Origin of the sequence: Arthrobacter sp. UYCo732 (assembly GCF_040547265.1) — a bacterium.
Taxonomy (GTDB): domain Bacteria; phylum Actinomycetota; class Actinomycetes; order Actinomycetales; family Micrococcaceae; genus Arthrobacter.
The window spans coordinates 1-57232 of sequence record NZ_JBEPPJ010000021.1 but is presented as its reverse complement, the minus strand read 5'-3'; the positions used below and the strand labels follow the sequence as shown (position 1 = coordinate 57232).

Below are 57232 nucleotides of genomic sequence, written 5' to 3'. Positions count from 1 at the left end.
GCGTTCCAGTACACCTTCACTGGCAACCGCGCCGACATCCGCGGGCAGGCATGCGGGGCTGCGCTGGAAAGGCTGGTCGAAGCCCTGTCCTCCTGAGTCCTATCTATCTGAAGCTACCGGGCGTAAAGTTACCGGGAACAAATCCCGGAACCTATTAGTTATTACATTGTGTCGCTTTGGCAGAGCCGGGGCGCCTAGGATGATAACCAACCACGGTTCCCTCAGGGTGACCGGACTTATGAAGGAGCAAGGCGATACAGATGGTAAAGCAGCCCGTATCCGTGAACGGCGTTGTCCGCTGGAAGGATGTGGGCCTCGCCGATCAGGCTAAGAGCGAACAGAGGGAGCGCAAAATGGTTGTGCTTCGTCACGAAATCGGTGATGTCCTGCGCGACGTCCGCCAGCGCCAGGGGCGTACGCTCCGCGAAGTGTCGCACAGTGCCCGTGTTTCCCTGGGGTACCTCAGTGAAGTGGAGCGTGGCCAGAAGGAAGCCTCGTCAGAGCTCCTTTCTTCAATCTGCTCCGCGTTGGATGTGCCGCTGTCCCTCATGCTCCGTGAAGTTAGCGACCGCGTAGCTGTCGTCGAGGGCGTCGCCGTTCCAGACACCGTTCCCCAGGAATTCTCGCAGCGTTACGGCCGCGATCTCGACCGCGATCTCAGCGCCGAACTCACGAAGGAACTGTCTACGGGCCTTCTTTCCAGCGCACGCTAAAGCCGCCCGCACTGCCCTGAAATCATGAACGACGAAGCCTCCGGCAGTAGCCGGCGGCTTCGTCGTGTGGTTACTAAGTGATGTTGCCCGGCCTGCTGCCGCGCTGGGCGGACATGTCTTTGGCCAGGACGTCAAGGTCGAAGAGGGAGTTGAGCTTAGCCATACATTCGGCGAGGGTCTGCAGTTCCTCTACTGGCCATTCCCCCAAACGTTCGCGGAAATCCTGCTGGCGCGCATCCTGGACCTGATGCATCTTCTCCTCACCCCTTGCAGTGAGACGGATTGACTGCGCCCGTCCGTCCAGGGGATCGGCTTCCTTGAAGACCAGGCCGATGCTTTCCAGAAAGGCGATCTGGCGGCTGACCGAGGGCTTTCCCACGCCGATGTTCAGGGCGAGGTCAGTCAACCGGATGGGACCTTCGCGCCGGATCACCGCCAACAAACCGTAAGCGGCCGGCTCCAGATCCGGGTGGACCTGGCGCGAGAGCTGATGGGACACCGACCGCGCACGACGCCAAAAGAGGCTGATCTGCTGCTCCACGGTGTTCAGTGCGTCATCGACGGTGTCAGCGCCGGGACCCGGGGCAGCGTGACCGGCTGCGGCGGGGCCTGGGGCAGGTGGACCATCGGCAGGGTTGCTCATGGCAACAATTCTAGGGTCCGTGACCGTGAGAGACTCTATTGGTGCGGATCAGTGACTATTGGCGGCTTATGGACGACGAATTCGGGGCCGGCTATTCGCGGGTCCTGAGCAGCAGCCTGGTTCTTGCCGGAGTTGGCGGACGAACAGCTGACCAAGCCCTCGGGGCCGGCGTGAGCCCCCGCGACGTGTGGCAGGCGATCTGCGACGTCCAGGACGTCCCGCCCGAGCGGCGCCTGGGCCTGGACGTCAAGCCCCGGGACTGACTTCTTGCCGGCTGACACGCCGCCGGATCTGTTCGAATATCTGTTCGGGTAAAGCTATGCTTTTTGTAGTGGGTTATCCACATAGGCGATGACATCCGGCTTGAATGTCGGCGGGTGCCATTAGCGTCAGAGATGACCAATAACGGCCGCTGAGGCCACTCCAAAGCGAGAAAGCATTAGAGGTGTGAACCATGGCGGCAGCCCCGGATCGTGAAAAAGCGCTGGAAGCAGCGCTGGCCCAGATTGACAAGCAGTTCGGCAAGGGATCCGTGATGCGGCTCGGGGACGAAGTTCGCGCCCCCATCGAGGTCATCCCTACGGGCTCCATTGCCCTGGACATCGCTCTGGGCATCGGTGGACTGCCCCGCGGCCGCGTCGTAGAGATCTACGGCCCCGAATCCTCCGGCAAGACCACCGTTGCTTTGCACGCCGTCGCCAGCGCGCAGCGCCAGGGCGGGATCGCCGCATTCATCGATGCTGAGCACGCCCTGGATCCGGAATACGCCGCCAAACTGGGGGTCGATACCGATGCGCTCCTGGTCTCCCAGCCTGACACCGGTGAGCAGGCGCTGGAAATCATGGACATGCTGATCGGCTCCGGCTCGCTGGACGTCATCGTCATCGACTCTGTTGCCGCCCTGGTGCCCCGCGCGGAAATCGAAGGCGACATGGGCGACAGCCACGTCGGCCTGCAGGCCCGCCTGATGAGCCAGGCGCTGCGTAAGATCACCGGCCGCCTGAGCCAGACCAAAACCACCGCCATCTTCATCAACCAGCTCCGTGAAAAGATCGGCGTGTTCTTCGGTTCCCCGGAGACCACCACCGGTGGTAAAGCGCTGAAGTTCTACGCCTCCATCCGCATCGACGTTCGCCGCATCCAGACGCTCAAGGAAGGTGCGGACTCTGTTGGTAACCGCACCAAGGCCAAGATCGTCAAGAACAAGATGGCCCCACCCTTCAAGATCGCCGAGTTCGACATCATCTACGGCCAGGGCATCTCCCGTGAGGGCGGCATCATCGACATGGGGGTGGAGCACGGCATCATCAAGAAGTCCGGTTCATGGTTTACCTACGACGGTGACCAGCTGGGGCAGGGCATGGAGAACTCCCGCAGGTTCCTGCGCGATAACCCCGAGTTGGCCGCTGAACTTGAACGCATCATCAAGGAGAAGCTTGGCGTAGGTACCAAGCCTGCCGCGGACGAGTCCAAGGACGCGCCCAAGCTGAAGGCCGTTGACGGCTTCTAAGGCCCGGTGGTCTGACCCCGATCCGGAGTCTTCCATCGCGGCGGACGCAGAGCCTGACCCCGCGTCCGCCGCGCGGGCGATTGTTCTGCGACAGCTGACAGGTTCGGCTAAAAGCCGGCTGCAGTTGGCGCGCAAACTCGCGGACCGGAACATCCCCGAGGATGTGGCAGAGGCTGTGCTGGACCGGTTCCAGGAGGTCCGCCTCATCGACGACGCTGACTTCGCCGACATGTGGGTGCGGAGCCGGTCCCAGTCACGGAAGCTCGCGAAGGGGGCCCTGCGCCGTGAGCTGTCGGATAAGGGCATCGATGCGGACACTGCCGCTGCCGCGCTGGAGCAGCTTTCCGATGCGGACGAGGAAGCGGCCGCCCGCGTTCTCGTGGAACGGAAACTCCGCCCTGGCACCGACCTGGCGGACAGGGCGGAGCGGGACAAAATCGCCCGCCGCCTGGCCTCCATGCTCGCGCGGAAGGGCTATCAGCCGTCCCAGGCGTTCCGGGTGGTCGGAGAGGTACTCGACGCCCGGCTGGGCGGCCGCGGCGGTGACCACGGGGACAACCCGCCGGAGCTTTAGATTGCGGAGGCTGGCGTCTTCGCGGGGCGGCTGACCCGCCGAGCCGGTACCCTTAACAGGTGAGTTTGACCATTCCTTCCCCCACATCCGGTACCGTCCCTTCCCTAGACGCTGGCGCACCGCAGCCCCGCACCTATCAGGTGCGCACTTTTGGCTGCCAAATGAACGTCCATGATTCTGAGCGGATGGCGGGCATGCTTGAGGATGCGGGCTATGTTCCGGCCGGGGGTGAGCAGGCTGACGTTGTGGTGTTCAACACCTGCGCCGTCCGGGAAAACGCAGACAACAAGCTCTACGGCAACCTGGGAATGCTGGCGCCGGTGAAGGCTGCCAACCCCGGGATGCAGATCGCCGTGGGCGGCTGCCTGGCACAGAAGGACCGCGAGACCATCCTCAAGAAGGCGCCGTGGGTGGACGCCGTCTTCGGCACGCACAACCTCGGGGCGCTCCCGGCATTGCTGGACCGGGCCCGGCACAACAACGAAGCGCAGCTGGAGATCCTCGAATCCCTCGACGTTTTCCCCTCCACGCTGCCCACCAAGCGGGACTCGGCCTACTCAGGCTGGGTGTCCATTTCCGTCGGCTGCAACAACACCTGCACCTTCTGCATCGTCCCGGCCCTGCGCGGCAAGGAAAAGGACCGCCGGCCCGGCGACATCCTGGCCGAAATCCAGGCCCTCGTCGATGACGGGGCCATCGAAGTGACCCTCCTGGGGCAGAACGTGAACTCCTATGGCGTGGAATTCGGTGACAGGCAGGCGTTTTCCAAGCTCCTGCGCGCGTGCGGCGAGATCGACGGCCTGGAAAGGGTACGTTTCACCAGCCCCCACCCCGCCGCCTTCACCGATGACGTCATTGACGCCATGGCCGAGACGCCCAACGTGATGCCGCAGTTGCATATGCCGCTGCAGTCGGGGTCGGACAAAGTCCTGAAGGACATGAAACGGTCTTACCGGTCCACCAAGTTCCTGGGCATCCTGGACAAGGTCCGCGAAAAGATCCCGCACGCCGCCATCTCCACCGACATCATCGTGGGCTTCCCCGGTGAAACCGAGGAGGACTTCCAAGCCACGCTCGATGTGGTGGAAAAATCCCGCTTCGCCACCGCCTTTACTTTCCAGTACTCCAAGCGACCCGGCACACCGGCCGCCGACCTGCCGGACCAACTGCCCAAGGCCGTGGTCCAGGAACGCTTCGAGCGACTGACCGCCCTGCAGGACAGGATTGCCGCCGAAGAGAACGCCAGGCTGTTGGGCCGCCGGGTGGAGGTGATGGTGACCGCCCAGTCCGGGCGGAAGTCGGAAGAAACCCACCGGCTTTCCGGCCGGTCACAGGACCAGCGACTCGTGCACTTCTCCGTTCCGGTCGGTGCCGAGACACCACGGCCCGGGGATCTGGTCACTGTCACCATCACCGAGGCCGCAGCCTTCCACCTCGTGGCGGACCCCGTCCCGGAGGATTACAGCCTGCGCCGTTCCCGTGCCGGCGATGCCTGGGACAGGTCACAGGCCGATTCATGCGGAGCTCCGGCGCCCGGGGGCGCGGGTGCGGGTGCCGCGGGCAGCGGCCCAGGCCGGACCGGAGTTTCACTCGGCATGCCCACCCTTCCCGTCCGGAGCCGCTGACCGGTGGCCTCGCCTCCGGTCATCGCGGTAGTCGGTCCTACCGGCTCAGGTAAGTCCGATCTGGCGGTCAGCCTTGCGCTGAAGGTGGACGGCGAGGTGATCAATGCCGATGCCATGCAGTTCTACCGGGGCATGGATATCGGCACCGCCAAGATCTCCGTAGCTGAACGCCGGGGAGTTCCCCACCACCTTTTGGACACCCTGGACGTCACCCAGGAAGCGAGCGTTTCTGACTTCCAGCAGCAGGCCAGGGCGATCATCAGCGACATCCACGCCCGCGGCAAACGCGCCATTCTGGCGGGCGGTTCCGGCCTCTACGTGCGGGCCGCTTTGGACGTTCTTGAGTTCCCCGGCACGGACCCCGATCTGCGCCGGAATTTGGAGGCCGAACTTGAGCAGACCGGTCCGGAAGCCCTCCTGGCGCGGCTCCGGGAGGTGGACCCCGTATCCGCTGCCCGCGTCAGCGATGCGCGACGCATCATCAGGGCGCTGGAGGTGCACCAGCTCACCGGCCGGCCGTTCAGTTCCTTCATGCCCCAGCGGGAGTACGTCCAGCCTGCCGTGCAGATCGGACTCGGGGTAGACCGCGAAGTATTGCGTGAACGGCTGGCCGTACGGGTCCACAGCATGGTTAAGAGGGGCCTGCTGGCGGAGGTTCGCCGGCTTGACTCCGCAGGGCTGCGCCGCGGCAAGACCGCGCCGCGCGCCCTCGGCTATGCCCAGTTCCTGCAGGTGCTCGACGGCGCCGCAACCGTTGGGGAAGCCGCCGAAGACACCATCGTGGCCACCCGGCAGTTCGCCCGGCGCCAGCTCACCTGGTTCCGTGCGGATGCGCGCATCAGCTGGCTGGATTGGCAAACGCCGGACCTTGCGGCGCAGGCCGCGGCACTGTGTCACTGACACCGCATCCGCACTGCAGTCCTGCCTGACGTTACCCACACCGCAGCCGCACTCCGGACGTGCCTGGCCGCGCGCCGTCGTCGGCCGTATTAGCCGTTTGTTGCCCTGGCGGTAATCTAGGACCATGGACGCAACCCCCGCAGAGACCGCTGAGCCCGCCTTCCGCACACTGGGCGGACTCCGCTTCTCCAAGGGACACGGCACTGGTAACGACTTTGTGTTGATCGCCGATCCGGACGGCGTCCACACTATTGACGCCGGCCAGGTTGCCGCCCTGTGCGACCGGCACCGCGGTATCGGCGGGGACGGCATGATCAGGGCCGTTCCGTCCCGCTATCTTTCTGAAGGCCGCCAACTGCTGGGCAGCAGCCCCGAGGCGGAATGGTTTATGGACTACCGCAACGGCGACGGTTCCCTTTCGGAAATGTGCGGCAACGGCGTCCGAGTTTTTGTGCACTTCCTCCGTGCCGAGGGACTGGTTAGCCTGCACGACGGCGGATCGCTCACCATCGGTACGCGCGGCGGCGTCAAGACAGTGGTCCGTACCGGCGACAGCTACGCCGTGGACATGGGGCCGTGGGAGTTCATTTTCCCCGGGGAAGCGAGCGCCAAAGCCATGGATTCCCTCGTGACCGCGGACGGCCTGGAAGTACCCCGCCCGGCCCTGTCCGTCAGCATGGGCAACCCGCACACGGTAGTCGCTCTGGCAGAACTGGCCGAGCTGGAGTCCACCAGGCTCTTTGCCGCACCGAAGGTTGATCCCGTGCCCGCCAACGGCACCAATGTCGAATTTGTGGTGCCCGCCGAACCGCTGGTCCATGACGGCATCGGCACTGTCACGATGCGTGTCCACGAAAGGGGCGTCGGGGAAACCCAGTCCTGCGGAACCGGTGCGTGCGCCGCTGCGGTGGCCACACGGCATTGGGCAGGGGCGGAGGCTCCGGACTCCTGGCTGGTCAACGTGCCGGGCGGTGTGGTCGGCGTCAAATTCTTCGCCGGTGCGGGCGGCCATGAACACGTCGAACTCAGCGGCCCCGCGGTCATCGTGGCTAGTGGGACGCTTTCCTGACCCGCAGGATCCGGAAGGACTTGGCGGTGCTCTCGCGGGTGACTGTAAAGGATCGGTCCAGCTCGGCGGACAGCCAGCGCTGAAGCGAATCGGAGCCCAGGTTCTTCTGCACCACCAGCCAGGCTGAACCGCCCGGCGCCAGTCGCGGCAGCCACTGCGTCAGCAGGCTGTGCAGTTCGTCTTTGCCGATCCGGATGGGCGGGTTGGACCAGATGGTATCAAAGCGCAGGTCCGGGTCCACGGTGTCGGGGGTGCTGGCCAGCACGTTGCCCAGGCCCAGCAGAGCCGCGTTTTCGTTGGTCAGGGTGATGCAGCGTTCGTTGACATCCACCGCGTAGACCTTGGCATGCGGCGCCCGCAGGGCAAGGGTCAGGGCTATGGGCCCCCAGCCGCAGCCGATGTCCAGGAGGTTCCCGGCGGCCGACGGAGCCGGAACTTCAGCCAGGAGGACCGCTGTTCCTTTGTCGATGCCGTCGGGGCTGAAGATCCCGCCGGCGGTCTGCAGTGTGCGCGTCGCGCCGGCCAGTTCCACCGTGAGGGGTTTGCGGGTGAACGGCCCGGCGGGCGATGCGCTGAAATAGTGTGCGGACTCCATAACTGGCCAGATTAGTTGGCCGCAGTGGACAAAGCGAAACGGCTGCCACCTGGTCTGCTAATCTGGAACGCATGTTCTTGATCTTCGAGTAGCCGGCATGGGCCTGTGCTGTCAAGCCGCCCGTCCCGAGACCGTGCTCCACAGCGATGCAGGTATCATCCCTCCGCATGTGCGCCCAGCACAGGACTACCGTGCCTGTCCTGCCGCAGGGCAAACTCGAGTGATCATTCCAGAGCCGGTCCCTTCCTGAGATTTGCCCGCGCCCCTTCGACTCCACGCATCAGCTGTGATGCTGACCCGCCCCTGCGCGTCACCGCTTCGACCGGCGCGCGCAGCAGACCAGGAGGTCCGCATGACTGCCAGCCGTCAGCCCAGCGCGAATACTTCACCACTGACCAACGATCGGCACTATTCTGAAGATGCCGAATCTTCAAAGGAGACCATGACCAGCCAGCCCAACCCCGGTTCCGATCCAGCAGCCCAGGACATGAGTCCCGAGGAAATCCAAGCTGTCATCGACCGGATTCTTGCCAAGGACGTACCGGCCAGGAACGTCACCGCCACCGACGGCGATAAGGCTGTGTTTGGCAGGGCCCAGGCCATTTCCCGCCTGGCTGATGAACACACAGATTACGACGGCGACCAGCAGGACCTGGCGGAACGCCGGGCACTGCGGCGCGTTGCCGGCCTGTCCACCGAACTCGAAGATGTCACCGAAGTCGAATATCGGCAGCTGCGGCTCGAACGGGTGGTGCTGGCCGGGCTTTGGTCCGAAGGCACCCTAGCTGACGCGGAGAATTCCCTGCGCGAACTCGCAGCCCTCGCCGAGACCGCCGGATCGGAAGTCCTTGACGGGATGGTGCAGCGCCGTGCCAAGCCGGACCCCGGTACGTTTTTGGGCTCCGGAAAGGCCCTTGAACTCAAGGAAATCGTGATGGCAACCGGCGCGGATACCGTGGTGGTCGACGCCGAACTGGCACCCTCCCAGCGCCGCGGACTTGAGGACATCGTCAAGGTAAAGGTCATTGACCGCACCGCCCTGATCCTGGACATCTTTGCCCAACACGCCAAGAGCCGTGAGGGCAAAGCCCAGGTGGAACTGGCGCAGCTCGAATACCTCCTGCCACGGCTCCGCGGCTGGGGCGAATCGATGTCCCGCCAAGCCGGTGGCCAAGTGGGTGGCGCGGGCGCCGGCATGGGTTCGCGTGGGCCCGGCGAAACGAAGATCGAACTGGACCGCCGCCGCATCCGCACCCGCATGGCCAAGCTGCGCAGGGAGATCGCCGCGATGAAGCCGGCACGGGAAACGAAGCGGGCAAACCGCCGTCGTAATTCAGTGCCGTCGGTGGCGATCGCCGGGTACACCAACGCCGGCAAGTCCTCCTTGCTCAACAGGCTCACCGACGCCGGCGTGCTGGTGGAGAACGCTCTCTTCGCCACCCTGGATCCGACAGTGCGCAAGGCCGAGACCTCGGACGGCCTAGGGTACACGCTGGCCGATACCGTAGGTTTTGTCCGGTCGCTGCCCACCCAGCTGGTGGAAGCATTCCGCTCCACGCTGGAAGAAGTGGCGGATGCCGACCTGATCCTGCACGTGGTGGACGTCTCCCACCCGGACCCCGAAGGCCAGATCGCTGCCGTCCGCCAGGTCTTCAGTGAGGTGGATGCCCGCAAGGTGCCTGAGATCATCGTGCTCAACAAAGCCGACGCCGCAGATCCGTTTGTGGTTGAGCGCCTCAAGCAGCGCGAGCCGCGCCATGTAGTGGTGTCGGCCCGGACAGGCGAAGGGATCGCCGAACTGCTTAAGGCCATCAGCGACGGGATTCCGCGGCCCAGCGTCAAACTCGAGCTTCTTATCCCGTACGACCGAGGCGACCTGATCAGCAAACTGCACGAGACCGACGCCGAGATCCTCAGTCTGGACCACGGCGAATACGGTACGCGCGCCGTCGTGATGGTCCGGGAGGGCCTTGCGGCTGAACTGGAATCCTTCGTCAAAAATGACTGACCTGGCGGCAGGGGAAATTTCCGAAACGGCCGGCGAGGAGTTCGTGATTGAGCTCCTCGACCGTGCCGTCGCCGGGATGGGCGGCCAAAGCCGCGCCGGTCAGCACGAGATGGCAAGGCGGGTGGCCAAGGCCATCGAAACCGGAGACCACCTCCTGGTCCAGGCCGGCACCGGCACCGGCAAGTCGCTCGCGTACCTCATCCCGCTCATTGCGCACTCGCTGGTGAGCAACAAGCCCACTCTGGTTTCCACTGCAACCCTTGCGCTGCAGACCCAGATTGTGGGCCGGGATCTTCCCCGGCTGCTGAAGACGATCACCCCCGCCCTGGACCGTCCCGTAAAGGTAGCGCTGGTCAAGGGACGCTCCAACTATGTGTGCCGGCACAAGCTCGAAGGCGGCTTCCCCTCAGAGGAGCCGGCCGAGGGCCAGCTTTTCTCCCTGGGTGAAGACACCAGCGTCCCGCATTTCGCTGCCGCATTGGGCGGACCCTCGTCGCAGCTGGGCAAGGAAGTAGTGCGCTTGCGCGAATGGGCGGAAAAAACCGCCACCGGAGACCGCGACGAACTTCTTCCCGGCGTCACGGACCGCGCCTGGCGGCAGGTTTCGGTCACCTCGATGGAATGCCTGGGCGCACAGAAATGCCCGATGGCTGCCGAGTGTTTCAGTGAACTGGCACGCCATGAGGCGGCCGAGGCCGACGTTGTGGTCACCAACCATGCCATGCTGGCCGTCAGCGCCTTCGAGGGCCTTGCCGTACTTCCCGAATATGACGTTGTAGTGGTGGACGAGGCCCACGAACTCCAGGACCGGGTCACAGGTGCGGTCTCCGGGCAGCTCTCGGTGGCCATGATTTACGCGGCAGCCTCGGGCGCACGGAAACACACTGCCATCACGGTTGACGCACTCAACGCGGCCGCGGCCAACCTCGAACTCGCGCTGGCGGGAGTCTCTGACGGGCTCCTGCCCAACGGACTCAATGATGAACAGCTGGACTGCGTGGACCAGTTGCGGGAGGCTTGCCGGGCTGCCCTGTCAGATTCCAAGGGTGACGGCAGCCAAACGGCCGACGGCGGGCGGCAGCTTGCCCGCTCGCGGCTGATGCTGATCCTGGAACTGTGTGAACGGCTCATCGTCGCCCGCGAGAACCGCGAAGTGGTGTGGTTTTCCCGCGCCAGTTCCTTCGACCCCCAACAGGGCTATTCGCAGCCTGACGAGACCTCTCCCGCGTTGATCAACGTCGCGCCGCTCAGTGTCGCCGGCAAGTTGCGTGAAGGTCTGTTCGCCGGCCACACCGTGGTGCTGACCTCGGCAACCCTGGCCATTGGGTCAGCGTTCGAACCTGCCGCCGGTGGCCTGGGACTGGTAGGGGAGGGCGCTCCGAGCTGGACGGGTATCGACGTCGGATCGCCGTTCGACTATCCGAAGCAGGGCATCCTGTATGTGGCCGGGCACTTGCCCAAACCCGGCCGCGGCGCGTCACCCGAGGCCCTCGACGAGCTGGAGGCACTGATACGGGCGTCCGGCGGCGGCGCGCTGTGCCTCTTTTCGTCGCGCCGTGCGGCCGAAGAGGCTGCTGGGGCAATGCGCCCGCGGCTGGGGCTCAGCATCCTCTGCCAGGGCGACTCCACTATGACCGCGCTCGTAAAGCAGTTCGCTGACGAGCCTGATACTTGCCTGTTTGGCACCATGTCCCTGTGGCAGGGGGTTGATGTTCCGGGCGGATCCTGCCGGCTGGTGGTGATCGACCGCATTCCGTTCCCGCGGCCGGATGATCCGCTGATGACTGCCCGCTCGCGTGCCGTTGCGCAGGCCGGCGGAAACGGCTTTATGGCGGTGTCGGCCACGCACGCGGCCATCCGCCTTGCCCAGGGGGCGGGCCGGCTGATCCGTTCGACTGGGGACAAGGGAGTAGTGGCCGTCCTCGATTCACGCCTTGCCACGGAGCGGTACGCCGGGTTCCTCCGCGCGGCGCTTCCGCCGTTCTGGCCCACCACGGACCGCAAGACAGCCTTTGCCGCCCTCCAAAGGCTGGCCGGGAAAGACGCCTGACGGTCCTACAGCGACCGTCACTGCCGGTATCACGGCGCCGGTATGACATCGGCCAGTACGCTGCCGCGGCCGGCAGTGCAACGGCCGGTTCTAGAGCGGCCGGTACTACAGGGAACGCAGGACCGAGACGACCTTGCCCATGATGGTGGCGTGATCACCAAGGATAGGCTCGTACTGGGTGTTCTGCGGCAACAGCCAAGTGTGGCCATCGCGCTGGCGGAATGTTTTCACGGTGGCTTCGTCGTCCAATAGGGCCGCAACGATATCCCCGTTGGCGGCGTCTGCCTGCCGGCGCACCACTACCCAGTCGCCGTCGCAGATGGCAGCGTCCACCATGGAGTCGCCGGCCACGCGCAGCATAAACAGCTCACCCTGACCCACGAGCTGGCGGGGCAGGGGCATGACATCTTCAACTACCTGATCGGCAAGGATCGGTCCGCCGGCAGCGATTCGGCCCACCAATGGCACCATTGCCGTGTCCATGGCGGTCGGAAGTTCTGTGACCGTTCCGCCGATGCTGTGCAGGACGGCCGGTTTGGCTGAGCCGCGGGATTTGGCCGAGCCGCCATCCAGCGTCAAGGGCATCAGGACTTCCATGGCGCGCGGCCGCTTGGGATCCCGGCGGAGATAGCCCAACTTTTCGAGCTGGGAAAGCTGGTGGGTGACGCTGGAGAGGCTCGCCAAACCCACAGTGTCGCCGATTTCCCGCATGGACGGGGGATAACCGTTGTCATTGACGGAACGCTGGATCGTCTCAAGGATCTTTTTCTGGCGGGCGGTAAGTCCCTTGGGAGTCCTTTGGGCCTGGCGGCCCTGTGGCGGTGCCTTGCCCTCGGCGGCTGGTGCTGCCATGTTCGCCAATGCCTTTCGGTTGCCCCGGTTCCGGTCCGGCCGCTGGTGCGTGGAACCTCCGGGCTGATTGATTGTCAGACCCTGCTGATCAACTACAGGAGTGGTTGTTCTTTGATCCAAACGTAGGCCAGCCACTTGGCTTTTTCAAACATTTGTTCTAGCGAGTCTCGACAATATTCGTTGATAAGTGCTAAAAATGGAGAAGCAAAGTTCGAACATGTGTTCTACTCGTCGTCTGCGGATTCGAATATTCGCATCGTGTTACGGCTCAGCCGGTACAGGAAAGGGATGCGTATGGCACACCGGGCAGCACAGTATGGTCCAGGAGGGCTCATCTCATGTCAGCTATATCTGCTTCGCAGGACTCCCGTCCGCAGTTCGTTTCCGTCCAGCACCTCACCTCACGGCTTGAGGCGGCGCAGGGACCTGAGTGGGCGCCTCGGGATGATCGGGCTGGCTGGACCTCCCGCCCGTCACGGAAGTCCATAGCGTCCCGGCAGCGGAAGGAACCATTGCCTCCGCTCCGCCTGACCCGCAGGGGTCGCGTGGTGCTCATCGGCATCCCGCTGGTGATCCTGGCTGCGGTTCTGCTCTCGCTTGCCGGGTTCCTTAACTCTCCGGCGAAGGCGGCCGACTCTGCCGCCGATCTCTCCGTGACGCCTACGGTCACCGTCACGGTCCAGGCCGGGCAGTCACTCTGGGCCATCGCCGCCACCGCAGTGCCCCAGCGGGACGCCCGCGACGTCATCGCAGACATCGTTCAGCTGAACAACCTCACCTCCGGCGGCGTGGTGCCCGGCCAGCAGTTGTTCGTCCCCGCCCAGTAGCTGCCGGGACCGGCCGGATGTCCAACGAGGCCCAGTAAGACGTCACATTTTCCGGGTGTGTGCTTCGGAACTAAACTGTTCAGGTGAATGACCAGCTAGAGCGTCTGAACCGACTTCCACTCCGGACCAATCTCCGCGGACTGACCCCTTACGGTGCCCCTCAGTTGGATGTCCCCATCCTGCTGAACGTCAATGAAAACACCCATGGCGTTCCGGCCGAAGTACAGGCCGCGATCAGCGCGGCAGTGGCGGAAGCGGTGGCAGGGCTCAACCGTTACCCGGACCGTGAGTTCACCGACCTCCGGGAAGCGCTGGCCGAATACCTCGGTCACGGGCTCGACGCCACCAACATCTGGGCGGCCAACGGATCCAACGAGGTACTCCAGCAGATCCTGCAGGCATTCGGCGGTCCGGGCCGCAAGGCTTTGGGCTTCCCGCCCACGTATTCCATGTACCCGCTCCTTGCCAGCGGCACGGACACCGAATACATAGTGGGGCAGCGCGCAGAGGGCTACGGGCTCAGCGCCGAGTCCGCTGCCTTGCAGGTCAAGGAGCTTCAACCCAACATCGTCTTCCTGTGCTCGCCTAATAACCCCACCGGTACCGGCCTTGGCCTGGACGTAGTGGAAGCTGTCTACGCCGCCGGTGAGGCCAGCCAGACCATCGTGATCGTAGACGAGGCCTACCACGAGTTTGCGCACGACGGAACACCCAGCGCGCTCACTCTGCTGCCCGGACGGGAACGCCTGATTGTTTCGCGCACCATGAGCAAAGCCTTTGCCCTTGCCGGAGCGCGCCTGGGCTACATGGCCGCCGCGCCTGAAGTCACGGACGCCCTCCGCCTGGTCCGGCTGCCATATCACCTCTCTGCCATCACCCAGGCGGCTGCCCTCGCCGCACTTCAGCACCGGACTGCGCTGATGGCAGACGTCCGGGACATCAAGGAACAGCGGGACCGCATCGTTACTGAGCTGACCCGGATGGGCCTCAAGCCCGCGGCCTCTGATTCGAACTACGTCTTCTTCGGGGGGCTTGAGAGCCCGCACGGGGTGTGGCAACAGTTGCTGGATGCGGGGGTGCTGATCCGCGACGTCGGAATCCCCGGACACCTCCGCGTCACTGCGGGAACTGAGGCGGAAACAACAGCCTTCCTGACTTCCCTGGAGGGCATCCTGACCAACCAGGCCAAGCTCCCGGCCTAAACTTGAAGTACCGGCGCCTTGGGGCGTCCCTCACTCCTGCGCTTTAAGGACATATGACCATGAGTTCCACCGGATCGAACGCTGCCGAGTCACGGACCGCACGCATGGAGCGTGCCACCAGTGAATCGTCAGTGCTCGTGGAGATCAACCTCGACGGCACAGGCGTTTCGGACATCGACACGTCTGTTCCGTTCTACGACCACATGCTTACGGCGCTGTGCAAGCACTCGCTCATCGATATGACGGTCAAGGCCACCGGTGACATTCACATCGACGTCCACCACACGGTGGAGGACGTCGCGATCACCTTCGGTGAGGTCCTGCGCACGGCGCTGGGCAACAAGGCCGGCATCCGTAGGTTCGGCGAGGCCACGGTACCCCTTGACGAAGCACTGGCCCACGCCGTGGTGGATGTCTCCGGACGTCCGTATCTGGTGCATGGGGGCGAGCCCGCCGGCCAGGAATACCACCTGATCGGCGGCCACTTCACCGGGTCACTGACACGCCATGTCTTTGAAGCCATCACGCTGCACGCAGGCATCTGCCTGCACATGAACGTCATCGCGGGCCGCGATCCCCACCACATCGTCGAGGCCCAGTTCAAGGCATTTGCCCGTGCCCTGCGTGCCGCCATCGAACCTGATCCCCGCGTGGAGGGAATCCCTTCCACCAAGGGTGCCCTGTGACGGGCCAGGTCCTCCGGGACGGCGCCGTGATCGATCCGGCCGCCGGTAAAAAAACCGTATCGCCCGAAGGTAAGCCCACTGTCACCGTTCTGGACTATGGTTCAGGGAACGTCCGCTCGGCCGTGCGTGCCCTTGAACGGGCGGGCGCCGAGGTCATCCTTAGCTCCAAGCCGGAAGATGTGCTGAACGCTGACGGCCTGGTGGTGCCCGGCGTTGGTGCCTTCGAAACCGTCATGCGTGAGCTCAAAGCCGTGGACGGAATCCGGCTGATTGGCAGGCGGGTGGCCGGCGGCCGGCCCGTCCTGGCAATCTGCGTGGGTCTTCAGGTGATGTTTGAAGCCGGTGTTGAGCATGGCACCGAAGCCGAAGGCATGGGGGAATGGCCAGGCAAGGTGGAACTGCTTCCTGCCGACGTGGTGCCGCACATGGGCTGGAATACCGTGCAGGTTCCGGAAGGCTCCAAGCTGTTCGCCGGTGTCGAGGACCAGCGGTTCTACTTCGTGCACTCCTACGGTGTCCAGGACTGGAACTTCGACGTCATCCAGCCCCGGATGACGGCCCCGCTGGTGGCCTGGTCCGAGCACGGCGCGCGATTTGTTGCCGCCGTGGAGAACGGGCCGCTGTGCGCCACCCAGTTCCACCCCGAAAAATCAGGAGACGCCGGCGCCAGGCTGCTGCGCAATTGGGTGGACGGCCTCCGCAAGCCGGCCGCCGCGGGTACCGCCTAGATGTGGTCCATCGTCCTGATGGGACTGGCCGGCATCATGGTGGGCGGCGCCTTGTCCTTCCGCCAGCAGGGCAAACCGCTCTGGATCCAGATTGGTTTTTACGTGCTGGCGGGGACGTCGCTGCTGGCCGCGTACCTGCTGACGCTCCCCGGGAAATAGCCCACACATTGTCTGCCCGCTACACCAGCACCACAACCCGAAGAGGATTTGAGATGACCACCGCAACCGATCTGCCGGTTCTAGAACTCCTGCCCGCCGTTGACGTCGTAAACGGCCAGGCCGTACGACTGGTTCAGGGGGAGGCCGGCAGTGAGACAGGCTACGGCACACCGCTGGAGGCTGCACTCAACTGGCAGCAGCAGGGTGCTGAATGGGTGCACCTGGTGGATCTCGACGCCGCATTCGGCAGGGGCTCCAACGCCGAACTGCTCCGAGAAGTAGTAGGCCGGCTGGACATCAAGGTAGAGCTCTCCGGTGGGCTCCGGGACGACGAATCCCTCGAGGCGGCGCTGGATCTCGGCGTGGCCCGCGTCAACCTGGGCACTGCAGCCCTGGAGAACCCGGAATGGACGCGCAAGGCCATCGAGCGCTTTGGCGACAAGATCGCCGTCGGCCTTGATGTCCGCGGCACAACGCTGGCGGGCCGGGGCTGGACCAAGGAAGGCGGCGACCTTTGGGAGGTTCTGGGCCGCCTGGAAGAGGCCGGATGCTCCCGTTATGTCGTCACCGACGTCACGAAGGATGGCACTCTGCAAGGGCCCAACGTGGAGCTCCTGCGTCAGATGGTGGAGAAGACGGGTAAACCTGTGGTCGCCTCCGGTGGTATCTCCAGCCTTGACGACCTGAAAGTGCTCCGGTCGTTGGTCCCCTTGGGTGTTGAAGGCGCGATCGTTGGCAAGGCGCTCTACGCCGGTGCCTTCACGTTGCCCGAAGCCCTTGACGTCGCCGGACGCCGCTAGCCGGATCCCGTGGACAGCACGCCCAACGCGGATGCGGCCGGCAGCCCGCCGGTGACGCGCCACCTCCCCGGACACATCGCGGCTGCCCTTGCCGGTGCGGGCGGATCTGCGGACTCGGCCGGCCGGCCCTGGGAGGGCCGGAGCCTGGCCGGGGACGACGGCAAGATCCACAATTTCGAGGACGACGACGGAACGGCCGACGCTGGCTACCTCACCGCCGTCAGGGCATTGGTTGACGGCAGCGGCGACGAAGCATCGGTGGTTGCTTCCCTCGCAACTGCGCGGGTCTTTATCCCCATCATCGCCAGGCTCGGCGCGGAGGCAGAGGGCGTGGATGGCCTGAAGGCGGACAAGCAGGCCGACATGGCGCTGGTCACGCTGAAGGCTGCCGACGGCCGGACAGCCATGCCTGCCTTCACCTCGGTAGATCAGCTGGCAGCCTGGCATCCTGAAGCCCGCCCGGTCGCCGTCTACGCAGCCCGGGCCGCCCTCTCAGCGGTCGCCGAAGGCGCAGAGCTTCTGGTGCTGGATCCCGGTTCCGATGTCACCTTGGTGGTCCGGCGGCCGGCCGTCTGGGCGCTGGCACAGCAGCAGGGCTGGGTTCCGTCCTACACCGATTCCGCGCTGGCCGCCGAAATGGCTGCTGCGGCCGCCGGATTCCGGTCGGTCCGGAACATCGAACTGCTCCCCGGCTCCGGAGTTGCAGCCGTCACCGGCGGGGGAGCGAGGCTCTCCGGCGGTGGTGCAGGACCGGAACTGCAAGTGGTGCTATACCTCAAGGATGGCCTAGATGCGGCCGCGGTGCAGGAACTGGTGGCTGGACTGCAGGCTGCCTGGTCGCGAAATGTATTGTTTGGTGAGCGGGTCGATTCGCTTGAAATTAAGTTGCGGCGCGCAGTTCAGTAGCTGACGGTCAGCGGGGAGGGCCCGCCGTGGCCCACGCGGCAGACCCTCATCCCGTCGGTGGGGTCCGAAGCAGTGATTTGGTCCGTGGTGCTGCACGCCTGCTATGAACGGCTGCTGCCGCTGGTTTTCATCGGCAGCCTGCTGGCCCTCCCCATCTTCAGCGTGCTCCGCCAGTCCCTTGGCGTCCTTGCGGATGGCACCCGGCGGCGGACCGCTTTTGCGCTGGACTCGTTCGCCAGCGAGATGGTCCTTCTGATCGGGCCCGCAGCCGGAGCCGTGGTGGCCACAAGCGGTTTCACGGTCCTGGGCTAAAGGAGGTGGGTGTGTCCACGTCCTTGGCCGGGCCGTTAAAGTCGCAGACCTTTTGGCCGAAGACCGCTGCGGCGAGGCAATCGGCTGGTACGGCTCCGCCCTGACCGCGGGTGTGGCGCTCGGGGCGCCCCCTGCCGGTGTCTTCATCGATGGGATGGGCCCGTCCGGCGGGTTTTTAGCAGTGGGCGGGGCTGGCTTCGTGCTCTGGCTGGTCGGACTGCTGCTTCAGGCCGTACGGCGCCGCCTGGTGGCCGCCTGAGCTGTCCTGCCCGAGTTTTTGTCCAGATACTGTCCCTTTTCCGGCGCGGGAGTGCGATTATCTGGACAAAAACTAAGGGAACCAACGACGAAGGCGGGCGGACCGCCCTGGTCCGCCCGCCGTCGTCATTAATTTATGGAGTTGCCGGGGCAGGTCAGTTGACTGCGCCCGTGTACTTTTCTCCGGGGCCCTTGCCCGGGGCGTCCGGAATCGACGACTCTTCGCGGAAGGCCAACTGCAGTGATCGGAGGCCATCGCGCAACGGCCCGGCGTGCTGGGAGCCGATTTCGGGGGCAGCTGCCGTCACCAGGCCGGCGAGGGCGGTGATGAGCTTGCGGGCCTCGTCCAGGTCCTTCAGTTCCTCGGCATTTTCCTCGGCGGCGAGGCCAAGCTTGACTGCTGCTGCACTCATCAGGTGAACGGCGGCGGTAGTGATGACCTCTATGGCCGGCACCTCGGAGATGTCGCGGATTTGCCGGCTCATGTTGGCCTCGGCAGGGGCGGCCTCGAAAACGTGTGAATTGCTGTCTGGGGTACTCATACTGGTAAGCTTGTCACAGACCGACTGAGTGTCGTTATTTTGCTGTGTTAGGGTCCAGCCGGCGCCACGCTGCGTCGTGAGGGATTTTTTCTGTAGAATGGCATGCAGTTTGCAAGCGGAGTTCTCTCCCACCCGCGTCAGCCGTTTTCCCACCGGAAGTCATTCCAGGGAAGCAAGGTTGCCGGGTACCGGTCGGACAGTTCACTGGGCGTTGGGCCCGGAGTACTGCGCACAGCCTTTTTGAAGAGGACCGTGCACCCGATCATTGAGGCCTTCGATTGCTCCGGCAATTGGGGGCCTTCTCTATTTGCCGGTGGATTACCATTTCAATCACAGGAGCCTTAACATTAGCGAGCCAAGAATCAATGAGCGTATCCGCGTCCCCGAGGTGCGGCTGGTCGGCCCTGCAGGTGAACAGGTAGGAGTCGTCCGTATTGAGGATGCCCTTCGTTTGGCTGCCGAGTCCGATCTTGATCTCGTTGAGGTTGCACCGCAGGCCAAGCCTCCGGTGTGCAAGCTGATGGACTTCGGCAAGTACAAGTACGAGGCCGCAGTCAAGGCACGTGAAGCCCGGAAGAACCAGACGAACACCGTTCTGAAGGAAATCCGCTTCCGACTCAAGATCGACACCCACGACTACGAGACCAAGCGCGGCCATGCACTGCGCTTCCTTGGTGCAGGTGACAAGGTCAAGGCCATGATCCAGTTCCGTGGCCGCGAGCAGCAGCGTCCGGAAATGGGCATCCGCCTGCTTCAGCGCTTCGCTGAGGACGTCGCCGAGGTGGGCGTAGTTGAGTCCAGCCCGCGTATTGATGGCCGCAACATGGTCATGGTGGTGGGCCCGCTGAAGAACAAAGCGGAAGCCAAGGCTGAGGCACGCCGTGCATCTCAGCGCGCGGAGGCCAAAGCGCAGAACGAAGCCAAGGCTTCGGGCCGCATCGACGTCACGGGTGACGACCAGGCGCCGCTGACCCAGTCGTTGGCCGACCTCCTTCCGGAAGGGTTCGCCATCACCACCGAGCCCGAAACGGCAGCGCCGGAAACTGAAGCCGCCGAGGCGGAAGCACCGGAAACGGCAGCGCCGGTCAATGTTGAAGCAACCCAAGCGCCTGCCGTTGAAGCAACCGAAGCGCCGGTCAAGGAAGCTCGCGTCAAGGAGGCTCCTGCGAAGGAAGCCGCTGCACAGGAGGCTCCTGCGAAGGAAGCCGCTGCACAGGAGGCGCCTAAGCAGGCAGCTCCGAAGGCCGCTGCTCCCAAGCGGGAAGCACCCAAGGCAGCCCCGGCTCCGGTCAGGGCTCCCGCGGCCAGGCCAGCTGAAGCACCCAAGGCAGCTGAAGCATCCAAGCCTGTTGAAGCAGCCAAGGCAGCCGCACCGGCTCCGGCAGCTCCCAGGCCGCCGGTACCGATGCCCAAGCCGGTAGCCCGGCCTGCAGCTCCGAAGCCTGCTGCAAGGCCTGCCCCCAAGGCAGCTCCGAAGCCGGCCGGTAAGAAGACTACCTAGTTCAAAGCTGCAGGAGGGTTCCTCCGGCAGTACGCAACCAGCACGCCGCCTGCAGGGGTGGCTGCTCGAAAGAACTGCAGACAATGTCTGCGGACACGTAAGGAGATCGGTTCCCATGCCGAAGATGAAGACCCACAGTGGTGCTAAGAAGCGCTTCAAGCTGACCGGCAGCGGCAAGCTGCGCCGCCAGCAGGCCAACCGCCGCCACTACCTCGAGCACAAGTCCTCCAGGCTGACTCGTCGTCTCGCCGGCGACAAGATTGTCTTCAAGGGTGACGCAAAGGTCATCCGGAAGATGCTCGGCATCTAAGTTCCAAGTTCTCTGACTGATGCCACCTGGCAGCAGTCAACTACCATAAAGGCTTCTCAGGCCAGCCGGTTGTTCCGGCAGTAGTTGCTTGGGATCAGAATTTTCGAAGGAGTACGCACGTGGCACGTGTGAAGAGGGCGGTCAACGCCCACAAGAAGCGCCGGGTTATCCTTGAACGCGCAAAGGGCTACCGTGGACAGCGTTCACGCCTGTACCGCAAGGCCAAAGAACAGCTGCTGCACTCGTTTGTGTACAGCTACGGCGACCGCAAGAAGAAGAAGGGTGACTTCCGCCGCCTGTGGATCCAGCGCATCAACGCTGCATCCCGCGCCAATGGCCTCACCTACAACCGCCTGATCCAGGGTCTTAAGGCCGCTGAGGTCGAGGTTGACCGCCGTATGCTGGCTGAGCTCGCTGTCTCCGACGCCAACGCTTTCGCCGCACTGGTTAAGATCGCCAAAGACTCCCTGCCTGCTGACACGTCAGCTCCGGCCGCGAAGTAGTAACTGAAGGCAGTTCAAGGACCGGTGGCTCCAGCCACTAAAGTTCTTATATGAACGAAACCGGGCGCCCGCAAGAATTTCCATTGTCCAACCCCCGAGCTGATCGGGTGAGGGAAGTGGCAAAGCTTGCAGGGCGCCCGGCCCGTTTAAAACGGGAACAGTTCCTGGCGGAAGGCCCCCAGTCCGTCAGGGAAGCCCTTACGCTCCATCAGCAGCGGCTCGCGGCAGGGCTGCCTGGAGTGGTCCATGAAGTTTTCGCGAGCGAAGCGTGCCTAGACCGGTACCCCGAGTTTGATGACCTGGCGGAGGGGACCAACGCCCGGCTGGCCACTGACGAGGTCCTAACCGCGATGTCAGACACAGTGAACCCCCAGGGCATTATCGCCGTCTGCGGCTTTCTGGACGTCAGCCTCGAAGAAGTGCTCGACGCCGGTCCGCGCCTGATCGCGGTGCTGTGCCAGGTGCGGGATCCCGGCAATGCCGGTACGGTGCTGCGTGCCGCGGATGCCGCCGGAGCCGACGCAGTGGTGCTCACCGGATCAAGTGTGGATATCTACAACCCCAAAGCGGTCCGCTCCACCGCCGGTTCGCTGTTCCACTTGCCGGTGGTTCTGGGAGCCGATATCGAGGACGTCGCAGCCGCCTGCCGCGCGCGCGGGATCGGTATTTTGGCTGCGGACGGCCACGGTGACGTCAACCTGGATACCCTCCAGGACCAGAACGCCGCGCGCCGCATTGCCTCCGCCGGCGTCGAATCGCTGTATGCGTTGGAGGCACCTACGGCGTGGCTCTTCGGAAACGAAGCGCAAGGGCTCTCGGAAGCCGAACTGGCACTTGCAGACCACAGGGTGGCTGTACCCGTCTACGGAGCCGCGGAAAGCCTCAACCTGGGGACAGCGGCTACGGTGTGCCTCTATGCGAGTGCCCGTTCCCAGCAGGGTAATACGGAGCAGGCGGGGTAACGCGCGGGCCGGTCAACGATCAGCACAGCTTAAACAGGCAGGGCCCCGAACATTTCGGGGCCCTTGCTGTATGAAACAGATGAGATAAGAGGTGATTAGGGTGCGCGGGTGGACCCGCGGCGTCCGGTGATGGCGCCGTAGATGCCGGCAACTACCAGACCGCCTACAATCGCGAGGATCCAGGTACCCAGATCAAAGAAGGCAAGGTCGCCCTTACCGAACAGGAGGCTGCCAATCCAGCCGCCTACAATCGCGCCGACTACGCCCAGCACGAGGCTCGTCACCCAGCCGCCGCCGACCCTGCCGGGCATAACAGCCTTGACGATGGCCCCCACTATGAGGCCGAGAATAATCCAAGCAAGAAAACCCATGTCTCCTCCTTCATATTCGTCGGGAATTAATTGTCCCGATTAGTGTTCAAGCTAACATAAGGGCGCTTCAATGTCAGCAGGCTTAGTGCCTGTCGCGGGTGCGTGTTGTCCGCCTGAAAAGGTACGGTATTCGTGGGCGGAGCCTTCCGGCGCCGCCGTATATCTCTGCTTGTTTCCGTAACTTTGAAGAGGAGAAGCCTCCGTGGCTGCAAATGGCGGTTCCAAGGCGATCGTCGCGGCCCTTGCCGCAAACCTGACCATCGCTGTCCTCAAGTTCGTTGCCTTTTTCCTTACGGCTTCCTCGTCAATGCTGGCCGAAGCCATCCACTCGGTTGCCGACTCGGGGAACCAGCTGTTGCTGCTGATTGGTGGCAAACGCGCCCGTAAGGCAGCCAGCGCCGAGCACCCCTTCGGGTATGGCCGTGAACGTTACATCTACGCGTTCATCGTCTCCATCGTGCTCTTCAGTGTGGGCGGCCTTTTCGCACTCTTTGAAGCCTGGGAAAAGCTGCAGCACCCACACGCCATTGAAGGGGATTTCTGGTGGGTCCCGCTCGCCGTCCTCATCGGGGCCATCGTAGCGGAGTCCGTCTCTTTCCGGACAGCGATTACCGAATCCAACCACATCCGGGGCAAGCAGGGCTGGGTGAGTTTTGTGCGCACCGCCAAACAGCCTGAGTTGCCAGTGATCCTGCTGGAGGACCTCGGGGCGCTTCTTGGCCTGGTTTTCGCAATCGTGGGCGTGAGCATGACCCTGATTACCGGAAACGGAATCTGGGACGCCGCAGGTACGGCCATGATCGGCCTGCTGCTGGTGGCCATCGCGGCTGTGCTGGCGGTGGAAACCAAGTCCCTGCTGCTGGGGGAGTCTGCCTCCCGTGACGATGTGGGGCGGATCAGCGAGGCCATCGAGGCCGGGGGACACAACCGCGTGATCCACCTCAAGACCCTGCACCTCGGACCGGAGGAGCTGCTGGTGGCCGCCAAGATCTCCGTGGGAGCGGCCGAGACCGGCAAGGACATCGCCGCTTCCATTGACGCCGCTGAAGCCAGGATCCGTACGGCTGTTCCGATCGCGCGCGTGATCTACCTCGAACCGGATCTGCACCGTGATGACCTCGACGGTGCCGGCCAGGTGACGGCCGGTTCAGGCTCGCAGGATCCCCTGCCCTGATCCATCCTGAGTGCCGGTTGTTCCGGTGAAGCCGCTGGCTGCCCGTTCCCCTGGATCAGGTGGCCAGCGGTTTTTTGCGTTCCAGGAGGCCGCTGACCACGGCGACCGCCAGCCCCAGGACGGCCAGGACCGCACCCACGAGCGCGGGCGCAACGAATCCCCAGCCCCAGGCGATGACCACACCGCCCAGGAATGCGCCCAAAGCGTTAGCAACATTGAGCGCCGCGTGGTTAAGCGAGGAAGCCAAAGAAGGGGCATCCGGCGAGGCGTCCAACAGGCGGGTCTGCAGGGCCGGCACCAGCATGGAGCCGGCCGCTCCCACTACGAACACCATCACGAAGGCTGACCACGGCCAGTGCACGGCAACGGCGTAAATGACCAGGGCGACCGCGATGCCCGGCAGGACCCAGTAGAGGGTTCCCATCACGGATTTATCCGCTAACCGCCCGCCCGCTACGGTTCCGGCAACCATGCCAAGCCCGTACAGGGCCACCACGACGGGCAGCAGTGATGCGGGGATCCCGGCCACCAGCGTCATGGTATGGGCGATGTATGTATAGGTGGCGAAGAAGCCGCCAAAACCGACGATGCCGATGAGGATGGCCAGCCAGACCTGCAGGCGTTTGAGTGCTCCCAGTTCGCGGCGGATACTCGCGTCCGGATGGGGCGGCTGGAACGGGACGAATTTCCACAGCAGGACCAGCGTCAGTACGCCAATGCCTCCGACGAGGACGAAGAGCAGCCGCCAGCCGAAGGTCTGGCCTACCCACGTGGCGGCGGGTACGCCGACGACGTTGGAGACCGACAGGCCGGCCATCACCATGGAGATGGCCCAGCCGCGCCGGCTGGGAGGAACCAGGGAAGCGGCGATCACGGCTGCGACACCGAAGAACGCCCCGTGCGGCAGCCCGGCCGCGAACCGGGAAACCAGCATGCTGCCGTAATCGGGAGCAACATAGGAAGTCAGGTTTGCCAGGGTGAAGAACAGCATCAGACCGAGCGCGAGATGCTTGCGCGGCAGCTTGGCTCCCACGGCGGCGAGCAACGGTGCGCCCACCACTACGCCCAGGGCGTAGGCGGAAATAAGGTGCCCGGCTTCAGGAGTGCTGATGTCAAGGCCCTGCTCCACCTCCGTGAGCAGGCCCATCATGGTGAATTCCGTGACACCAATTCCGACGCCGCCCATGGCCAATGCGAAAATGGCCGCACCGGGATTGGGGCTCATCACCGTGGGTGCAGTGCCGGTTCGGGTGATGCTGCTCATGTGCCTGCTTTTCAACGAGGGTGTTGGATGGAGCCGGGGTATGGTCGGCCCGTGCCCCTGTACGGAACCCTGGAACGGGTCTATGTATTCCAGTCCGGCCGGCGGGCAACGCCCGCAGTCCATTGTCTCCTATGGCGCTGCCGCCCTGCGAAGACTTTGGGCTTGCCCCGGGCATCGTGTCAGCGGGCGCCCGCCCTCATAGACTGGGGCGGTGAGTGCACAGATACAAGTAGTTGGCGCAGCAATACTGGATTCGTTGGAACGCCCGGCCCGTTTGCTGGTGGCACGGCGGACGGCTCCTGAGCGGTTTGCCGGACTCTGGGAATTTCCCGGCGGGAAAGTGGAAGCCGGCGAAGAGTGCGAGGACGCGCTGCACCGTGAACTCCGGGAAGAACTAGGGGTTGGTGTCCGCCTGGGACACGAACTGCCGGCCGGGACGCCCGCCGGGTGGCCGCTGAACGCGCGCGCAACCATGCGGGTCTGGCAAGCCGAAATCACTGAGGGCGAGCCACATCCGCTCGAGGACCACGACGAACTGCGCTGGGTGGGCGTGGCAGACCATCAGACGGTGCTTGAGCTTCCCTGGATTCCTGCCGACTTCCCCATTGTTCAGGCTCTGCTGGACTCGCTCAGCGCACGGGTGCTACAGGCCCGAACGCCCTGATTAGCGGCATGCGGTGAAGTTGCAGGGTCAAAACAGGGTTGGCTGGCGAAGCGCCGGCGGGCCGGCTAAACGCTCCATGCCTGAGCCGGCTTGACCCGAAACCGGGAGGCTTCCCTCCGGGTACTGGGCCTCTTCGCCGCGGGGATCGTCCGCCAGGTCGCGGTGGCTGAAACCGTGGCCGCTCGAGAATCCGTGCCGCTGCTTGAAATAGCGCACCTTGGCCGCGAGCCAGATGCGGTATTCCTTCGAGGCGTAGGACCCCGTGCCGTAGAGGCGGCGGTAGCGGCCGGCGAGGTCAGGGTGGTTCCGGGCGATCCACTGCATGAACCATTCCCGGGTACCCGGCTTCAGGTACAGGGCGCCGGCCGTCACTCCCGTAGCCCCCGCGGCGGCCAGGGCAGCGAAGAGGCCGTCCAATGCTTCGTCGCCGTCGGAGAGCCACGGCAGGATGGGCATGGCCATCACGCCGCAAGGGAGTCCGGCGTCGCGGAGACGGGAGACGAGCTTCAACCTGGCCCGGGGGCCGGGGGTGCCGGGTTCCACTGCTTCGGACAGTGCCTCGTCCGTCATGGCGAGCGAGATGCCCACGCCTACCGGAACCTGGGCTGCTGCGCGCTTCAGGAGCGGAATGTCGCGTGCCAGGAGCGTCCCTTTGGTGAGGATGGACAGCGGGGTTCCGGAGTCCGCCAGCGCTGTGATGATGCCCGGCATTAGCTGGTAGCGGCCCTCGGCTCGCTGGTAGGGGTCTGTATTAGTGCCCAGCGCAACCTGGTGGCGGCCCCAAGAGGGCTTGGCCAGCTCCTTCCGGAGGACCTCGGCGGCGTTCACCTTAACTACAACCTGGCTGTCGAAATCGAGTCCGGCGTCGAAGTCGAGGTAAGTGTGGCTCTTGCGTGCAAAGCAGTAAACGCAGGCGTGGCTGCAGCCGCGGTAGGGGTTCACTGTCCACTCAAAGGGCATCCGTGAACCGGCGACCACCTTGTTGAGCACCGATTTGGCGGTGACCTCATGGAAGGTGATGCCGGCGAATTCGGGAGTGGTGACCGAGCGGACCAGCCCCGCGAGGGGCAGCAATGCGGGCGATGCTGCGTTTCCGGCGTCATCGGCAGGTCGCTGCAACAGTGCTTGTGCATCCCATCTCATACCCTCTATTCGAAGATATGTTCGAACTTAAGTCAAGGACCGCCGATTATGTGTCGCGCTCCCGGCGCCGAAGCAGGGGGAGCATCGTCAGACTGCCAGCTCCCACACCACAGTGACGCTGGCGCCGACGCTCGCGTGGCCCGCTTCCACGCTGATGGCTTCCGTGGCCACTGCCCGCTGGATTTTGGCCAGCGGAACCGGACCGGAGAAAAGGGGCTGGTCGGCAACGGATACCACCGCGCCAAGCCGTGCCGACGCCAGGGACGCCAACTGTTCCGCCGCGGCAACGGCGTCCTGCCATGCAGCATCCCGGGCCTGGGCCAGCACAGCCGATTCGTCCGCGAAACCAAGCTCCAGGCCGTTCAGCCGCACGTCGTCACCGCCGGCATCAACTACGGCCGCGATCACGGCGGAGGCTGCGGCCACCTGCCGGACCCGAACGGTGAGCAGCCTGGACGCCACATACCCTGCCACGTGCTGACCCTCGCCGTCGCGCCAGACCAGCTCCGGGCGTACATTCAGTCCGGAAGTCCGGATGTCCGCGTCTGCGACGCCGTGCTGCCGGAGCGCCCCGGACACGGCGGCAGACGCCGTTCCCGCGTCAGCGTAGGCGGCCCCCACGCCGGCACGCCGGCATTCAACGCCGACAGAAATGGTGAGCAAGTCAGGCGGTGCCTCGGCCGTTCCCGTTCCTGTCACAGTGATGGTCCTGGTGTTGGTTTCGCCCACGATGGTTAGACCTCGATTCCGCCGGCGTTGTGGGGCGCCGGCACTGGTGACCTGGTGTCAACGTAACCGCCGGCAGCCAGGCCGGCATGCCTTTCGAAGAAATTTGCCGACGCCGGGTTGCCGGTCCGCAGCAGCGACCAGCCAGCGGCCAGGAAGTACAGCGGAAGAAAGGGCAGGCCCAGGCACCAGGCGTAGTGACTGCAGTGCTTTTCCTCATGCCCCAGGAGCGCAGGGTTGGCCATCAGCGCCTCAGCACCGATGCGGCAGAGCACCATGTTGCCCACCGCGAACGCTCCGGCGGCGGGGAGGCGCCACGCGTAACCGCCGGCAATGATGAGCCCCCGTGGCCCGCCGCGGATGGCAGTTCCCGCCATCCAGGCCAGCACCAGGCCCAGCAGGGTGGTGCCGTTGGCGAGGTTCGCGACCTTTCGGACCCGCTGAGCCGCGGTCAGCCGCACAGTGGTCAGCCGCACAGTGGTCAGCGGCAAAGCAGCCAGCGGCGCGGTCACCGGCGCGGGCGCCAACTGCGCAGCCGTCGGCCGCACAGTGGCCAACGGACCCGCCGTCAACCGCACAGGCAGCAGCGGCTGTACTGCTGCCCGGCGTTGCCGTTCTGTCATGAGGCCATGGTAGCGGGTGTGTTCAATTAGACTGGAGGTAGTGGCCGCCCGTATTCTCCAGCGGCCCTGACCTGGTCATCGAGCGCATTCATCCTGCATGGGTGCACGGAATGACCTGCCAGTGACGGATGCGCTGCCGGGAAACCGCGCGCGGCTGCAGCCTCACCGGCAGCCCCGACTCGTAGCTAAGAACAGTAGATGACTGAAACTTTGCCGGGCGCCGCCATCCCGAATCCCACGGATGAAGCCGCCATCACTGCCGCTGTAGAACAGGCCATCGCCGCCGTTGCCGGCGCGGGCACCCTTGACGAACTCAAGGCGGTGAGACTGGCGCACACCGGTGAGAAGTCCCCGCTCAGCCTGGCGAACCGTGAAATAGGCGCCCTGCCGAAAGACCAGAAAGCCGTCGCCGGCAAGCTCATGGGTTCCTCCCGGGGCAAGGTCAACAAGGCGCTCGCGGACCGCACGGCGGAGCTGGAAGCCGAGAACGACGCCCGGATCCTCCTGGAAGAAACAGTTGATGTCACCGCCGCGCCCCGCCGTCGTCGTGCCGGCGCGCGCCACCCGCTCTCCACGCTGCAGGACCGCGTTGCGGACATCTTTGTTGGCATGGGCTGGGAAATCGCCGAAGGCCCCGAGGTGGAATCCGAATGGTTCAACTTCGATGCGCTGAACTTCAAGCCTGACCACCCGGCCCGCGAAATGCAGGACACGTTCTTTGTGGAGCCGCCCGAGGCCCACCTCGTGATGCGCACGCACACGTCCCCAGTGCAGGTCCGCTCGATGCTGGAACGCGAGCTGCCCATCTACGTGCTGTGCCCGGGCAAGGTGTTCCGCACTGACGAACTCGATGCCACCCACACCCCGGTGTTCCACCAGTTCGAAGGCCTGGCCATCGACAAGAACCTGAGCATGGCTGACCTTCTGGGCACGCTGGAGCACTTCACCCGGCAGATGTTCGGCGACGAGGCCTCCGTCCGGTTGCGCCCGAACTACTTCCCCTTCACCGAACCCTCCGCGGAACTGGACATCTGGCACCCCGGCGCCAAGGGCGGCCCGCGCTGGATCGAGTGGGGCGGCTGCGGAATGATCAACCCCAACGTCCTGCGGGCGGCCGGCATTGATCCTGACGTCTATTCAGGTTTTGCTTTCGGCATGGGCATCGAGCGCGCGCTCATGTTCCGCAACGAGGTGGGCGACATGCGCGACATGATCGAAGGCGATGTACGTTTCAGCGAGCACTTCGGGATGGAGATCTAAACAGTGCGTATCCCACTTTCCTGGCTGCGTGAATTCGCAGCAGTACCGGCCGGAGCAACGGCCGAAGACGTCATGGCCGAACTGGTCAAGGTCGGCTTTGAAGAAGAGGACGTCCACCGCCCCACGGACACCCTGCAGGGCCCCATAGTGGTGGGCCAGGTCCTGAGCCTGGTCAAGGAGCCGCAGTCCAACGGCAAGACCATCAACTGGTGCCAGGTCCGCGTGGTCCCCGAAGGCCAGGAGCAAACCCTGACCGGCGAAGGCATTGATTCCTCCGGCGTGCAGGGCATCATTTGCGGTGCCCACAATTTCGCGGAAGGCGACAAAGTAGTGGTCACCCTTCCCGGCGCGGTCCTGCCGGGCGACTTCCGCATCTCCGCGCGGAAGACCTACGGGCACCTCTCCGCCGGCATGATCGCCTCCGTCCGCGAGCTTGGCATCGGCGATGACCACGACGGCATCCTGGTGCTCTCCCGGATCGGACTCGACCCGGAAATCGGCACCGACGCCATGGACCTGCTGGGCCTCTACGACCAGGCAGCCGAGATCAACGTGACCCCGGACCGCGGCTACGCGTTCTCCATCCGCGGTGTGGCCCGTGAATATGCCCACGCCACGGGTACCACCTTCATCGATCCTGCCTCCAAAGTGCAGGCCCCGGCGGAGCTCTCCGGCGGCTACGGCGTCAAGCTCAACGACGACGCGCCCATCTACGGCAAGCCCGGCTGCGACCGCTTCGTGGCCCGCACCGTCAGCGGCGTGGATGCCACCAGGCCTACGCCGCCGTGGATGACCTCGCGGCTGCGTCTGGCCGGCATCCGGTCGATCTCCCTGCCGGTGGACATCTCCAACTACGTCATGCTGGAGCTGGGCCAGCCCACGCACTGCTATGACCAGGACAAGCTGTCCGGTGACATTGTTGTCCGCCGCGCCGTCGCAGGAGAGAAGATCACCACCCTGGACGACAAGGAGCGCACTCTCGACTCCGAGGACCTCCTCATCACCGACGGTTCCGGCGCGATCGGCATCGCAGGCGTGATGGGCGGCGCCGCCACCGAGGTGAGCGATTCGACGTCGAACGTCCTGGTTGAGGCCGCACACTTCGACGAAGTGTCCATCGGCCGTTCCCGGCGCCGCCACAAGCTGCCGTCCGAGGCGTCCAAGCGCTTCGAGCGTGGCGTGGACTGGCACGTGGCGGACATTTCCGCCCAACGTGTGGTTGACCTCCTGGTGGAGCTCGCCGGGGGCGTCGCTGACCAGGCGGGGACCGACGTCGGGACCGCACCTGACGCTGTCACCATCACCTTGCCGGCGGGCTACGCCGCCCAGCGGATCGGCATCGACTTCACCGAGGAACAGATTGTCACCTCGCTGGAGGACCTGGGCGCCGTGGTGGAGAAGGCCGACGGCGGCTGGACCGTCACCGCTCCGAGCTGGCGGAACGACCTGGAAACCAAAGAGGACCTCACCGAGGAAATCGCCCGGCTGGTGGGCTACGAAAACATCCCCGCCACCCTCCCGGTGGCCCCTCCCGGACGTGGCCTGACGCGCGTGCAGCAGCAGCGCCGCCGGCTCATCCAAGCGCTGGCTGACGCCGGGCTGACCGAAGTGCTGGCCTACCCGTTCGTCTCCAAGGCCGCCAACGAGACGTTCGGCGTTGCCGAGCAGGGTGCTCCCCGGACCGCGGTGAAGCTGGCCAATCCAATCAGCGAGGAACACGGCTACCTGCGCACGTCCATCCTGCCCGGGCTCCTTGAGGTGGCCAAACGGAACCACTCCCGTGGGTTCCGCGACCTGGCGCTCTTCGAAGCGGGCCTCGTCTTCCTGCCCGACGGCACGGTGGGAACGCCGTCCATCCCGCCGCTGGGCGCCAAGCCTTCCGACGAGGTGCTGGATGCGCTGTACGACGGCGTCCCGGACCAGCCGCTGCACATCGCCGCAGTGCTGACCGGCCACGATTCGCCTGCCGCCGCCGGCCACACTCCGCGACTGTGGGACTGGTCCGACGCCCTGGATGTTGCCCGGCTGGCCGGGGATGTCCTCGGCGTGGCCGTGGTGGTCAGCCAGGGGGCCCACCAGGCGTTCCACCCCGGCCGTGCCGCGCAACTCGCGCTCCGGACCGGGGAGGTGGTGGGTTACGCCGGCGAGCTGCACCCCAAGCTCCTCGCGGCGCACGATTTGCCTGCCCGCTCGGTGGCACTGGAACTGAACGCTGACGCCCTGTTCGAAGCTGCCGCGGACGTTATTGTGGCCCGCCACATCTCCACGTTCCCGGTGGCCACCCAGGATGTTGCCCTGGTAGTGCCGCAGGACGTCCCCGCCGACCACGTCCTCGACGCACTCCGCGAAGGAGCCGGCGAGCTGCTGGAGGACGTGGCACTGTTCGACGTCTACGCCGGCAAAGGCATTGAGGACGGCAAGAAGTCGCTGGCCTTCGGCCTACGGTTCCGGGCAATGGACCGCACCCTGACGGCCGACGAAGCCTCGGCAGCACGTGAAAGCGCCGTGGCCCTGGCCGCCGAGCGCTTCGGCGCCGTCCAGCGCTAAGAGCTGATCTCCGTGGCGGGACCGGCAGTACCGGTTCCGGTCCTGCGTTCCTGCCCTCCCGGCATACCGGGAGGGCAGGCACAGTGTGGGCACCATCCGGCAGGGCCGGCACCGGAAAAGAACGGACAGCGTTCGACGGCGGGGGGCTGGCCGGAACTGCTGGGACCGGCCGAACTGGAGCGGGCAGCCGCCCTGGCACCGGGCCCCCGGGCCACTTTTGTGGCCGGCCGGCTGGCCCTGCGAACGTTCGCAGCAGAATTGCTGGACGTCTCGGCATCGGACCTCACGACGCACTTCAGCTGTTTCCGGTGCGGCTCCGGCCCCGGGGTATCCCATGGCAGGCCGGGGTACACCGTCAAGGGCAGGCCGGTGCCGCTGGCCCTGAGCCTGGCCCGGAGCTCCGGCTGGATTCTGCTGGGCGCCCTGGTGGACCCGCCTGCCGGGGTCACCATCGGCGTGGACTTGGAGGATCCGGCCCGGCTGGACTTTGACGGCTTCGACACGGTGGCCCTGACGCCGGACGAGGGCGCCGCCGTCGCGGGCTTTTCCGGAGCTGACCTGCTCAACGAGCGGGCCCGGCTGTGGGCGCGCAAGGAAGCCTGGCTCAAGATGACCGGCGAGGGCCTCAACGTTTCACCGGACACCCTGGATGTCCTGCACCGTCCCGAGATCAGGGACCTGGCCGCAGGCGAGGCCGGCCTGCCGCTGGACTTCCGCGCCGCCGTCGCGCTGTCACCTGCCGGTTCTTCGCGCCCTCCGGCGTTTCAGGGCTCAGCCTGTCAGTGCCACCAATCTGGCGGCGCTGCCCGTCAGCGCACAGGCAGCGGCGGGAGAGCCGCCTCGTGAAGCCAGGGGTGCAGCAATGCTTCCGTATCCACGCCGGTGGCCCGGTCCGCAGCCAGGATAAAGGCGGCCGTGGAAACTGAACCATGCCGGTTGTTGCTGGTCCAGTCGTGCAGCAGCGCAAAGAAGGCGAGGTCGCCGCACCGGATCCGGAGGGCGTGCAGGGCCATGGCGCCGCGTTTGTAGACCCGGTCATCAAACATGAGTTCCGGACCCGGGTCACCAACAATGATGTCCTGGTTGCCGGCTGCCAGCTTCCGCCAGGCCGCGGCGGCCCTGTCGGCCACCGGCAGGACGCCTGCTTCCTCAGACCAGATCCACTCCGCGTAGCATGCGAAGCCCTCGTGGAGCCAGATGTCCGCCCACGAAGTGGCCGTGAGGGAGTTGCCGAACCACTGATGGGCCAACTCGTGGGCGATGAGCCGCTGCGACTCCCACGCCTGCGTCAGGTGGTTCCGGCCGAAGATGGAGAGGGTCTGTGCCTCAAGCGGTATTTCCAGCTCGTCTTCAGTCACCACCACGGAGTAGTCCGGGAAGGGGTAGGGCCCGAAGCAGCTGGCAAACGTGCGCATCATCTCGGGTTGCCTGGCCAGGCCTTCGCGGGCTGTTTCGGTCAACAGCGCCGGCACGGCGGCAAACTGCGGGACCTGACCGTCCGTGGTGGAAGGGTTCAGTGCGAGGAGTTCGTACCGGCCAATCTGGACCGTGGCGAGGTAGGTGGCCATCGGCTCCGGCTGCTCGTAGATCCAGGTCTCGCGGCTGGCCCTGCTGCTGTGGGACACCAGCCTGCCGTTGCAGACGGCCCTATACTTGGCATCGGTGGTCACACTGATGCGGTAGCTGGCCTTGTCCCCGGGGTGGTCGTTGCAGGGGAACCAGGACGCCGCGCCGTTCGGCTGGCCGGCCACCAGGACGCCGTCGGTGAGTTCCTCCCAGCCCACCTCACCCCAGAATCCGCGCCGGGGGACAGGGTTGCCCTCATACCGGATGTCCAGGGTGAAGGCCTCGCCCGCCGGCAATACGGTGTCAGGCACAATGACCAACTGCTCCGCGCGCTGGCTGTACTTGCGCATGCGGCGCCCGCTGAGCTGGATCTTGGTGGCCCGCAGCCCGGTCAGGTCCAATACCAGGGCCGCCGTCGCGTACTGCGTTACAGCGTGCAGGACTGCGCGCCCGCTGAGGCGGTTGCTGCTGAGTTTGTAGTCAAGGTCCAGTTCGTAGCGGTTCACACGATAGGCGCTGGTGCCATGGCCGGGCATATAGGGGTCGGGCGCGGAAACGCCTTGCTCCGAGGTGCGTGCCGGGCCGGTACTGGCGGCCGTGGGGCTCGGTGCGGGGGAACTCATAAGACGGTCTTTCCGATCAGCAGGGGCGGCAGGGACAGTTGGCGCTGCGGGGCTACCTTGGTTTGGGCGCGGACGTTGCGGGGCCGCTCCAGGGGCTCACCGGGTTGCCCATCCAGTATGTCGCGGCGGGAACGGATTCGCCCCGCATGACCAGTGACGCCGGTCCTACTGTTCCACCGTTGCCGATGCTCGCCTGGGGCAGGATCACGCCGTGGGGTCCCATAGTTGCTCCGTCTTCGAGGGTAACAGTGTCCAGGCTCATGACCCGGTCATGGAAGAGGTGCGTCTGGACCACGCAGCCACGGTTGACAGTGGTGTTCCGCCCAAGGGTTACGAGGTCCGCCTCCGGAAGCCAGTAGCTTTCGCACCACGTGCCGCGGCCAATCTTTGCGCCGAGCGACCGAAGCCACCAGACCAACGCCGGCGTGCCGGTGGCAGCACGTGCGAACCAGGGGGCACTGACCATTTCGATGAACGTGTCCACCACCTCGTTGCGCCAGATAAAGGAACTCCACAGCGGGTGTTCGCCTTTACGGATCCGCCCCACCAGCACCCATTTAGCGACGACGGCGCTGCCCGCGGCCACCGCGCCGGCCACCAGCATGACCACTCCGCCCACGACGGCGGCAATTCCGTAGTTGTACGTGGCGCCCAGCCAGTCGAAAGCGAGCATCACGCCGGCGGCGATTGCCACCGTGGTCACCACGGGGACAAACCGGCCCAGCTCCCAGAGGGAGCGGGCAAACTTGAGCCGCAGCGGGGGCTCATAGGTGCGCGTATCGTCCGAGGCGATGGCAGTGCGCCGTAGCCGCACTGGAGGGCTGCCGAGCCATGACGTTCCGGATTTGGCCTTGGCCGGCGTGGCGGACAGCACGGCGACGAGCGAGTTCTTCGGCACGTTCCGGCCGGCCGCCGTCATGCCGGAGTTGCCCAGGAAAGAGCGCTTGCCGATCTTCGCAGGCGCAATCCGCAGCCAGCCGCCGTCGAGCTCGTAGGACGCCACCATGGTGTCGTCAGCCAGGAAGGCACCCTCGCCCACGGTGGTCATTTTCGGAATGAGCAGCACCGTGGACGCTTCCACGTTCTTGCCGATCTTAGCCCCAAGCAGACGGAGCCAAACAGGCGTGAAGAGGCTCGCGTAGACAGGGAAGAGCAGGTCGCGGGACAGGTCCAACACCCGTTCGGTGGCCCAGACCTGCCAGCCGATCCGGCTCCGGACACGGTAGTAGCCCTCCTTCAGGCCAATGCCAAGCAGCCGGGTAGTGGCCAGAATGAGCAGCAGGTTGGCCAGGAACCAGACGAGGGCCGCCGGTGCGAGGGCAAGCAGGAGCTGCGGCACGGCGGCGGACAGCGAGTGGCTACCCCTGATGAAAGCGAAGACCACCATCGCTGCCGCGGCTGCGGAGACATAGGGAATCATTGCAAGCACGGCGGATGCGGCGGCGAATCCGGTGAACCAGAGCCTGCCAATCACCCGGTGTTCTACTGGTGTGTCCGGCCGCGAATATTTGGCCTTGCCCCGGCGTTGGGCCGGGGAACCGGCAACGTGGTGCCCAGCCTTCACCTTTCCGAGGACGGCCGAGCCCGGTTCCACCTGGGCCCCTGCGCCGATCGATGCGCCGGGCATCAGCGTACTCCGCGCCCCGACGCTGGCACCGGCACCGATGCGGACGGCGCCGATGTGGACCACGTCGCCGTCGATCCACCAGCCGGACAGGTCCACTTCAGGTTCCACGTTTGAGCCGCTGCCGAGGGAGAGCAGCCCGGTGACCGGAGGCAGCGAGTGCAGCTGAACGTTGTTGCCAATTTTCGCACCCAAGGCCCGTGCGTAATACGGCACCCAGGGGGCGCTGGCAAGGCTGACGGCGCCGGCCAGGTCCTGGATCTGTTCAGCCAGCCAAAGGCGGAGGTGGACCCGTCCGGAGCGCGGGTACGTGCCAGGCACCACCTTGCGGAGCAGGATCCGTGCCGCGGCGATGGAAATTAGCATGCGGCCGGCGGGGGAGACGAACACGAGCCAGGAGGCGGCCACCCACCACCAGGACACGGTGGGCGCTGCGCTGAAGCCCGCGAATGCCGCCAGCAGGTTGTTGGCCGCCATCAGGTAGGTCAGCCAGCGCATCCCCACCAGGATGTGCAGGGGAATGCCCAGCAGCGTCTGGAAGACCTGTGATTTGACGGCTGTGGGGCGGACGGTCCTCTCCGGAGCTGGTCCGGCCGCCACCCCATCGGGAAGGGATTGGCGGGCCGTATCAATCAGCGCGCCAATCCGGGGCGTGGCGTAGATATCGGCAACGGTGATGGTGGGATAGCGCACGCGAAGGGCTGAGACCAGTTGGGCGGCCGACAGCGAACCGCCGCCGTAGGCGAAGAAGTCGGCGTCAAGGCTGGTCACAGGACTGCCCAGGATGGCGGCCCATTGTTCGGCAACCCAGTTGGCATCTTCGGGGAGGTTCAGTGGCGCTGCGTCGGCATCTGCAGCACCAGACCCGGTCAGCGGCCAGGGCAGCGCGTGGCGGTCTACCTTGCCGCTGGTCTTGGTGGGAAGGGAGTCCACCACGGTCAACAGCGGAATCAGCGGGGCGGGGAGGCTTGCCGCCAGGTGTTCGCGGGCAGCCGTCAGGTCGAGGCGTGCGTCTGCGGCGGCGAGGTAGCCCACCAAAATCTGGTTGCCGGCCGCGGTCGTCTTGACGGCCGCCGTGGCTCCGGCGACGTGGGGGAGGGCCTGCAGTGCAGCATCGATTTCGCCAAGTTCGATCCGGCGTCCGCCCAGTTTCACCTGCTCGTCGGCGCGGCCCATGAAGATCAGGCCTTCCGCTTCATAGCGGACCAGGTCGCCGGACCGGTAGGCGCGTTCCCAGCCGAAGATCGGCATGGGAGCGTACTTCTCCCGGTCCTTGTCCGGGTCAAGGTAGCGGGCCAGCCCGACGCCGCCGATGATCAATTCGCCGATTTGACCTTGACCGACCGGCAGTCCATCGGTGTCGACGACGGCCAGGTCCCAGCCATCCAGCGGGAGCCCGATGCGGACGGGACCGGCGCCGCCGAGGGGAGCGGCGCAAGCCACCACTGTGGCCTCGGTGGGGCCGTAGGTGTTCCAGACTTCGCGGCCGGGGACGGCCAGGCGCTCGGCCAGCTCCGGCGGGCATGCCTCACCGCCGAAGATCAGCAGGCGCACGTTCTCCAGGGATTCGGCCGGCCAGAGGGCGGCAAGGGTGGGGACAGTAGACACGGCGGTGATGCCGTGGTTGATGAGCCAGGGACCAAGGTCCGTACCTGTCCGGACCAATGCACGCGGGGCGGGCACCAGGCAGGATCCATGACGCCAGGCAAGCCACATCTCTTCGCAGGAGGCATCAAAGGCAACCGAAAGCCCGGCCAGCACTCTGTCCTGTGGCCCGAGGGGTTCCTCCTGCAGGAAAATCCGGGCTTCTGCATCAACAAACGCGGCCGCGGAGCGGTGCTGGACGGCTACGCCCTTGGGCGTACCGGTGGAACCGGAGGTAAAGATGATCCACGCGTCATCGCCAGGCCCGGCAGGACGGTACTCGGTGGAACGGCGTGCGGTTCGGCCTGGGGCTTCAGTGCCTCCAGCTTCACTCCGGTCTGCGGAGTCCCGGGGTTCGGGAAATGTGACTGCGCCATCGCCTGTGAGGACCGCTGCCACACCTGCCTCGCCGAAGACCAGCCGGGCGCGTTCGTCAGGATCGTCGGCGTCCACCGGCACGTAGGCAGCACCGATGTGGAGAATGGCCAAAATTGCGATGTAGAGCTCGTTGGTTCCGGACGGGATGCGTACGCCGATCCTGTCGCCGGCACCGAGCCTGGCCGCCTGCAGCTCACGTCCCCTGGCCCTGACAGCGGCCATCAGATCGGCGTAGCTGAGGGAACGACGGCCGTCGTCGAGTGCCGACGCCTCCGGGAAGCGGGCAGCCGAGTCTTCGAGTATCGCCACGAGGGTCCGCTCAGGGGTGGCCAAAGGCAACCCGGCCAACTGGGGGCGGTATAGGTTCTCCGGCGGGGACGCGACAATGCTCGGCAGATGCTCACTCACCGTTGAATTCTGCCCTACTAAGGTGAACGGAAGGTGTCATTATTAGTTGAAGGTTCACATTCCATTCACCTTTCTCGCTGGCATTCAGGGGACAAGCAGGACCTTGCCCGTGGTGCGCCGGCCCTCAAGGTCCTCGTGGGCGCGCCTGGCCTCAGCAAGGGGATAGCTGGCGCCGATCCGCACCTTCAGGGTTCCGTCAGCCACGGCGCCGAAAATTTCGCTGGACCGCCACAGGCGTTCCTGGGGATTGGCGAGGAAATCGGCGAGCTTCGGCCGCGTCAGCGACAATGATCCGCCGGCGTTGAGCCGTTGGGGATCCACCGGCGGCACTGCGCCCGAGGCTGCCCCGAAGAGGACCAGGAAGCCCCGGGTGCGCAGGCTGGCAAGTGAGCCGCCGAACGTATCTTTCCCCACGCCGTCGTACACCGCATCGACGCCGACGCCGTTGGTGAGCTGGCGGACTGCGTCCGCGAAGCCGTCGTAGCGGAGCACGTGGTCCGCGCCGGCTGCGCGCGCGAATTCCTCCTTTTCGGCAGTGGAGACAGTGGTGATGACGCGGGCGTCGCGGGCCTTCAGAAGCTGGGTGATGAGCAGCCCGACGCCGCCGGCTCCGGCATGGACCAGTACTGTGTGGCCCGGCTCCACTTTAAATGACGAGTTGATGAGATAGTGGGCGGTCATGCCCTGCAGGGGCAGCGCCGCGGCCGTGTGGAGGTCCACACCGTCGGGGACGGGGAGCGCTTTGTCCGCGTCCAGGACCGTGTACTGCGCATAGCATTCCTGGCCCTCCGCGGTTGCCACCCGGCTGCCCACGGTGAAGCCCTCGACGCCGTCGCCGACTTCCTCGACGGTCCCGGCAGCCTCAGAGCCCGGCGTGAAGGGATAGGGAACCTTATACATCCCGCCGCGCTGGTAGGTCTCAATGAAGTTAATGCCCGTGGCTGCCACCTTGACCAGCAACTGGCCGGGGCCCGGCGTCGGACGGTCCACCTCGTCGGCCTCGAGGACTTCCGGACCTCCGGACTGGCGGGCAACGATGGCATGCATAAAAGGTCTCCTCTCCGGGGCGGGGACTTCCCGGGCCGGTTTCTCTGACCATCCTAGGGACACCGCTTCCGACGACGAAGCGACGGCCGGTACCCGGCCGTCGCTTCAGGTCATACGAGGGTGCTGCAGGCGAATGCCGGACTGCGCTAGTAGCGCCGCGTGACCGTGGCCATGGGGCACTCGAAGCGGCGCCCTGCGGAGAGTCCTACATTGTTGAGGTAGCGGACAATGATGCCGTAGGACTGGAGCAGCGTGGTTTCAGTGTAGGGAACCTGGTGCCTCGTGCAGTACTCCCGGACGATCCTGGCAGCCTTGTCCAGCTGCGGCCGCGCCATGTCCGGGAAGAGGTGGTGCTCAGCCTGGCGGTTCAGGCCGCCGAGCAGGATGTCCATGAAGCGGCCGCCGGAGATGTTCCGTGAGGTCAGGACTTGGCGGCTGAAAAAGTCCACGCGGCTGTCCGCGGGCAGGACGGGCATGCCTTTGTGGTTCGGGGCAAATGACGCGCCCATGTAGAAGCCGAAGACGCCCAGCTGCACGCCGATGAAAGCGAACGCCATTCCCAGGGGCAGGAACGTGAAAGCCAGAGCGGGCAGGGTGCCGAGGCGGACCAGCAGGATGGGAAGCTCTACCCAGCGGTGCGTGACTTTGGCCCGGCGGAGGACGAATCTCACTGAATCGATCTGAAGCCCCAGGCCCACCAGGAACAGCAGCGGGAAGAAGAACCAACCTTGCTTGCGGGTGAGGAACGACAGCGGGCCCTGCCGTGTAGCGGCACCTTCGGTGTGGAAAGCGATGGCCCCGCTGGCAATGTCCGGGTCCTTGGAAATGACATTGGGGTGGTTATGGTGTGCGCCATGCTTCTGCTCCCACCAGGAGTAGCTCATGCCGGCAACCGAGGTGGCCAGGATGCGGGCGGTCCAGTCGTTGGCGCGGCGGGAGGCGAAAATCTGGCGGTGTCCCGCCTCGTGGGCCAGGAAACTCAGCTGCGTGCAGAGGACGCCGACGGCGGCAGCGATGAGGAGCTGGAACCAGCTGTCGCCGATCAGGGCGAAGCCAAACCACGCTGCTGTCATCAGGAGGACCAGGCTGGCAAACAATGCGATGTAGAAACCGACGCGGCGCTCAAGGAGACCTTCCGCCTTGACGGTTTTCAGCAGCTCCGAATAGCTCAGGACAACTGCGTTGGGCTTCCGGACACGCGATAGCGGGCGCTCGGACGTATCAAAGGTGGTGGACATGGAGCAGGGCCTCGTAACAGTTACGGGCAACGCTGCAGCCGACATTCGGACTGCGCGGTCGGTATCACCCTCACCTCAGCATAGAGGGGACTGACCGTCGGGGTGCCGCAAGGAAAGAAAGCAATGCATAAATATCGGACACAATGAATACTTTTGCTGTAAGATTCAGGGCATGACTATTTCTGTTGCCGTCTCCGGGGCCAGCGGTTACGCCGGAGGAGAAGTTCTGCGCCTGCTCGCAGGCCATCCGGACGTAACCATCGGTGCGATCACTGCGCACAGCAATGCCGGCTCCCGCCTTGGCGAGCTGCAGCCCCACCTGCACGGACTGGCAAGCCGCATCCTCGAGGACACCACAGTGGAAAACCTTGCCGGTCACGACGTTGTGTTCCTGGCCCTCCCGCACGGCACGTCCGCAGGGATTGCGGCGCAGCTTCCCGAAGGCACTGTAGTGATCGACGCCGGCGCAGACCACCGCCTCGTCGATCCGGCCGCCTGGGAAAAGTTCTACGGTTCCACCCACGCCGGAACGTGGCCGTACGGCCTGCCGGAACTCCCGGGCCAGCGTGAGGCGCTCAAGGGCGCCACCCGGATCGCGGTCCCCGGCTGCTACCCGACGTCGGCCCTGCTCGCGCTGACGCCCGGCTTTGCCGCCAAACTGCTCCACCCCGACGACGTCGTCATAGTTTCCGCCTCCGGAACCTCGGGTGCGGGCAAGGCTGCGAAGGTGAACCTGATCGGCTCTGAAGTCATGGGCTCCATGAGTCCCTATGGAGTTGGCGGTGGCCACCGCCACACCCCGGAAATGGAACAGGGGCTCTCCAATGCGGCCGGCGAACGTGTCACCGTCTCCTTCACCCCTACGCTGGCCCCAATGAGCCGCGGCATCCTCACTACGGCCACCGCCAAGGTAAAGCCGGGCGTCGCTGCCGCGGACCTCCGCCAGGCCTGGGCGGATGCCTACGACGACGAACCGTTCGTGCACCTGCTGCCTGAAGGGCAATGGCCCACCACCAAATCCGTCCAGGGTTCCAACCACGCCGCCATGCAGCTGGCGCTGGATGAACACACCGGGCGCGTGATTGTCACGTGCGTCATTGATAACCTCACCAAGGGGACCGCCGGCGGCGCCGTGCAGTCCATGAACATTGCCCTGGGCCTGGCGGAGACCGCCGGCCTCAACCTGCAGGGAGTTGCCCCGTGACCGTTACCGCACCCAAGGGATTCCGGGCCGCCGGCGTCACCGCCGGCCTGAAAGCATCCGGGAAACCGGACCTCGCCCTGGTAGTCAACGACGGCCCCTCGAAGACCGCGGCCGCCGTCTTCACGAGCAACCGGGTGGCGGCAGCGCCGGTCCACTGGTCCCGCCAGGTGGTCTCGGATGGCCGCGTTGACGCCGTCGTCCTCAACTCCGGCGGCGCGAATGCCTGCACCGGCCCGCAGGGCTTCCAGAACACCCACAGCACGGCGGAGCACGTCGCCAAGGTGCTCGGCATCTCGGCCACGGACGTGTTTGTTTGCTCCACCGGCCTGATCGGCGAACAGCTGCCCATGGACAAGATCCTGCCGGGCGTTGAGGCTGCCTCTGCAGCGCTAAGTGCCGACGGCGGCCCGGACGCGGCCAACGCCATCATGACCACTGATTCCGTGCCGAAGTCAGCGCTGTTCATCGGTTCTGACGCGGACGGCCAGGAATTCACCATCGGCGGCATCGCCAAGGGCGCCGGCATGCTGGCACCCGGGCTGGCCACCATGCTGGTGGTCCTCACCACTGACGCCGACGTCGCACCGGAACTGCTCGACGTCGTCCTCCGCGACGCGACGCATGTCACTTTTGACCGGGCTGACTCGGATGGCTGCATGTCCACCAACGACACAGTGGTGCTGCTGGCTTCCGGGGCCTCCGGCGCCGTTCCTTCCGCCGAAGTTTTTGGTGCGGGCCTGACGCAGGTGTGCGCCGAGCTGGCGCGAAAGCTCATCGGCGACGCCGAGGGCGCGAGCCACGACATCGCGATCCGTACGTTCAACGCCGCCAGCGAGCGGGATGCCGAAACCGTCAGCCGTTCCGTGGCACGGTCCAACCTGTTCAAGGCAGCGATCTTCGGCAAGGATCCCAACTGGGGCCGGGTGCTGTCCGCCGTGGGCACCACTGATGCCGTGTTCGAGCCGGACCAGCTGAACGTCGCCATCAACGGCATCCAGATCTGCCGCGATGGCAGCATCGGTGATGACCGCAACCTGGTTGACCTGGAAGCCCGCGAAGTCCTGGTGGAGATTGACCTGAGGTCCGGCGATGCCGAGGCCACCATCTGGACCAACGACCTCACCCACGACTACGTCCACGAGAACAGCGCCTACTCAAGCTAGATTCACCGGCAACCCTGGAGATACAGCACGCCATGAACACCCAGACCCGCGAAACCACATCCATGCATGATGCCCAAAGCAAGGCCGGCACGCTGATCGAGGCGCTGCCCTGGATCCAGCGCTTCGCCGGCACCACCATGGTGATCAAATACGGCGGCAATGCCATGGTCAACGAGGAACTGCGCCGGGCGTTCGCGGAAGACGTGGTGTTCCTGCACCACGTAGGGATCCACCCCGTGGTGGTTCACGGCGGCGGACCCCAGATCAACTCCATGTTGGCGCGGCTGGGCATCGAGTCCGAGTTCAAGGGCGGCCTGCGCGTCACCACCCCCGAAGCCATGGACGTGGTCCGGATGGTCCTCACCGGCCAGGTGGGCCGCGAACTGGTGGGCCTGATCAACTCCCACGGACCCTACGCGGTGGGCATGTCCGGCGAAGACGGCGGCCTCCTCCGCGCTGTCCGCACCGGCACCGTCATCGACGGCGAGGAAGTGGACCTGGGCCTGGTGGGCGAAGTAGTGGGCGTGAACCCCGAGGGGATCCTGGACATTCTCGCCGCGGGCCGGATCCCGGTGATTTCCACCGTTGCCCCGGAAATCGAAGATGACGGAACCGATGCGGCAGCCGAACGCGCCCAGACCACGGGGCAGGTCCTCAACGTCAACGCCGATACGGCCGCGGCGGCACTGGCCGAAGCCCTCGGTGCGTCCAAACTGGTGATCCTCACCGACGTCGAAGGCCTCTACGCCAACTGGCCGGAGACGTCCTCGCTCATTTCCTCCCTGACCGCTTCGGAGCTGCGCGAGCTGCTGCCGTCCCTTGAATCCGGCATGATTCCCAAAATGGAGGCATGCCTCAGGGCCATCGACGGCGGAGTGGAGCGTGCCCACATTGTGGACGGCAGGCTGCCCCACTCCATGCTCCTGGAAACCTTCACGACGGCGGGCATTGGCACGCAGGTCGTCCCCGACGAAGAGGTGAATGCATGACCAACACAGAACTAAGCCAGTCCGCTGAAGGCCGCAGCAGCGAGGGGGGCCAGGGTGTGGTCGGGCACCGCGAAGCGGGCGGGGCCCCTATCGCGGCGGAGGCCGCCGCAAGCGCACTCGTTGGCCACACCAGCGGCGCCGAGTGGCTTGCCCGCTACTCAACGTCCCTGATGGGTGTCTTTGGGACTCCGCAGCGGGTCCTGGTCCGTGGTGCCGGCTGCCTGGTCTGGGATGCCGACGGTAAGGAATACCTGGACCTGCTCGGCGGCATTGCCGTTAACGCCCTGGGCCATGCCAACCCGTTTGTCACGTCCGTGATTTCCAGCCAGCTGGCCACCTTGGGCCATGTTTCCAACTTTTTCACCAGCCCCACCCAGATCGCGCTGGCCGAAAAGCTGCTGGACCTGACGCAGGCCCCGGCCGGCTCCAAGGTGTTCTTTGCCAACTCCGGCACGGAGGCTGTTGAGGCTGCGTTTAAACTGGCGCGGCGGAACAGCGCCGGCCCAAGCGGCGCGCCCCGTAACAAGATCATCGCCCTTGAAGGTGCCTTCCACGGCCGCACCATGGGCGCCCTGGCCCTGACAGCCAAGGAGGCCTACCGTGCCCCGTTCGAGCCGCTGCCCGGCGGCGTGGTCCACATCCCGTTCGGCGACATCGCAGCCCTGGAGGCCGCCGTCGACGAAACAGTAGCCGCAGTGTTCCTTGAGCCGATCCAGGGCGAAGCCGGAGTACGGCCGCTGCCCCCCGGGTTCCTGAAGGCAGCCCGCGAGGCAACTGCAAAGGCAGGCGCCCTGCTCATCCTCGACGAGGTCCAGACCGGCATCGGCCGCACCGGAAAATGGCTCGCCAGCCAGGACAGCGGAATCGTGCCGGACGCCATCACCCTGGCCAAGGGCCTGGGCGGGGGTTTCCCCATCGGAGCGCTCGTCACCTTCGGCGAGCGGACGTCGTCGCTCCTGACCGCCGGCCAGCACGGCACCACCTTTGGCGGCAACCCGGTGGCGACGGCGGCCGCACTGGCCACCCTGCACGCGATTGAAAGCCAGCGGGTGCTGGAGAACGTCGCAAAGGTGGGGGACTACCTCCGCGCCGGGCTCACCGACGTCGACGGCGTCACCGAAGTCCGCGGCGAAGGCCTGCTGATCGGCTTCGACCTGGACGCCGATGTGGCGTCTGCCGTGGTGACCGCCGGGCTGGACGCCGGCTTCATCGTGAACAGCCCCGGCCCCCGCACCATCCGACTTGCCCCGCCGCTGGTCCTCACCACCGAACAGGCCGGTACCTTCCTCGCCGCCCTCCCGGCCATCCTCCAGACAGCTAAGGACGCTCTGTGACTCCTGCATCCACCACTACCCGGCACTTCCTCAAGGACACAGACCTCAGCCCGGCCGAGCAGGCTGAGGTCCTCGAACTTGCTGTCCGGATGAAGGCCGCGCCCTACAGTGTGCAGCCGTTTGCCGCCGAGGGGAATGGCCGCAAGACCGTTGCCGTCATCTTCGACAAAACCTCCACCCGGACCAGGGTTTCCTTCGCCACCGGCATTGCTGACATGGGTGGCAACGCACTGATCATCAACCCGGGTGAGGCCCAGATCGGCCACAAGGAATCGGTGGAGGACACCGCCAAGGTGTTGGAGCGGATGGTCTCCACCATCGTCTGGCGCACCGGGGCGCACTCCGGCCTGGTGGCCATGGCCGGAAACTCGAAGGTGCCGGTCATTAACGCCCTGTGCGACGACTACCACCCGTGCCAGCTCCTGGCTGACCTGCTCGCGGTCAAAGAGCACAAGGGCGAATTGGCAGGTCTGACCATGGCCTACCTCGGTGACGCCGCCAACAACATGGCCAACTCGTACCTGCTGGCGGGTGTTACGGCCGGCATGCACGTCCGCATCGCCGGCCCCGAAGGCTACCTCCCGGCAACGGAGATCGTCGCTGCGGCCGAGGAACGTGCCGCCCAGACCGGCGGGTCCGTGCTGGTTACCACCGATGCCGCGGCCGCCCTCAATGGTGCCGACGTTGTTGCCACGGACACCTGGGTCTCCATGGGCCAGGAGGCCGAAAAGGAAGCCCGGCTGCAGCTGTTCCGGGAGTACTCCGTCGATGAGGAGGCCATGGCACACGCGGCGGATGACGCCGTCGTGCTTCACTGCCTGCCCGCGTACCGGGGCTACGAGATTTCTGCCGGCGTGATCGACGGCCCGCAGTCGATCGTGTGGGACGAAGCCGAGAACCGGCTGCACGCCCAGAAGGCCCTGATGGCATGGCTGATGCACCGGTCCGGGCTCGCCGTGGTGGACGGATTGTCACTGGTGGACGGGCTGGCGCCGCAGGAGGTCGGCCGCTAGTGTCCGTCCCGTCGGCTGCGCCGGGCTCCAGCCCGGCCACCAAAACCGCCCGTCAGGCGCGCATCACCGCCATCCTGACGGGTGAATCGGTGCGCTCCCAGGCGGAGCTGGCTGCGTTGCTGGCGGACGACGGCGTCCAGGTCACCCAGGCAACCCTGTCCCGGGACCTCGTGGAACTCGGCGCTGTCCGCGTCCGCGGCAAGGAAGGTGTGCTGGTCTACGCCGTCCCCGGCGAAGGCGGCGAGCGAGCTGCCAAGAGCGGTGTGAGCCAGGAGATCCTGGATGCCCGGCTGGCAAGGCTCTGCAGCGAACTCCTGGTCACTGCGGAGGCGTCGGCAAACATCGCGGTGCTCCGGACGCCGCCGGGCGCGGCCAACTTCCTGGCGCTGGCCATTGACCACTCAGTGATGCCGTCGATCCTCGGGACGATCGCCGGTGACGACACCGTGCTGCTGGTGTCGCGGGATCCGCAGGGCGGGCAGGACCTGGCCGTCCGGTTCCTGCAACTGGCCGAGGAAGCCGCGCAATAAATTTCGCGCCATAAACTTGAAGACAACCAAGAACCAAACAACTAAGGAGCATTTTCGTGACTGAGCGTATTGTTCTGGCCTACTCCGGTGGCCTTGATACTTCCGTAGCCATCGGCTGGATCGGTGAAGCCACCGGCGCCGAGGTCATCGCCGTAGCGGTTGACGTCGGACAGGGCGGCGAGTCGCTGGAGACCATCCGCCAGCGCGCCCTGGGCTGCGGCGCCGTCGAAGCCTATGTTGCTGACGCGTCCGATGAGTTCGCCGACGAATACTGCATGCCCACGCTGAAGGCCAACGCCCTCTATCAGGGCCACTACCCGCTGGTGTCCGCCATTTCCCGCCCGGTGATCGTCAAGCACCTGGTTAAGGCCGCCCGCGAATTCGGCGCCACCACCGTTGCCCACGGCTGCACCGGCAAGGGCAACGACCAGGTCCGCTTCGAAGTGGGCATCCAGACCCTCGGCCCGGACCTGAAGTGCATCGCACCCGTCCGCGACCTCGCCCTGACCCGCGACAAGGCCATCGCCTTCGCCGAGGAAAAGGGCCTCCCGATCGAGACCACCAAGAAGAACCCGTACTCGATCGACCAGAACGTCTGGGGCCGCGCCGTCGAAACCGGCTACCTTGAGGACATCTGGAACTCGCCCACCAAGGACATCTACGACTACACCGCCACCCCGGAGTTCCCGCCGGCACCGGACGAGGTCACCATCTCCTTCGAAGCCGGCGTGCCGGTAGCGATCGACGGCATCAAGGTCACCCCGCTGCAGGCCATCAAGGAACTCAACCGCCGTGCCGGCGCGCAGGGTGTGGGCCGGATCGACGTAGTGGAGGACCGCCTCGTGGGCATCAAATCCCGCGAAATCTACGAAGCACCGGGTGCCATGGCGCTGATCACCGCGCACAAGCACCTCGAGGACATCACCATCGAGCGTGAGCAGGCCCGCTTCAAGGCCACGGTTGGCCAGCGCTGGGCCGAACTGGTCTACGACGGCCAGTGGTTCTCACCGCTCAAGCGCTCCCTGGACGCCTTTATCGAGGACACCCAGAAGTACGTCTCCGGTGACATCCGTATGGTGCTGCACGGCGGCCAGGCGATCGTCAACGGCCGCCGCTCCGACACCTCGCTCTACGACTTCGACCTCGCCACGTACGACACCGGTGACACGTTCGACCAGTCCATGGCCCGCGGCTTCATCGAGCTGTGGGGCATGTCCGCCAAGGTTGCGTCCGGCCGCGATATCCGCGTCGCAGGAAAGTAAGTTCCGGTGGTTGAGCCTGTCGAAACCCAGAAGTCGGAAGCGACAAACACGGGCGCACTGTGGGGCGGCCGGTTCGCCGGCGGCCCCGCGGATGCCCTCGCCGCCCTGAGTAAGTCCACCCACTTCGACTGGCGGCTGGCCCGCTATGACATCGCCGGGTCCAAGGCGCACGCCCGCGTGCTGCATAAGGCCGGCCTGCTGGACGACGCCGAGCTCGCAGGCATGCTTGATGCCCTGAGCCGGCTGGATGAGGACGTTGCCTCCGGCGCGTACCTGCCGGCCGAGTCTGACGAGGACGTTCATGGGTCACTGGAACGCGGCCTGATCGAGCGCGCCGGGACCCAGCTGGGCGGCAAGCTCCGCGCCGGCCGGTCCCGGAACGACCAGGTGGCTACGCTGGGCCGCATGTTTTTGCGTGACCACGCCCGGATCATCGCGCGCGGCGTGCTCGCCACCATCGAGGCCCTGGTGGAGCAGGCCAAGGCGCACCAGGGTGTGGCCATGCCCGGCCGCACGCACCTGCAGCATGCCCAGCCGGTCCTGCTCAGCCACCACCTGCTGGCCCACGCTTGGGCGCTGCTGCGCGATGTGCAGCGGCTCCAGGACTGGGACAAGCGCGCCGGCGTGTCACCCTACGGTTCGGGTGCCTTGGCGGGCTCCTCGCTGGGACTGGACCCGGAGGCCGTGGCGGCAGACCTCGGTTTCTTCTCCGCAACCCACAACTCGATCGACGGCACCGCCTCCCGCGATGTCTTCGCCGAGTTCGCCTGGATCACGGCCATGATCGGCGTTGACCTGTCCCGCGTTTCGGAGGAAGTAATCCTGTGGGCCACGAAGGAGTTCTCCTTCGTCACCCTGCACGATTCCTACTCCACGGGCTCCTCGATCATGCCGCAGAAGAAGAACCCGGATGTGGCGGAGCTGGCCCGCGGCAAGGCGGGGCGCCTGATCGGCAACCTGACCGGGCTGCTGGCGACGCTGAAGGGACTGCCGCTCGCGTACAACCGCGACCTGCAGGAGGACAAGGAGCCGGTCTTCGACGCCGCCGACACCCTGGAGCTGCTGCTTCCGGCTGTTTCGGGCATGGTCGCCACGCTGAAGTTCAACACGGAGCGGATGGAAGCCTTGGCACCCCAGGGCTTCGCGCTGGCCACGGACATCGCCGAATGGCTGGTCCGGCAGGGCGTGCCGTTCCGCGAGGCCCACGAGCTCTCGGGCGCGGCGGTCAAGCAGGCCGAAAGCCGGGATGTTGAACTGTGGGACCTGACGGATGAGGAGTACGCGGCCATCTCGGCGCACCTGACTCCGGAGGTCCGCACGGTCCTGTCCACTGAGGGGTCGCTGAACAGCCGCAACTCCCAAGGCGGGACCGCACCGGCCGCCGTCGAACGCCAGATGCTTGCCCTCGAGGGCGAGCTCGCCGGCGTGCGCGAGTACGCGGCCCAGTAGTCAAACGCTCTCTCACTTGATGCGGGTTTCTGGCCAACGCTCTCTCACTATCCTCAAGAACGTGAGAGAGCGTTGGCGATATTCATGCATCGACTGAGAGAGCGTTGTGTGTAAACCGCAAAACGCTCCCGCTACCATTGCGCCATGAGCAACGCCTTCCGCAGCCACCTCCGGGCGCTGCCTGATTTTCCCGCCGACCTGCCGGACTTCGACCCCGCCACGGCGCCCGCCGATCCGGTGGCGCTGTTCAAATTGTGGCTGGCGGAGGCCCTGGCTGTCGGGGTGATGCAACCTCACGCCTGCAGCCTGGCCACCGCGGACGTCAACGGCCAGCCGTCCGCCAGGATGCTTATCCTTAAGGACATCGACGACGACGGCTGGCATTTCGCCACGTCCCGCACCTCACGGAAAGGCCGGGAACTCTCGGTCAACCCCGCCGCCGCCCTGAACTTCTACTGGCCGCAGCAGGGCCGGCAGGTTCGCGTGGCCGGCCCGGTGGTTGAGCTGTCCGCTGAAGCGTCGGCGGCAGACTGGCGGGCGCGGCCCGCAGCAGACGGCAGCCACAATCCCGACTGGCAGCTCTATGCGGTCAGGCCGACGGAACTGGAGTTCTGGCAGGCGCGCCACGACCGGCGGCACATCCGGCACCGCTTCGGCCCGAACGGAATCCCGGAAGGTTAGGGTGGGCGCCATGACTGCCCCCGCACCGGATGCCCTACACCTCCGACCTGCCGGAATTGCTGGCCTGGCCTGCCGGACCTCCCGAAGTGCGGTAAGCGTTATACCGCTTCGCGGGCCAGCAGGCTTTCCTTTGCCTCCCGGGCGAGCAGGCTCTCCTTGATGGCCAGGCCCCAGCGGAATCCGCCCAGGGAACCGTCAGTGCGGATGACGCGGTGGCACGGCACAAACAAGGCCGCGGCATTGAAGGCACACGCGCTGGCAGCAGCCCGGACCGCCTTCGGTTTTCCGGACAGATCCGCATACTCGGTGTACGTCACCGGCGCTCCGGCCGCCACCGTCCGAAGCACATCCCAGGCATGCGACCGGAACGGCCCGGACTTCTGCAGCACGGGAACGGCCATGGCCGGTGCGGGGTCCCCGGCGTAGAAAGCTTCCACTGCCCGGGAAATCGGACCCAGATCAGTCACCGCCTCCACGTCACCCGGACGCAGTTCCGGGTGGATCTGCCCGGTCAGCTCACCGGGTTCGGCGGTCCAGCCGGAGGCCAGCACCACGCCGTCCTGCGCGAGGATGGTGAACGGGCCGTCCGGTGTGGGCACGGTCAGCAGTTGGGCTTTCATTGCATCGCTTTCTCTGGAACGTTTTGTTCACGCACAGGGGCCTTCGGCGCAGCCGCGGCGCGCCACAGGTGCATGGTGGCGTAGGACCGCCACGGGCTGACTTCGCGGAAGTCCGGCGCCGGGATGCCGAACCCCTGGACGGCGGCTCCCGGGCTTACCGTGTGCGGGCTTGCCGTGCGCGGGTTTGCAGCGTCCACGGCGAGGGCCCGGATGCCGTTACGCACCGCAGCGTCATTGGCCAGGAAGACGTCCGGGGCGCCGAGGACCCGCATGGCCACGTAGCCCACAGTCCACGGACCCACCCCGGCAAGCGGCAGCAGTTTGGCTTCCAGCCCCTGCAGATCATCACCATAACCGAAATCCAGCTCGCCGCCGGCGAGGGCAGACGCGGCGGAACGCAGGGCGTCGATCCGCCGTTGCGGACCTCGCAGGAGCGAGTAGCCCGCGCCTGCGATCTCGGCTGCCGTGGGAAACAACAGGTCAAGCCCCTCGGCCGGAACCAGGCTGGGGCTGCCGGCAACGGACAGTTGCGTCAGCGCCGTCCGGGCTGCGGCCACCGTGATTTGCTGCCCGATCATGGCCCGGACCAGAAGCTCCTGCGGGTCCACGGCGCCGGGCATCCTGATGCCCGGAACGCGTGCCACCGAAACTGCCAGTCGGGGATCCGCAGCCAATGCATTGTCGATCGCCACCGGGTCGGAGTCGAGGTCGAAGAGCCGGCGTACCCTGCTCAGCAGGGCCGGCAGATCGCGGAGGTCCACCGCACCGATGGTGAGGGTCAGCGGCCGCCCCGACGCGCCGTCGTCGTAATTCACGCTGAAGCGGGCATCACCGTGGGGGAGCCGCAACGTACGTGAGTACGACGTCGGTGTCCCCGCCTCGATCCCCGGGAGGGCCCGCACCGCGAGGAAGGCAAAGACGCCCGGATCGAAGGGTTCGCGGTACGGCAGGCTCAGCGTCAAAGCCGTGGCGCCGGTGCCGGGCGGGTGATGCCGCGCAGTGGCGCGCAGGGCGGTGGGAGTCATGGCGAAGACCTCCACCATGGTGTCGTTGAACTGCCGGACGCTGCTGAACCCGGACGCGAAGGCGATGTCCGCCAGCTTCATGGACGTGGACACCAGCAGGGTGCGTGCCGTCTGCGCACGGCTGGCCCGGGCCAGGGACAGCGGGCCCGCGCCGAGTTCGTGGCTGAGGATCCGGTTCAGCTGGCGTGCCGAGTACCCCAACCGCGAGGCCAAACCTTCCACCCCGTCCCGGTTGATGACACCGTCGTTGATCAGGCGCATCGCCCGGCCGGCCAAGTCCTGCCTGACGTTCCACGCCGGCGTACCCGGAACCGCCTCGGGGAGGCATCGCTTGCAGGCCCGGTAGCCGGCGTCGTGCGCTGCTGCGGACGTTTCGTAGAAGGTGACGTTGGCTGCCTTGGGGGTCCGGGCCGGGCAGGATGGACGGCAGTAAATCCCGGTGGTGCGGACAGCGGTGTAGAACTGTCCGTCGAAACGGGTTTCCCGCGCGTCAATCGCACGGTAGCGCTGCCAGAAGTCCATCCCCCTATCCTGCCAGCCGGACGCCGGGCCTGCTAGCGGAAATCGGACATGGCCGTCAGTGTTCGGTAGAGTCAGTCCATGACCGTCAGCAGCACTCACGTGGGACCGGGGCAGTCCCCGGAGCAGCTCCGCGACCTGCTGGCCGGTGATGCGCGGGGCATCGCACCGCTGCTGCTGGGATCGGTATTGAGCCACGCCAGCCAGGAAGGCACCGTCGCCGTGCGGATCACCGAGGTGGAGGCCTACATGGGCCCCGGCGACTCCCTGCACCCGGATCCCGGGTCGCATACTTTCCGGGGTCAAACCGCCCGTAACGCCCCCATGTTCGGCCCGGCCGGTCACCTCTACGTGTACTTCACGTACGGGATGCACTACTGCGCCAACATCGTCTGCGGCCCCGCGGGAACGGCGTCTGCCGTCCTGCTGCGCGCGGGCGAGGTGGTGGAGGGACGGCACCTGGCGCTGGTGCGGCGGCCGACGTCGAAATCGGCATTGGACCTGGCGAGCGGTCCCGCGCGGCTCGCCACAGCCCTGGCCCTCACCACTGCCGACAGCGGACGCGACGCGCTCGCGGAGCCGTTCGAACTGCGGCTCCCGGTGCGGGCGCCGGCCTTCAGTTCCGGGCCCAGGGTGGGAGTCTCCGGCGACGGCGGTTCCGCCGACTATCCCTGGCGGTTCTGGCTGCCGGGGGATTGCACCGTGTCCCGGTACAAGGCCGCGAAGGTCCGGCCCGCATAGACTGCACCGCCGGTAACCAGGCCTTGGGTATAAAAAGTGAACAGTGGATGACATCCGGGGCGAGGGGCAGGCGGGCGCGTTAACCGAAATGGTTGTAGAATGGACGGTCTGTCTTTTGCGATAGGGGAAACGTTCAATGCTCGACGCCGATTTGGCCCACGAACGCGATTATGTTGCTGGCTTGTATGCGCGGCTCGAAGAGCTTCGTGAGGAAAAGCGCACGCAGTTGGCGCATGTCCGCCGGGCCGGTGCCGTGGGCACCATGCAGAACGTTTCCGAACGTGACGCTTTTGCCTCACTCTACGAGGACCGCCTGGCGCAGCTCGATGCGGTGGATGACCGGCTGGTCTTTGGCCGCCTGGACCTGGATTCGGGTGAGGCCCAGTACATCGGCCGTATCGGCCTGGCTACCGATGATCTGCAGCGGCTCATGGTGGACTGGCGCGCGCCCGAGGCCGGCCACTTCTACCAGGCAACGGCGTTTGACCGGCAGGGCGTCCGGCGCAGGCGGCACCTCATCCTCCAGGGCCGTGAAGTCAAAGCCATCGAGGACGATGTCCTGGACGCCGGGATGCTGGCGGACAACGCCTCGCTGCAGGGCGAAGGAGCGCTGCTGGCGGCGCTGGACTCCAAACGCACCGGCCGGATGTCGGACATTGTCGGCACCATCCAGTCCGAGCAGGACCGCATCATCAGATCCTCCATCTCCGGCGCCCTCGTGGTGCAGGGTGGTCCAGGCACGGGCAAGACCGCTGTGGCGCTGCACCGCGCCGCGTACCTGCTCTACACGCACCGGGAGCGGCTGAAGACTGCCGGTGTGCTGCTGGTGGGGCCGTCGTCGTCGTTCATGAAGTACATCGAACGTGTGCTGCCCTCCCTCGGTGAGACCGGCGTGGTCATGGCCAGCGTGGGGCGCCTGATGCCGGGAATTCACGCCGTGGCTGAGCCTGAGGCGGACGTCGCGGCCATCAAGGGGCGGCTGGAGATGACGAAGGTTGTAGCCAACGCAGTCGCGAACCGGCAGCGGATCCCGGCTGAGGACCGCATCCTGGAGGTCGACGGCCGCAAGCTCATCTTGACACCCCGGCAGGTAAGCCGTGCACGCGAACGTGCCCGGTCCACCGGCAAGCCCCACAACGAGGCACGCCTGACGTTCGTCAAAATCCTCCTTCGTGAGCTGACGGAGCAGATGACGGATCTGGTGGAGGCCGGGAGCATCGGCAACAACGCCGACCGCTCCTACCTGGCCGAGGACGTCCGCACGGCCCGTGATGTCCGGATCGCGCTGAATCTGTGCTGGATGCCCATGACTCCGGAGAAGCTGATTACTGAACTCCTGAGCAAGCCCGCCGTACTGGCGGCCTGCACACCGCACCTGAACCTCAAAGAGCAGTCGCTGCTGCTGCGGCCGGCGAATGCGCCCTGGACCGAGGCGGATGTCCCGCTGTTGGACGAAGCGGCCGAACTCCTTGGTGAGCTCGATCCGGCGGCGGGCCGCGGGCTGGCCCAGCAGGAGCATGACCGCGCCCGCGACCTCGCCAACGCCAAACAGACGCTGGTGAACATGGGGGATATGGGTGTCGATGTCCTCATCACTGCGGAGGAACTGGCCGATCAGAACCAGGAGCGCGAGAACCGGCAGACCGCCGCCGAGCGTGCTACCACTGACCGCTCGTGGGCGTTCGGGCACATCGTGGTGGATGAGGCCCAGGAACTCTCGCCGATGCAGTGGCGGCTCCTGGTCCGCCGTTGCCCGCTGAAGTCCTTCACGATCGTGGGGGACATCGCCCAGACGAGTTCGGTCGCCGGAGCCAATTCATGGCAGGGTGCTTTGGCACCCATGTTCGGTGACCGCTGGCAGTTGGAGGAGCTGACGGTCAACTACCGTACTCCGTCCCAGATAGCCGAAGCTGCCGCCCGGATGGCCAACGCAGCCGGACTCGTTGTGTCCGTGCCGAAGGCCGTTCGGGAGGGGCGTTGGTCGCCGTTTATCGACAAAGTGGATCGCGGGCAGGTGGTCAGCCGCCTCGTGGAGGTGCTCCCCGAAGAACTGGAAGCGCTCGACGGCGGCCTCCTGGCGGTTATCGCCGACGGTGACCTTCTGCCTGCCGCCGCCTCAGCCCTCCGCGCCATCTACGGCCGCCGCATCGGCAACGGAGCGGGCAGCTATGAGCAGGACATAGTGGTCATCAGTCCGCGCGAGGCCAAGGGCCTGGAGTTCGACGGCGTTGTGGTGCTGGAACCGTCCGAAATGCTCAACCACGAGCACGGCCGGGTGGGTGACTTGTACGTGGCCATGACCCGCCCCACCCAGCGGCTTCGGTTGATCGCTGCAGAAGGTATTCCGGCGGGCATCGAAGAGTAAGCCGACAGGTCTTTTGCACTCCTGACGCCCGGCGCCGTTCATGACGGCGCCGGGCGTTGTTGATCCTGCTAACTTAGATGTCGTGTCAGAACTCAACGATCTCGAATCCCAGCAGAACGACCCCTCCTTCGCCAACATCTGGCAGGAGCTGAAATGGCGCGGCCTGATCCACGTCTCCACCGACGAAGCGGAACTCGAAAAGCTCCTCGCCGGTGAGCCGGTCACCTATTACTGTGGGTTCGACCCCACCGCACCCAGCCTGCACCTGGGCAACCTGGTCCAGCTCCTAGTGATGCGCCGTCTTCAATTGGCCGGCCACAAGCCGCTTGGACTGGTAGGCGGTTCCACCGGGCTTATCGGTGACCCGCGGCCCACTGCCGAGCGAACGCTGAACACCAAGGACACCGTGAATGAGTGGGTGGGATACCTTCAGGCACAGGTCCGCCGCTTCCTCAGCTTCGACGGCGCCAACGCTGCTCGCATGGTCAACAACCTTGACTGGACGGCACCTCTGAGCGCCATTGATTTCCTGCGTGAAATCGGCAAGCACTACCGTGTGGGCACAATGCTCCGCAAGGATGCAGTGGCCTCCCGCCTCAGCTCTGACGAGGGCATCAGTTACACGGAATTCAGTTACCAGATCCTGCAGGGCATGGACTACCTGCAGCTGTTCCGCGACTACGGCTGCATGCTGCAGACCGGCGGCTCAGACCAGTGGGGCAACCTCACCAGCGGCACCGAACTGATCCGCAAGGTGGAGGGCATCGGTGTCCACGCCCTGGGCACGCCGCTGATCACCAACTCCGACGGCACCAAGTTCGGCAAGAGCGAAGGAAACGCGATCTGGCTCGACGCCGGCATGTGCAGCCCGTACGCCTTCTACCAGTTCTGGGTCAACACCGCAGACGCTGATGTGGTGGACCGGCTGAAGGTCTTCACGTTCCTGAACCGCGCCGAGATCGAATCGCTCGCCGCTGCCGTGGCAGAGCGGCCGTACGCCCGGGAGGGCCAGCGGAAGCTGGCGTTCGACGTCACGTCGCTGGTTCATGGCGTGGAAGCAACCGAGAAGGTCATCGCTGCCTCGGCTGCCCTCTTTGGCAATGGTGACCTGACCGCACTGGACAGGCCCACCCTGGAAGCAGCCACATCGGAGCTTCCCTCCGCCCGGATCCAGGTGGACGGCCTCGGGATCGTTGACCTGCTGGTGGCTTCCGGTCTGTCAGACAGCAGGTCTGCCGCCCGGCGCACGGTCAGCGAAGGCGGTGCATACGTAAACAACGAGAAGGTGTCAGACCCGGAGGCTGTCATCTCCGAAGAGGAACTGCTGCATGGGCAGTACCTGTTGCTGCGCCGCGGGAAAAAGAACCTCGCCACCGTGGAAGTCCTGGTCCCATAGTCGCCATTCCTGTCAATGCACGCTTCTCCGCAGCCAATTTGCACGGCAGCGGGGGAGCGTGTATTGTTTTCTGAGTCGCTGCCGCTGAGTGGCGACAAAACCCCCTTCAAATGAGAAGCTATTCATCATGTGCGAAGCGCGATCGATGGAAAGTTTCGATTTTGCTGGGTGGATTCAGCTTATTGAGTGAATATCCGGAAAATAACCGGGATTTGCAAAGTAAACCTGAATCAACTAAAGTATAAACATCGCAGCGAAGAAAAACGAAACAAAAGAATTCATTTACTGAATTGTTTCGAAGAGTATTTGAATGTGTCTGTTGTTTGAGAACTCAATAGTGTGCCAAGTTTGTTGATACCAATTTATTGTATTGAATTGGTTGAATTTGCCGGGTCATGCCATCCTG

Annotated in this window: 55 protein-coding genes (1 of these 55 cut by a window edge); 40 read left to right on the top strand and 15 right to left on the bottom strand. The window is 65.4% G+C overall.

Annotated features, from left to right (window positions below):
* Both ABIB45_RS19335 and ABIB45_RS19330 read left to right on the top strand, forming a co-directional pair.
* Window positions 1–96, top strand: the final stretch of a protein-coding gene (locus tag ABIB45_RS19335; RefSeq protein WP_354217461.1) for a CinA family protein. The gene continues 384 nt to the left of window position 1, outside the view; the window shows 96 of its 480 coding nt (coding positions 385–480); its start codon lies off the left edge, out of view; it ends in the stop codon at window positions 94–96.
* A 164-nt stretch (window positions 97–260) separates the two neighbouring features.
* Complete coding sequence (locus ABIB45_RS19330) at window positions 261–713, top strand: helix-turn-helix domain-containing protein (RefSeq protein WP_354217460.1); 453 nt, start codon at window positions 261–263, stop codon at window positions 711–713.
* A 73-nt stretch (window positions 714–786) separates the two neighbouring features.
* Here ABIB45_RS19330 and ABIB45_RS19325 read toward each other — a convergent pair whose 3' ends face one another.
* Window positions 787–1356: a MarR family winged helix-turn-helix transcriptional regulator gene (locus ABIB45_RS19325; protein ID WP_354217459.1), complete on the bottom strand. Its 570-nt coding sequence runs from the start codon at window positions 1354–1356 to the stop codon at window positions 787–789.
* A gap of 41 nt (window positions 1357–1397) precedes the next feature.
* Here ABIB45_RS19325 and ABIB45_RS19320 point away from each other — a divergent pair, with 41 nt between their 5' ends.
* From ABIB45_RS19320 to dapF, 6 genes are all read left to right on the top strand, one after another.
* Window positions 1398–1619 carry a DUF3046 domain-containing protein gene (locus ABIB45_RS19320; RefSeq protein WP_354217458.1) on the top strand — a complete coding sequence of 74 codons (222 nt, stop codon included), beginning with the start codon at window positions 1398–1400 and terminating at the stop codon, window positions 1617–1619.
* 191 nt (window positions 1620–1810) lie between these two features.
* Window positions 1811–2866 carry a recombinase RecA gene (gene recA / locus ABIB45_RS19315; protein WP_354217457.1) on the top strand — a complete coding sequence of 352 codons (1056 nt, stop codon included), beginning with the start codon at window positions 1811–1813 and terminating at the stop codon, window positions 2864–2866.
* Between the two features lie 34 nt (window positions 2867–2900).
* Window positions 2901–3440 carry a regulatory protein RecX gene (locus tag ABIB45_RS19310; RefSeq protein WP_502909247.1) on the top strand — a complete coding sequence of 180 codons (540 nt, stop codon included), beginning with the start codon at window positions 2901–2903 and terminating at the stop codon, window positions 3438–3440.
* 59 nt (window positions 3441–3499) lie between these two features.
* Window positions 3500–5065 carry a tRNA (N6-isopentenyl adenosine(37)-C2)-methylthiotransferase MiaB gene (gene miaB / locus ABIB45_RS19305; protein ID WP_354217455.1) on the top strand — a complete coding sequence of 522 codons (1566 nt, stop codon included), beginning with the start codon at window positions 3500–3502 and terminating at the stop codon, window positions 5063–5065.
* Window positions 5066–5068: 3 nt separating this feature from the next.
* Window positions 5069–5965, top strand: coding sequence for a tRNA (adenosine(37)-N6)-dimethylallyltransferase MiaA (gene miaA / locus ABIB45_RS19300; protein WP_354217454.1), 897 nt, complete (start codon window positions 5069–5071; stop codon window positions 5963–5965).
* Between the two features lie 124 nt (window positions 5966–6089).
* The gene (gene dapF, locus ABIB45_RS19295; RefSeq protein WP_354217453.1) at window positions 6090–7034 is read left to right on the top strand and encodes a diaminopimelate epimerase; all 945 of its coding nucleotides are present in this window, start codon (window positions 6090–6092) and stop codon (window positions 7032–7034) included.
* Here the strand turns inward: dapF and ABIB45_RS19290 are convergent.
* The gene (locus tag ABIB45_RS19290) at window positions 7015–7629 is read right to left on the bottom strand and encodes a class I SAM-dependent methyltransferase (RefSeq protein WP_354217452.1); all 615 of its coding nucleotides are present in this window, start codon (window positions 7627–7629) and stop codon (window positions 7015–7017) included. The genes dapF and ABIB45_RS19290 overlap by 20 nt on opposite strands.
* Window positions 7630–8071: 442 nt before the next feature.
* On the opposite strand from ABIB45_RS19290, the gene hflX reads away from it, so the two are divergent.
* Window positions 8072–9637 (top strand): GTPase HflX, encoded by a 1566-nt coding sequence (hflX, locus tag ABIB45_RS19285; RefSeq protein ID WP_354217486.1) that lies wholly within the window; start codon window positions 8072–8074, stop codon window positions 9635–9637.
* Window positions 9630–11687 (top strand): ATP-dependent DNA helicase, encoded by a 2058-nt coding sequence (locus ABIB45_RS19280; protein WP_354217451.1) that lies wholly within the window; start codon window positions 9630–9632, stop codon window positions 11685–11687. Before hflX ends, ABIB45_RS19280 begins: the two co-directional genes overlap by 8 nt.
* Before the next feature lie 105 nt (window positions 11688–11792).
* Here the strand turns inward: ABIB45_RS19280 and lexA are convergent, their stop codons facing one another.
* Window positions 11793–12539, bottom strand: a complete 747-nt coding sequence (gene lexA, locus ABIB45_RS19275; protein WP_354217450.1) for a transcriptional repressor LexA — start codon at window positions 12537–12539, stop codon at window positions 11793–11795.
* Between the two features lie 338 nt (window positions 12540–12877).
* Between lexA and ABIB45_RS19270 the strand changes: the two genes are divergently transcribed.
* The 9 genes from ABIB45_RS19270 (at window position 12878) to ABIB45_RS22655 (ending at window position 18418) form a co-directional block, all read left to right on the top strand.
* Window positions 12878–13366 carry a LysM peptidoglycan-binding domain-containing protein gene (locus tag ABIB45_RS19270; RefSeq protein ID WP_502914550.1) on the top strand — a complete coding sequence of 163 codons (489 nt, stop codon included), beginning with the start codon at window positions 12878–12880 and terminating at the stop codon, window positions 13364–13366.
* Window positions 13367–13449: 83 nt separating this feature from the next.
* Window positions 13450–14568: a histidinol-phosphate transaminase gene (locus ABIB45_RS19265; RefSeq protein WP_354217449.1), complete on the top strand. Its 1119-nt coding sequence runs from the start codon at window positions 13450–13452 to the stop codon at window positions 14566–14568.
* Window positions 14569–14627: 59 nt separating this feature from the next.
* Window positions 14628–15254, top strand: coding sequence for an imidazoleglycerol-phosphate dehydratase HisB (hisB, locus tag ABIB45_RS19260; protein ID WP_354217448.1), 627 nt, complete (start codon window positions 14628–14630; stop codon window positions 15252–15254).
* Window positions 15251–15982: an imidazole glycerol phosphate synthase subunit HisH gene (gene hisH / locus ABIB45_RS19255; RefSeq protein ID WP_354217447.1), complete on the top strand. Its 732-nt coding sequence runs from the start codon at window positions 15251–15253 to the stop codon at window positions 15980–15982. Before hisB ends, hisH begins: the two co-directional genes overlap by 4 nt.
* Entirely contained in the window at window positions 15983–16141 is a 159-nt protein-coding gene (locus ABIB45_RS19250; protein ID WP_354217446.1) for a CG2302 family histidine operon protein, read from the top strand.
* A gap of 53 nt (window positions 16142–16194) precedes the next feature.
* Window positions 16195–16941, top strand: coding sequence for a bifunctional 1-(5-phosphoribosyl)-5-((5-phosphoribosylamino)methylideneamino)imidazole-4-carboxamide isomerase/phosphoribosylanthranilate isomerase PriA (priA, locus tag ABIB45_RS19245; protein WP_354217445.1), 747 nt, complete (start codon window positions 16195–16197; stop codon window positions 16939–16941).
* A 9-nt stretch (window positions 16942–16950) separates the two neighbouring features.
* Window positions 16951–17847: an SseB family protein gene (locus tag ABIB45_RS19240; RefSeq protein WP_354217444.1), complete on the top strand. Its 897-nt coding sequence runs from the start codon at window positions 16951–16953 to the stop codon at window positions 17845–17847.
* Between the two features lie 84 nt (window positions 17848–17931).
* The gene (locus ABIB45_RS22660) at window positions 17932–18159 is read left to right on the top strand and encodes a hypothetical protein (RefSeq protein ID WP_502914549.1); all 228 of its coding nucleotides are present in this window, start codon (window positions 17932–17934) and stop codon (window positions 18157–18159) included.
* 52 nt (window positions 18160–18211) lie between these two features.
* Entirely contained in the window at window positions 18212–18418 is a 207-nt protein-coding gene (locus tag ABIB45_RS22655) for a hypothetical protein (RefSeq protein ID WP_502909243.1), read from the top strand.
* Window positions 18419–18572: 154 nt separating this feature from the next.
* On the opposite strand, the gene ABIB45_RS19230 is transcribed toward ABIB45_RS22655, so the two are convergent.
* Window positions 18573–18959, bottom strand: coding sequence for a DUF1844 domain-containing protein (locus ABIB45_RS19230; protein WP_354217443.1), 387 nt, complete (start codon window positions 18957–18959; stop codon window positions 18573–18575).
* A 313-nt stretch (window positions 18960–19272) separates the two neighbouring features.
* Between ABIB45_RS19230 and infC the strand changes: the two genes are divergently transcribed.
* The 4 genes from infC (at window position 19273) to ABIB45_RS19210 (ending at window position 22235) form a co-directional block, all read left to right on the top strand.
* The gene (gene infC, locus ABIB45_RS19225; protein ID WP_354217442.1) at window positions 19273–20460 is read left to right on the top strand and encodes a translation initiation factor IF-3; all 1188 of its coding nucleotides are present in this window, start codon (window positions 19273–19275) and stop codon (window positions 20458–20460) included.
* Between the two features lie 115 nt (window positions 20461–20575).
* Window positions 20576–20770 carry a 50S ribosomal protein L35 gene (gene rpmI, locus ABIB45_RS19220; RefSeq protein ID WP_009358635.1) on the top strand — a complete coding sequence of 65 codons (195 nt, stop codon included), beginning with the start codon at window positions 20576–20578 and terminating at the stop codon, window positions 20768–20770.
* A gap of 119 nt (window positions 20771–20889) precedes the next feature.
* The gene (gene rplT, locus ABIB45_RS19215) at window positions 20890–21273 is read left to right on the top strand and encodes a 50S ribosomal protein L20 (protein WP_164201051.1); all 384 of its coding nucleotides are present in this window, start codon (window positions 20890–20892) and stop codon (window positions 21271–21273) included.
* Between the two features lie 50 nt (window positions 21274–21323).
* Window positions 21324–22235 carry a TrmH family RNA methyltransferase gene (locus ABIB45_RS19210; RefSeq protein WP_354217441.1) on the top strand — a complete coding sequence of 304 codons (912 nt, stop codon included), beginning with the start codon at window positions 21324–21326 and terminating at the stop codon, window positions 22233–22235.
* 95 nt (window positions 22236–22330) lie between these two features.
* On the opposite strand, the gene ABIB45_RS19205 is transcribed toward ABIB45_RS19210, so the two are convergent.
* Window positions 22331–22606 (bottom strand): GlsB/YeaQ/YmgE family stress response membrane protein, encoded by a 276-nt coding sequence (locus tag ABIB45_RS19205; RefSeq protein WP_354217440.1) that lies wholly within the window; start codon window positions 22604–22606, stop codon window positions 22331–22333.
* A gap of 202 nt (window positions 22607–22808) precedes the next feature.
* Between ABIB45_RS19205 and ABIB45_RS19200 the strand changes: the two genes are divergently transcribed.
* Window positions 22809–23780 carry a cation diffusion facilitator family transporter gene (locus ABIB45_RS19200; protein ID WP_354217439.1) on the top strand — a complete coding sequence of 324 codons (972 nt, stop codon included), beginning with the start codon at window positions 22809–22811 and terminating at the stop codon, window positions 23778–23780.
* A gap of 55 nt (window positions 23781–23835) precedes the next feature.
* Here the strand turns inward: ABIB45_RS19200 and ABIB45_RS19195 are convergent, their stop codons facing one another.
* On the bottom strand, window positions 23836–25044 hold the full coding sequence (locus tag ABIB45_RS19195) for an MFS transporter (RefSeq protein ID WP_354217438.1): 1209 nt from the start codon (window positions 25042–25044) through the stop codon (window positions 23836–23838).
* A 211-nt stretch (window positions 25045–25255) separates the two neighbouring features.
* On the opposite strand from ABIB45_RS19195, the gene ABIB45_RS19190 reads away from it, so the two are divergent.
* The gene (locus tag ABIB45_RS19190) at window positions 25256–25708 is read left to right on the top strand and encodes a (deoxy)nucleoside triphosphate pyrophosphohydrolase (RefSeq protein ID WP_354217437.1); all 453 of its coding nucleotides are present in this window, start codon (window positions 25256–25258) and stop codon (window positions 25706–25708) included.
* A gap of 27 nt (window positions 25709–25735) precedes the next feature.
* Here ABIB45_RS19190 and ABIB45_RS19185 read toward each other — a convergent pair whose 3' ends face one another.
* From ABIB45_RS19185 to ABIB45_RS19175, 3 genes are all read right to left on the bottom strand, one after another.
* The gene (locus tag ABIB45_RS19185) at window positions 25736–26851 is read right to left on the bottom strand and encodes an Rv2578c family radical SAM protein (protein WP_354217436.1); all 1116 of its coding nucleotides are present in this window, start codon (window positions 26849–26851) and stop codon (window positions 25736–25738) included.
* Window positions 26852–26938: 87 nt separating this feature from the next.
* On the bottom strand, window positions 26939–27580 hold the full coding sequence (locus tag ABIB45_RS19180; protein WP_354217435.1) for an SIMPL domain-containing protein: 642 nt from the start codon (window positions 27578–27580) through the stop codon (window positions 26939–26941).
* Between the two features lie 5 nt (window positions 27581–27585).
* A complete protein-coding gene (locus tag ABIB45_RS19175) occupies window positions 27586–28200 on the bottom strand; it encodes a hypothetical protein (protein ID WP_502914548.1) in 615 nt (204 codons plus the stop codon).
* Window positions 28201–28398: 198 nt separating this feature from the next.
* Here ABIB45_RS19175 and pheS point away from each other — a divergent pair, with 198 nt between their 5' ends.
* From pheS to ABIB45_RS19160, 3 genes are read left to right on the top strand one after another with little or no spacing between them, the layout of a single operon-like run.
* A complete protein-coding gene (pheS, locus tag ABIB45_RS19170; protein ID WP_354217434.1) occupies window positions 28399–29460 on the top strand; it encodes a phenylalanine--tRNA ligase subunit alpha in 1062 nt (353 codons plus the stop codon).
* Between the two features lie 3 nt (window positions 29461–29463).
* Entirely contained in the window at window positions 29464–32007 is a 2544-nt protein-coding gene (gene pheT / locus ABIB45_RS19165; RefSeq protein WP_354217433.1) for a phenylalanine--tRNA ligase subunit beta, read from the top strand.
* Between the two features lie 12 nt (window positions 32008–32019).
* Window positions 32020–32853, top strand: a complete 834-nt coding sequence (locus tag ABIB45_RS19160) for a 4'-phosphopantetheinyl transferase family protein (RefSeq protein WP_354217432.1) — start codon at window positions 32020–32022, stop codon at window positions 32851–32853.
* On the opposite strand, the gene ABIB45_RS19155 is transcribed toward ABIB45_RS19160, so the two are convergent.
* The 4 genes from ABIB45_RS19155 to ABIB45_RS19140 all read right to left on the bottom strand — a co-directional run bounded on the left by ABIB45_RS19155 (window position 32817) and on the right by ABIB45_RS19140 (window position 40535).
* Window positions 32817–34196 (bottom strand): M1 family metallopeptidase, encoded by a 1380-nt coding sequence (locus tag ABIB45_RS19155; protein WP_354217431.1) that lies wholly within the window; start codon window positions 34194–34196, stop codon window positions 32817–32819. The genes ABIB45_RS19160 and ABIB45_RS19155 overlap by 37 nt on opposite strands.
* Window positions 34197–34248: 52 nt before the next feature.
* Window positions 34249–38250, bottom strand: a complete 4002-nt coding sequence (locus ABIB45_RS19150) for a Pls/PosA family non-ribosomal peptide synthetase (protein ID WP_354217430.1) — start codon at window positions 38248–38250, stop codon at window positions 34249–34251.
* 84 nt (window positions 38251–38334) lie between these two features.
* The gene (locus ABIB45_RS19145) at window positions 38335–39297 is read right to left on the bottom strand and encodes a quinone oxidoreductase family protein (RefSeq protein WP_354217429.1); all 963 of its coding nucleotides are present in this window, start codon (window positions 39295–39297) and stop codon (window positions 38335–38337) included.
* A 146-nt stretch (window positions 39298–39443) separates the two neighbouring features.
* Window positions 39444–40535, bottom strand: coding sequence for a fatty acid desaturase family protein (locus ABIB45_RS19140; protein WP_354217428.1), 1092 nt, complete (start codon window positions 40533–40535; stop codon window positions 39444–39446).
* Window positions 40536–40707: 172 nt separating this feature from the next.
* Between ABIB45_RS19140 and argC the strand changes: the two genes are divergently transcribed.
* The 9 genes from argC (at window position 40708) to ABIB45_RS19095 (ending at window position 50160) form a co-directional block, all read left to right on the top strand.
* Window positions 40708–41739, top strand: coding sequence for an N-acetyl-gamma-glutamyl-phosphate reductase (argC, locus tag ABIB45_RS19135; protein ID WP_354217427.1), 1032 nt, complete (start codon window positions 40708–40710; stop codon window positions 41737–41739).
* On the top strand, window positions 41736–42902 hold the full coding sequence (argJ, locus tag ABIB45_RS19130; protein WP_354217426.1) for a bifunctional glutamate N-acetyltransferase/amino-acid acetyltransferase ArgJ: 1167 nt from the start codon (window positions 41736–41738) through the stop codon (window positions 42900–42902). Before argC ends, argJ begins: the two co-directional genes overlap by 4 nt.
* Window positions 42903–42934: 32 nt before the next feature.
* Window positions 42935–43891 carry an acetylglutamate kinase gene (gene argB / locus ABIB45_RS19125; RefSeq protein WP_354217425.1) on the top strand — a complete coding sequence of 319 codons (957 nt, stop codon included), beginning with the start codon at window positions 42935–42937 and terminating at the stop codon, window positions 43889–43891.
* On the top strand, window positions 43888–45225 hold the full coding sequence (locus ABIB45_RS19120; RefSeq protein ID WP_354217424.1) for an acetylornithine transaminase: 1338 nt from the start codon (window positions 43888–43890) through the stop codon (window positions 45223–45225). Before argB ends, ABIB45_RS19120 begins: the two co-directional genes overlap by 4 nt.
* Complete coding sequence (gene argF, locus ABIB45_RS19115) at window positions 45222–46238, top strand: ornithine carbamoyltransferase (RefSeq protein WP_354217423.1); 1017 nt, start codon at window positions 45222–45224, stop codon at window positions 46236–46238. Before ABIB45_RS19120 ends, argF begins: the two co-directional genes overlap by 4 nt.
* Window positions 46238–46768 (top strand): arginine repressor, encoded by a 531-nt coding sequence (locus ABIB45_RS19110; protein ID WP_354217422.1) that lies wholly within the window; start codon window positions 46238–46240, stop codon window positions 46766–46768. The genes argF and ABIB45_RS19110 overlap by 1 nt, the downstream gene beginning before the upstream one ends.
* A 56-nt stretch (window positions 46769–46824) precedes the next feature.
* On the top strand, window positions 46825–48030 hold the full coding sequence (locus ABIB45_RS19105; RefSeq protein WP_354217421.1) for an argininosuccinate synthase: 1206 nt from the start codon (window positions 46825–46827) through the stop codon (window positions 48028–48030).
* A gap of 6 nt (window positions 48031–48036) precedes the next feature.
* Entirely contained in the window at window positions 48037–49479 is a 1443-nt protein-coding gene (gene argH / locus ABIB45_RS19100; protein ID WP_354217420.1) for an argininosuccinate lyase, read from the top strand.
* 144 nt (window positions 49480–49623) lie between these two features.
* Complete coding sequence (locus ABIB45_RS19095) at window positions 49624–50160, top strand: pyridoxine/pyridoxamine 5'-phosphate oxidase (RefSeq protein WP_354217419.1); 537 nt, start codon at window positions 49624–49626, stop codon at window positions 50158–50160.
* Between the two features lie 98 nt (window positions 50161–50258).
* Here ABIB45_RS19095 and ABIB45_RS19090 read toward each other — a convergent pair whose 3' ends face one another.
* Both ABIB45_RS19090 and ABIB45_RS19085 read right to left on the bottom strand, forming a co-directional pair.
* Window positions 50259–50780, bottom strand: coding sequence for a methylated-DNA--[protein]-cysteine S-methyltransferase (locus tag ABIB45_RS19090; protein WP_354217418.1), 522 nt, complete (start codon window positions 50778–50780; stop codon window positions 50259–50261).
* Entirely contained in the window at window positions 50777–52327 is a 1551-nt protein-coding gene (locus ABIB45_RS19085) for an AlkA N-terminal domain-containing protein (RefSeq protein WP_354217417.1), read from the bottom strand. Before ABIB45_RS19085 ends, ABIB45_RS19090 begins: the two co-directional genes overlap by 4 nt.
* 78 nt (window positions 52328–52405) lie before the next feature.
* On the opposite strand from ABIB45_RS19085, the gene ABIB45_RS19080 reads away from it, so the two are divergent.
* The 3 genes from ABIB45_RS19080 (at window position 52406) to tyrS (ending at window position 56826) form a co-directional block, all read left to right on the top strand.
* Entirely contained in the window at window positions 52406–53065 is a 660-nt protein-coding gene (locus ABIB45_RS19080; RefSeq protein WP_354217416.1) for a DNA-3-methyladenine glycosylase, read from the top strand.
* Window positions 53066–53201: 136 nt separating this feature from the next.
* Window positions 53202–55430, top strand: a complete 2229-nt coding sequence (locus ABIB45_RS19075) for a HelD family protein (protein ID WP_354217415.1) — start codon at window positions 53202–53204, stop codon at window positions 55428–55430.
* Between the two features lie 82 nt (window positions 55431–55512).
* Window positions 55513–56826, top strand: coding sequence for a tyrosine--tRNA ligase (gene tyrS, locus ABIB45_RS19070; RefSeq protein WP_354217414.1), 1314 nt, complete (start codon window positions 55513–55515; stop codon window positions 56824–56826).
* Window positions 56827–57232: the final 406 nt, after the last annotated feature.

Bases quoted from the DNA above. Each gene is read 5' to 3' on its own strand.
- ABIB45_RS19330 (WP_354217460.1), top strand. From the start codon at position 261: ATGGTAAAGCAGCCCGTATCCGTGAACGGCGTTGTCCGCTGGAAGGAT.
- ABIB45_RS19325 (WP_354217459.1), bottom strand. From the start codon at position 1,356: ATGAGCAACCCTGCCGATGGTCCACCTGCCCCAGGCCCCGCCGCAGCC.
- recA (WP_354217457.1), top strand. From the start codon at position 1,811: ATGGCGGCAGCCCCGGATCGTGAAAAAGCGCTGGAAGCAGCGCTGGCC.
- dapF (WP_354217453.1), top strand. From the start codon at position 6,090: ATGGACGCAACCCCCGCAGAGACCGCTGAGCCCGCCTTCCGCACACTG.
- ABIB45_RS19290 (WP_354217452.1), bottom strand. From the start codon at position 7,629: ATGGAGTCCGCACACTATTTCAGCGCATCGCCCGCCGGGCCGTTCACC.
- hflX (WP_354217486.1), top strand. From the start codon at position 8,072: ATGACCAGCCAGCCCAACCCCGGTTCCGATCCAGCAGCCCAGGACATG.
- ABIB45_RS19280 (WP_354217451.1), top strand. From the start codon at position 9,630: ATGACTGACCTGGCGGCAGGGGAAATTTCCGAAACGGCCGGCGAGGAG.
- lexA (WP_354217450.1), bottom strand. From the start codon at position 12,539: ATGGCAGCACCAGCCGCCGAGGGCAAGGCACCGCCACAGGGCCGCCAG.
- ABIB45_RS19270 (WP_502914550.1), top strand. From the start codon at position 12,878: ATGTCAGCTATATCTGCTTCGCAGGACTCCCGTCCGCAGTTCGTTTCC.
- hisB (WP_354217448.1), top strand. From the start codon at position 14,628: ATGAGTTCCACCGGATCGAACGCTGCCGAGTCACGGACCGCACGCATG.
- ABIB45_RS19250 (WP_354217446.1), top strand. From the start codon at position 15,983: ATGTGGTCCATCGTCCTGATGGGACTGGCCGGCATCATGGTGGGCGGC.
- priA (WP_354217445.1), top strand. From the start codon at position 16,195: ATGACCACCGCAACCGATCTGCCGGTTCTAGAACTCCTGCCCGCCGTT.
- ABIB45_RS19230 (WP_354217443.1), bottom strand. From the start codon at position 18,959: ATGAGTACCCCAGACAGCAATTCACACGTTTTCGAGGCCGCCCCTGCC.
- rpmI (WP_009358635.1), top strand. From the start codon at position 20,576: ATGCCGAAGATGAAGACCCACAGTGGTGCTAAGAAGCGCTTCAAGCTG.
- ABIB45_RS19210 (WP_354217441.1), top strand. From the start codon at position 21,324: ATGAACGAAACCGGGCGCCCGCAAGAATTTCCATTGTCCAACCCCCGA.
- ABIB45_RS19205 (WP_354217440.1), bottom strand. From the start codon at position 22,606: ATGGGTTTTCTTGCTTGGATTATTCTCGGCCTCATAGTGGGGGCCATC.
- ABIB45_RS19195 (WP_354217438.1), bottom strand. From the start codon at position 25,044: ATGAGCAGCATCACCCGAACCGGCACTGCACCCACGGTGATGAGCCCC.
- ABIB45_RS19185 (WP_354217436.1), bottom strand. From the start codon at position 26,851: ATGAGATGGGATGCACAAGCACTGTTGCAGCGACCTGCCGATGACGCC.
- ABIB45_RS19175 (WP_502914548.1), bottom strand. From the start codon at position 28,200: ATGACAGAACGGCAACGCCGGGCAGCAGTACAGCCGCTGCTGCCTGTG.
- pheS (WP_354217434.1), top strand. From the start codon at position 28,399: ATGACTGAAACTTTGCCGGGCGCCGCCATCCCGAATCCCACGGATGAA.
- ABIB45_RS19155 (WP_354217431.1), bottom strand. From the start codon at position 34,196: ATGAGTTCCCCCGCACCGAGCCCCACGGCCGCCAGTACCGGCCCGGCA.
- ABIB45_RS19145 (WP_354217429.1), bottom strand. From the start codon at position 39,297: ATGCATGCCATCGTTGCCCGCCAGTCCGGAGGTCCGGAAGTCCTCGAG.
- ABIB45_RS19140 (WP_354217428.1), bottom strand. From the start codon at position 40,535: ATGTCCACCACCTTTGATACGTCCGAGCGCCCGCTATCGCGTGTCCGG.
- argC (WP_354217427.1), top strand. From the start codon at position 40,708: ATGACTATTTCTGTTGCCGTCTCCGGGGCCAGCGGTTACGCCGGAGGA.
- argB (WP_354217425.1), top strand. From the start codon at position 42,935: ATGAACACCCAGACCCGCGAAACCACATCCATGCATGATGCCCAAAGC.
- ABIB45_RS19120 (WP_354217424.1), top strand. From the start codon at position 43,888: ATGACCAACACAGAACTAAGCCAGTCCGCTGAAGGCCGCAGCAGCGAG.
- ABIB45_RS19095 (WP_354217419.1), top strand. From the start codon at position 49,624: ATGAGCAACGCCTTCCGCAGCCACCTCCGGGCGCTGCCTGATTTTCCC.
- ABIB45_RS19090 (WP_354217418.1), bottom strand. From the start codon at position 50,780: ATGAAAGCCCAACTGCTGACCGTGCCCACACCGGACGGCCCGTTCACC.
- ABIB45_RS19085 (WP_354217417.1), bottom strand. From the start codon at position 52,327: ATGGACTTCTGGCAGCGCTACCGTGCGATTGACGCGCGGGAAACCCGT.
- ABIB45_RS19080 (WP_354217416.1), top strand. From the start codon at position 52,406: ATGACCGTCAGCAGCACTCACGTGGGACCGGGGCAGTCCCCGGAGCAG.
- ABIB45_RS19075 (WP_354217415.1), top strand. From the start codon at position 53,202: ATGCTCGACGCCGATTTGGCCCACGAACGCGATTATGTTGCTGGCTTG.